Annotated in this window: 58 protein-coding genes (1 of these 58 running past the window's edge); 22 read left to right on the top strand and 36 right to left on the bottom strand. The window is 40.8% G+C overall.

Annotation, left to right across the window (positions count from 1 at the left end; genetic code table 11):
* Window positions 1-88, bottom strand: partial view of an aldo/keto reductase gene (locus J4N24_RS16095; protein WP_207534732.1) — the 5' portion only. It extends 884 nt beyond the left edge of the window; the window shows 88 of its 972 coding nt (coding positions 1-88); its start codon is at window positions 86-88; the stop codon falls past the left edge of the window.
* A 285-nt stretch (window positions 89-373) separates the two neighbouring features.
* On the opposite strand from J4N24_RS16095, the gene J4N24_RS16090 reads away from it, so the two are divergent.
* Both J4N24_RS16090 and J4N24_RS16085 read left to right on the top strand, forming a co-directional pair.
* On the top strand, window positions 374-880 hold the full coding sequence (locus tag J4N24_RS16090) for an RNA polymerase sigma factor (RefSeq protein ID WP_207534731.1): 507 nt from the start codon (window positions 374-376) through the stop codon (window positions 878-880).
* Entirely contained in the window at window positions 870-1,484 is a 615-nt protein-coding gene (locus J4N24_RS16085) for a hypothetical protein (RefSeq protein ID WP_207534730.1), read from the top strand. Before J4N24_RS16090 ends, J4N24_RS16085 begins: the two co-directional genes overlap by 11 nt.
* A gap of 95 nt (window positions 1,485-1,579) precedes the next feature.
* Here the strand turns inward: J4N24_RS16085 and J4N24_RS16080 are convergent, their stop codons facing one another.
* Window positions 1,580-1,978, bottom strand: a complete 399-nt coding sequence (locus J4N24_RS16080; RefSeq protein ID WP_207534729.1) for a GNAT family N-acetyltransferase — start codon at window positions 1,976-1,978, stop codon at window positions 1,580-1,582.
* A gap of 81 nt (window positions 1,979-2,059) precedes the next feature.
* Here J4N24_RS16080 and J4N24_RS16075 point away from each other — a divergent pair, with 81 nt between their 5' ends.
* Window positions 2,060-3,196, top strand: a complete 1,137-nt coding sequence (locus tag J4N24_RS16075) for a glycoside hydrolase family 43 protein (protein WP_242691673.1) — start codon at window positions 2,060-2,062, stop codon at window positions 3,194-3,196.
* Between the two features lie 74 nt (window positions 3,197-3,270).
* Here the strand turns inward: J4N24_RS16075 and J4N24_RS16070 are convergent, their stop codons facing one another.
* Complete coding sequence (locus J4N24_RS16070; protein WP_207534728.1) at window positions 3,271-4,032, bottom strand: phytanoyl-CoA dioxygenase family protein; 762 nt, start codon at window positions 4,030-4,032, stop codon at window positions 3,271-3,273.
* Between the two features lie 288 nt (window positions 4,033-4,320).
* Window positions 4,321-5,439 carry an acyltransferase family protein gene (locus tag J4N24_RS16065; RefSeq protein ID WP_207534727.1) on the bottom strand — a complete coding sequence of 373 codons (1,119 nt, stop codon included), beginning with the start codon at window positions 5,437-5,439 and terminating at the stop codon, window positions 4,321-4,323.
* Window positions 5,440-5,660: 221 nt separating this feature from the next.
* Between J4N24_RS16065 and J4N24_RS16060 the strand changes: the two genes are divergently transcribed.
* Entirely contained in the window at window positions 5,661-5,984 is a 324-nt protein-coding gene (locus tag J4N24_RS16060; RefSeq protein WP_207534910.1) for a sensor histidine kinase, read from the top strand.
* 10 nt (window positions 5,985-5,994) lie between these two features.
* Here J4N24_RS16060 and J4N24_RS16055 read toward each other — a convergent pair whose 3' ends face one another.
* The 13 genes from J4N24_RS16055 to J4N24_RS15995 form a co-directional block, all read right to left on the bottom strand.
* Entirely contained in the window at window positions 5,995-6,135 is a 141-nt protein-coding gene (locus J4N24_RS16055; protein ID WP_207534726.1) for a DUF1348 family protein, read from the bottom strand.
* A gap of 17 nt (window positions 6,136-6,152) precedes the next feature.
* The gene (locus tag J4N24_RS16050; protein WP_207534909.1) at window positions 6,153-6,596 is read right to left on the bottom strand and encodes a DUF983 domain-containing protein; all 444 of its coding nucleotides are present in this window, start codon (window positions 6,594-6,596) and stop codon (window positions 6,153-6,155) included.
* 89 nt (window positions 6,597-6,685) lie between these two features.
* Window positions 6,686-7,558, bottom strand: a complete 873-nt coding sequence (locus J4N24_RS16045; protein ID WP_207534725.1) for a helix-turn-helix domain-containing protein — start codon at window positions 7,556-7,558, stop codon at window positions 6,686-6,688.
* A gap of 387 nt (window positions 7,559-7,945) precedes the next feature.
* Window positions 7,946-8,215, bottom strand: a complete 270-nt coding sequence (locus J4N24_RS16040; RefSeq protein WP_207534724.1) for a hypothetical protein — start codon at window positions 8,213-8,215, stop codon at window positions 7,946-7,948.
* 3 nt (window positions 8,216-8,218) lie between these two features.
* Entirely contained in the window at window positions 8,219-9,979 is a 1,761-nt protein-coding gene (locus tag J4N24_RS16035; RefSeq protein WP_207534723.1) for a HAMP domain-containing sensor histidine kinase, read from the bottom strand.
* A 98-nt stretch (window positions 9,980-10,077) separates the two neighbouring features.
* On the bottom strand, window positions 10,078-11,205 hold the full coding sequence (locus J4N24_RS16030) for a sensor protein KdpD (protein ID WP_207534722.1): 1,128 nt from the start codon (window positions 11,203-11,205) through the stop codon (window positions 10,078-10,080).
* A gap of 19 nt (window positions 11,206-11,224) precedes the next feature.
* Window positions 11,225-12,292 (bottom strand): porin, encoded by a 1,068-nt coding sequence (locus J4N24_RS16025; RefSeq protein ID WP_207534721.1) that lies wholly within the window; start codon window positions 12,290-12,292, stop codon window positions 11,225-11,227.
* A 22-nt stretch (window positions 12,293-12,314) separates the two neighbouring features.
* The gene (gene kdpC / locus J4N24_RS16020) at window positions 12,315-12,893 is read right to left on the bottom strand and encodes a potassium-transporting ATPase subunit KdpC (protein ID WP_207534720.1); all 579 of its coding nucleotides are present in this window, start codon (window positions 12,891-12,893) and stop codon (window positions 12,315-12,317) included.
* A gap of 62 nt (window positions 12,894-12,955) precedes the next feature.
* A complete protein-coding gene (gene kdpB / locus J4N24_RS16015; protein WP_207534719.1) occupies window positions 12,956-14,998 on the bottom strand; it encodes a potassium-transporting ATPase subunit KdpB in 2,043 nt (680 codons plus the stop codon).
* Between the two features lies 1 nt (window position 14,999).
* On the bottom strand, window positions 15,000-16,718 hold the full coding sequence (kdpA, locus tag J4N24_RS16010) for a potassium-transporting ATPase subunit KdpA (protein ID WP_207534718.1): 1,719 nt from the start codon (window positions 16,716-16,718) through the stop codon (window positions 15,000-15,002).
* A 5-nt stretch (window positions 16,719-16,723) separates the two neighbouring features.
* Window positions 16,724-16,801: a potassium-transporting ATPase subunit F gene (locus tag J4N24_RS25910; RefSeq protein WP_207421610.1), complete on the bottom strand. Its 78-nt coding sequence runs from the start codon at window positions 16,799-16,801 to the stop codon at window positions 16,724-16,726.
* 265 nt (window positions 16,802-17,066) lie between these two features.
* The gene (locus tag J4N24_RS16000; protein ID WP_207534717.1) at window positions 17,067-18,407 is read right to left on the bottom strand and encodes a sigma-54-dependent transcriptional regulator; all 1,341 of its coding nucleotides are present in this window, start codon (window positions 18,405-18,407) and stop codon (window positions 17,067-17,069) included.
* 83 nt (window positions 18,408-18,490) lie between these two features.
* The gene (locus tag J4N24_RS15995) at window positions 18,491-18,706 is read right to left on the bottom strand and encodes a hypothetical protein (protein WP_207534716.1); all 216 of its coding nucleotides are present in this window, start codon (window positions 18,704-18,706) and stop codon (window positions 18,491-18,493) included.
* A gap of 466 nt (window positions 18,707-19,172) precedes the next feature.
* On the opposite strand from J4N24_RS15995, the gene J4N24_RS15990 reads away from it, so the two are divergent.
* The gene (locus J4N24_RS15990; protein ID WP_207534715.1) at window positions 19,173-19,472 is read left to right on the top strand and encodes a hypothetical protein; all 300 of its coding nucleotides are present in this window, start codon (window positions 19,173-19,175) and stop codon (window positions 19,470-19,472) included.
* A gap of 11 nt (window positions 19,473-19,483) precedes the next feature.
* The gene (locus tag J4N24_RS15985; RefSeq protein ID WP_207534714.1) at window positions 19,484-20,137 is read left to right on the top strand and encodes a LuxR C-terminal-related transcriptional regulator; all 654 of its coding nucleotides are present in this window, start codon (window positions 19,484-19,486) and stop codon (window positions 20,135-20,137) included.
* 41 nt (window positions 20,138-20,178) lie between these two features.
* On the opposite strand, the gene J4N24_RS15980 is transcribed toward J4N24_RS15985, so the two are convergent.
* Window positions 20,179-21,843, bottom strand: coding sequence for a glycosyltransferase family 39 protein (locus tag J4N24_RS15980; protein ID WP_207534713.1), 1,665 nt, complete (start codon window positions 21,841-21,843; stop codon window positions 20,179-20,181).
* Window positions 21,844-22,040: 197 nt separating this feature from the next.
* Here J4N24_RS15980 and J4N24_RS15975 point away from each other — a divergent pair, with 197 nt between their 5' ends.
* The 3 genes from J4N24_RS15975 (at window position 22,041) to J4N24_RS15965 (ending at window position 24,349) form a co-directional block, all read left to right on the top strand.
* Window positions 22,041-22,721 (top strand): HAD family hydrolase, encoded by a 681-nt coding sequence (locus J4N24_RS15975; protein WP_207534712.1) that lies wholly within the window; start codon window positions 22,041-22,043, stop codon window positions 22,719-22,721.
* Between the two features lie 130 nt (window positions 22,722-22,851).
* Complete coding sequence (locus tag J4N24_RS15970) at window positions 22,852-23,877, top strand: UbiA prenyltransferase family protein (RefSeq protein WP_207534711.1); 1,026 nt, start codon at window positions 22,852-22,854, stop codon at window positions 23,875-23,877.
* Between the two features lie 67 nt (window positions 23,878-23,944).
* Window positions 23,945-24,349 (top strand): GtrA family protein, encoded by a 405-nt coding sequence (locus J4N24_RS15965; protein WP_207534710.1) that lies wholly within the window; start codon window positions 23,945-23,947, stop codon window positions 24,347-24,349.
* Between the two features lie 273 nt (window positions 24,350-24,622).
* On the opposite strand, the gene J4N24_RS15960 is transcribed toward J4N24_RS15965, so the two are convergent.
* From J4N24_RS15960 to J4N24_RS15945, 4 genes are all read right to left on the bottom strand, one after another.
* Window positions 24,623-26,542: a sensor histidine kinase gene (locus J4N24_RS15960; RefSeq protein WP_207534709.1), complete on the bottom strand. Its 1,920-nt coding sequence runs from the start codon at window positions 26,540-26,542 to the stop codon at window positions 24,623-24,625.
* Between the two features lie 305 nt (window positions 26,543-26,847).
* On the bottom strand, window positions 26,848-27,150 hold the full coding sequence (locus J4N24_RS15955) for a hypothetical protein (protein ID WP_207534708.1): 303 nt from the start codon (window positions 27,148-27,150) through the stop codon (window positions 26,848-26,850).
* A 135-nt stretch (window positions 27,151-27,285) separates the two neighbouring features.
* A complete protein-coding gene (locus J4N24_RS15950) occupies window positions 27,286-27,570 on the bottom strand; it encodes a hypothetical protein (RefSeq protein ID WP_207534707.1) in 285 nt (94 codons plus the stop codon).
* Window positions 27,571-27,668: 98 nt separating this feature from the next.
* Window positions 27,669-29,999, bottom strand: a complete 2,331-nt coding sequence (locus J4N24_RS15945; RefSeq protein WP_207534706.1) for a GH92 family glycosyl hydrolase — start codon at window positions 29,997-29,999, stop codon at window positions 27,669-27,671.
* 215 nt (window positions 30,000-30,214) lie between these two features.
* Between J4N24_RS15945 and J4N24_RS15940 the strand changes: the two genes are divergently transcribed.
* A complete protein-coding gene (locus tag J4N24_RS15940; RefSeq protein WP_207534705.1) occupies window positions 30,215-30,595 on the top strand; it encodes an ArsR/SmtB family transcription factor in 381 nt (126 codons plus the stop codon).
* Window positions 30,596-30,597: 2 nt separating this feature from the next.
* Window positions 30,598-31,089 (top strand): SRPBCC family protein, encoded by a 492-nt coding sequence (locus J4N24_RS15935; RefSeq protein WP_207534704.1) that lies wholly within the window; start codon window positions 30,598-30,600, stop codon window positions 31,087-31,089.
* Between the two features lie 42 nt (window positions 31,090-31,131).
* Here the strand turns inward: J4N24_RS15935 and J4N24_RS15930 are convergent, their stop codons facing one another.
* The 5 genes from J4N24_RS15930 to J4N24_RS15910 all read right to left on the bottom strand — a co-directional run bounded on the left by J4N24_RS15930 (window position 31,132) and on the right by J4N24_RS15910 (window position 37,282).
* On the bottom strand, window positions 31,132-31,311 hold the full coding sequence (locus J4N24_RS15930) for a DUF3606 domain-containing protein (protein ID WP_207534703.1): 180 nt from the start codon (window positions 31,309-31,311) through the stop codon (window positions 31,132-31,134).
* Between the two features lie 71 nt (window positions 31,312-31,382).
* Complete coding sequence (locus J4N24_RS15925) at window positions 31,383-34,460, bottom strand: AAA family ATPase (RefSeq protein ID WP_207534702.1); 3,078 nt, start codon at window positions 34,458-34,460, stop codon at window positions 31,383-31,385.
* Complete coding sequence (locus J4N24_RS15920; RefSeq protein WP_207534701.1) at window positions 34,457-35,680, bottom strand: metallophosphoesterase family protein; 1,224 nt, start codon at window positions 35,678-35,680, stop codon at window positions 34,457-34,459. Before J4N24_RS15920 ends, J4N24_RS15925 begins: the two co-directional genes overlap by 4 nt.
* A 351-nt stretch (window positions 35,681-36,031) precedes the next feature.
* The gene (locus J4N24_RS15915) at window positions 36,032-36,370 is read right to left on the bottom strand and encodes a nuclear transport factor 2 family protein (protein ID WP_207534700.1); all 339 of its coding nucleotides are present in this window, start codon (window positions 36,368-36,370) and stop codon (window positions 36,032-36,034) included.
* Window positions 36,371-36,760: 390 nt separating this feature from the next.
* Window positions 36,761-37,282, bottom strand: coding sequence for a hypothetical protein (locus J4N24_RS15910; RefSeq protein WP_207534699.1), 522 nt, complete (start codon window positions 37,280-37,282; stop codon window positions 36,761-36,763).
* A 349-nt stretch (window positions 37,283-37,631) separates the two neighbouring features.
* On the opposite strand from J4N24_RS15910, the gene J4N24_RS15905 reads away from it, so the two are divergent.
* Window positions 37,632-38,180, top strand: coding sequence for an RDD family protein (locus tag J4N24_RS15905; RefSeq protein ID WP_207534698.1), 549 nt, complete (start codon window positions 37,632-37,634; stop codon window positions 38,178-38,180).
* Between the two features lie 8 nt (window positions 38,181-38,188).
* Here the strand turns inward: J4N24_RS15905 and J4N24_RS15900 are convergent, their stop codons facing one another.
* Window positions 38,189-38,656 (bottom strand): hypothetical protein, encoded by a 468-nt coding sequence (locus J4N24_RS15900; RefSeq protein WP_207534697.1) that lies wholly within the window; start codon window positions 38,654-38,656, stop codon window positions 38,189-38,191.
* Window positions 38,657-38,671: 15 nt separating this feature from the next.
* Complete coding sequence (locus tag J4N24_RS15895) at window positions 38,672-39,184, bottom strand: L,D-transpeptidase family protein (protein ID WP_207534696.1); 513 nt, start codon at window positions 39,182-39,184, stop codon at window positions 38,672-38,674.
* Window positions 39,185-39,357: 173 nt separating this feature from the next.
* Here J4N24_RS15895 and J4N24_RS15890 point away from each other — a divergent pair, with 173 nt between their 5' ends.
* Window positions 39,358-39,843 (top strand): hypothetical protein, encoded by a 486-nt coding sequence (locus J4N24_RS15890; protein WP_207534695.1) that lies wholly within the window; start codon window positions 39,358-39,360, stop codon window positions 39,841-39,843.
* 406 nt (window positions 39,844-40,249) lie between these two features.
* Here J4N24_RS15890 and J4N24_RS25740 read toward each other — a convergent pair whose 3' ends face one another.
* The 7 genes from J4N24_RS25740 to J4N24_RS15860 form a co-directional block, all read right to left on the bottom strand.
* Window positions 40,250-40,375: a hypothetical protein gene (locus J4N24_RS25740; RefSeq protein ID WP_256439380.1), complete on the bottom strand. Its 126-nt coding sequence runs from the start codon at window positions 40,373-40,375 to the stop codon at window positions 40,250-40,252.
* 464 nt (window positions 40,376-40,839) lie between these two features.
* Window positions 40,840-41,430 (bottom strand): hypothetical protein, encoded by a 591-nt coding sequence (locus tag J4N24_RS15885; RefSeq protein WP_207534694.1) that lies wholly within the window; start codon window positions 41,428-41,430, stop codon window positions 40,840-40,842.
* Between the two features lie 113 nt (window positions 41,431-41,543).
* Window positions 41,544-42,098 (bottom strand): hypothetical protein, encoded by a 555-nt coding sequence (locus tag J4N24_RS15880; protein WP_207534693.1) that lies wholly within the window; start codon window positions 42,096-42,098, stop codon window positions 41,544-41,546.
* A gap of 170 nt (window positions 42,099-42,268) precedes the next feature.
* Entirely contained in the window at window positions 42,269-43,990 is a 1,722-nt protein-coding gene (locus J4N24_RS15875) for an alpha/beta fold hydrolase (protein ID WP_207534692.1), read from the bottom strand.
* A 140-nt stretch (window positions 43,991-44,130) separates the two neighbouring features.
* Window positions 44,131-44,679, bottom strand: coding sequence for a hypothetical protein (locus J4N24_RS15870; RefSeq protein ID WP_207534691.1), 549 nt, complete (start codon window positions 44,677-44,679; stop codon window positions 44,131-44,133).
* Between the two features lie 176 nt (window positions 44,680-44,855).
* Window positions 44,856-45,428: a hypothetical protein gene (locus J4N24_RS15865; protein WP_207534690.1), complete on the bottom strand. Its 573-nt coding sequence runs from the start codon at window positions 45,426-45,428 to the stop codon at window positions 44,856-44,858.
* A gap of 76 nt (window positions 45,429-45,504) precedes the next feature.
* Window positions 45,505-45,708 carry a hypothetical protein gene (locus J4N24_RS15860; RefSeq protein ID WP_242691671.1) on the bottom strand — a complete coding sequence of 68 codons (204 nt, stop codon included), beginning with the start codon at window positions 45,706-45,708 and terminating at the stop codon, window positions 45,505-45,507.
* Between the two features lie 478 nt (window positions 45,709-46,186).
* On the opposite strand from J4N24_RS15860, the gene J4N24_RS15855 reads away from it, so the two are divergent.
* The 9 genes from J4N24_RS15855 to J4N24_RS15815 all read left to right on the top strand — a co-directional run bounded on the left by J4N24_RS15855 (window position 46,187) and on the right by J4N24_RS15815 (window position 57,384).
* A complete protein-coding gene (locus J4N24_RS15855) occupies window positions 46,187-47,842 on the top strand; it encodes a sensor histidine kinase (protein WP_207534689.1) in 1,656 nt (551 codons plus the stop codon).
* On the top strand, window positions 47,839-48,471 hold the full coding sequence (locus J4N24_RS15850; RefSeq protein ID WP_207534688.1) for a response regulator: 633 nt from the start codon (window positions 47,839-47,841) through the stop codon (window positions 48,469-48,471). The genes J4N24_RS15855 and J4N24_RS15850 overlap by 4 nt, the downstream gene beginning before the upstream one ends.
* Window positions 48,472-48,582: 111 nt before the next feature.
* Complete coding sequence (locus J4N24_RS15845) at window positions 48,583-48,906, top strand: hypothetical protein (RefSeq protein ID WP_207534687.1); 324 nt, start codon at window positions 48,583-48,585, stop codon at window positions 48,904-48,906.
* A 254-nt stretch (window positions 48,907-49,160) separates the two neighbouring features.
* Window positions 49,161-49,844: a response regulator transcription factor gene (locus J4N24_RS15840; protein WP_207534686.1), complete on the top strand. Its 684-nt coding sequence runs from the start codon at window positions 49,161-49,163 to the stop codon at window positions 49,842-49,844.
* A 4-nt stretch (window positions 49,845-49,848) separates the two neighbouring features.
* Window positions 49,849-51,225 (top strand): HAMP domain-containing sensor histidine kinase, encoded by a 1,377-nt coding sequence (locus J4N24_RS15835; protein WP_207534685.1) that lies wholly within the window; start codon window positions 49,849-49,851, stop codon window positions 51,223-51,225.
* Between the two features lie 66 nt (window positions 51,226-51,291).
* Window positions 51,292-52,560, top strand: a complete 1,269-nt coding sequence (locus J4N24_RS15830; RefSeq protein ID WP_242691669.1) for a TolC family protein — start codon at window positions 51,292-51,294, stop codon at window positions 52,558-52,560.
* Window positions 52,561-52,566: 6 nt separating this feature from the next.
* A complete protein-coding gene (locus J4N24_RS15825; RefSeq protein WP_207534684.1) occupies window positions 52,567-53,664 on the top strand; it encodes an efflux RND transporter periplasmic adaptor subunit in 1,098 nt (365 codons plus the stop codon).
* Between the two features lie 18 nt (window positions 53,665-53,682).
* Window positions 53,683-56,811, top strand: a complete 3,129-nt coding sequence (locus J4N24_RS15820) for an efflux RND transporter permease subunit (RefSeq protein ID WP_207534683.1) — start codon at window positions 53,683-53,685, stop codon at window positions 56,809-56,811.
* Between the two features lie 141 nt (window positions 56,812-56,952).
* On the top strand, window positions 56,953-57,384 hold the full coding sequence (locus J4N24_RS15815; protein ID WP_242691667.1) for a hypothetical protein: 432 nt from the start codon (window positions 56,953-56,955) through the stop codon (window positions 57,382-57,384).
* The last annotated feature ends 287 nt before the right edge of the window (window positions 57,385-57,671 follow it).

Genomic DNA, 57,671 nt, shown 5'->3' with positions numbered 1-57,671 from the left:
ACACTGGCGACATCCTCATACAGCCTAAACCAAGTTTAGAAACCAAAGGACCGCCCTTCCCAAGGCTAATTTTTGTTATACTTTCCATATTGAAATTTTTATTAGTTTTTATCCTGTTTGTTATTAAACAAAAATCGCTCTTATCACCTTCTGCTAAATTTCCTCCACGGCTCATTTTATTTGCCTGTATGGCTCAAATTCCTTAAGTAACTTGAACAGCTATGAATTCGAAGAAAAAAGTGTAACGAATTACAGAAACCTGTTACCTATCTGATATAGAATTCAAAATGGAAAAATTAAAAAGCAACTCCCAGATCTGTGTAATGAGATCCATTGAAATGAAATCCTTAATTATCTATTAAATTTCAAGACCGTGGCAACTGATATAGAAAATGAATTTCTCAATCTGATTAAGAAGCACAAGGGATTGCTTGTTAAGGTGGCCCGAATGTACATGGATAACTCGCAGGATCAGCAGGACCTTCAACAGGAAATTATTATCCAGCTATGGAAATCATTTAATACATTCAAAGGTACCAGTGAATTTTCTACCTGGATGTATAGAGTCGCAATTAATACGGCAATAAGTTATTTCAAAAAAGAGAAAAAACAAGCAAACACATTTTCTCATCAAGAGCCACCTGATCTGCCGTTAAGTGAATACGATACAAGCGCAGATAGAAGGATGGCCTTTTTCTATCAGGCAGTCCATCAACTAAAACCGGTAGAAAAAGCAGTTATTTTCTATATGCTTGAGGGCCTGGCGCACAAAGAGATCGGAAGAAATCTGGGTATCAGCGAAGGGAATGCGAGAGTTAAACTAAACAGGGCTAAAGAGAAATTACAAAACATATTAAAAGACAAAGCATATGAAATTTGATGAAATTAAAAGGAACTGGGATCAAGAAGATTCCGGTGACATGACCTTACCAAAAAGCATTTCCGAAATTCGGGAGGCAAAACATCCTATAGAAAAATTAAAACGCAACATGCGCCTTGAATTGATAATGCAGGTCGTAACACTGGTACTTCTGCCCTTGTTTTTCGGAATACATTTCAAAAGCGATTTCTACGAGATCTTATGGGGAGTCTACGCTGTTTTTTTATTGATCAGCTTTTATTATTCGTTTGGCTTTTATAAGTTCTATAAAAGCAGCTTGAGTTATTTCGCCGGAACAAAAGACAGCCTCTACGAACTATACTATGAACTTAAATTGAATATGGAACGCTATAGGTCCTTAGGATTTTTATGTCTTCCCTTTGTAATTATTCTTGCTGGTTTGAGCTCGCTTGGGCACGTTGAGGATATGAGCGTAGGATGGCAGCAATTTATATTGCATCTGAGAGAATTCCTTGTGGGAATGATAATAGTGTCTGCGATTTATATCTGGGTAATTATTCTGTGGGTAAACAAGCTTTACGGCACCTACGTGCGCCAACTGAGGGAAATTTTAGATGAGTTGAAAGAAGAGGAAAATCGCTAGTCTGCGTTTGATTGCCTAATTGGGATTAGTGCTGTTAGCTATTTATAATTAGTACTAATCCCTTACAAAGGGATCCTCCTGGCCGTCCTCCCCAATTATCTCATACGCCTGATCAAAAAGCCATTTTCAACTTTTTCAAATCCTGCTTTCGGATAATACTCCATAGCGGAAGGGGCGGAAAGTAGGATTAGAGCTGTTTCCTCTCCAATTTTTTCCCTGGTTAATTCAATAAGCTTCCTACCAATTCCACTTTTCTGATATTCTTTTCTAACAGCGAGGTCAGATAGATAACAGCAGTAGCAATAATCTGTTAATGAGCGGGCAACACCAATTAATTTTTGCTGATGCCAGGCAGTTACAACAAGATTAGAATTAGAATACATTTTCAATATCCTATCTCTGTCAGAAGTAGGTCTGATGATTCCCGAACTTTTATATACCTCGATGATATCATCAACCTGGGGTACAAGATCAACTTTATAAAGTATTTTCATAGCGGAGTGATGAATGTAGCGAAATTTATTAATTATTGTAGTTTTGATACTTCAGACAAGTCAGTTAAACCTTTATTATTTATGAAAAAAATATTTCTTTTTTTAATGCTTTCAGAAGTATTTACAACTGCTGCAATCGCTCAAAAAAATGTAAATCACCAGAAAGCTGTCTATTCAAATCCACTTGATGTCAAGCTCGGTGATCCTTATGTTTTACATACCAAGGGTATTTATTATATGTATGGTACAGGAGGCGCAGATAAAGGCTTCGCAGCCTATTCTTCAAAAGATCTTGTTAATTGGAAACCTGAAGGACAAGTTTTTTTCCATGACAATAAAAATGGTTGGAGTGACCCAAATGCGGCTTGGGGCGGAGCTTATTGGGCCCCGGAAGTATACGAAGTAAAAGGCAAGTATTACCTTTTCTATAGCGCCCAATGGAAAGTCAATCCCGCAAAAGAAGAAGAAAACTTTAAGATTGGAGTGGCAGTTTCAGAAAAACCAACCGGCCCTTTTGTTGATTTAGCTCCGAAGCCCCTGTTCGATCCTGGCTATCCTGTTATCGATGCCAATGTTTTTTTTGACACAAACGGGAAGTGCTATTTATATTACTCAAGATGTGCTTATAAACATCCTGTTGAAAGCGAAATAGCAGCACAGGCCCGCAAGATCGGCAAATACAAAGAAATAGAAGAAAGTTGGGTTTACGGTGTTGAACTAAAACCGGACTTCTCCGGTGTTATAGGAAACCCTGTATTGCTACTACGTCCTCCAGTTAAGTTGAGCGACAAGCAATCAGAGTGGGAAAGCCTGTCGGTGACTACAGGGGAAGTTGGACGGCGTTGGACAGAAGGATCGGTTACATTCAAAAAGGATAATATTTATTACATAATGTATTCTGCCAACCATTTCGGGGGCGGACATTACGCTGTTGGTTACGGTACCTCATCCAATCCTCTCGGACCTTTTAATAAGGCGTTAAATAATCCAGTATTACAAAAGAATACTAATAAAGGTGGTTCGGTCTCCGGGACTGGTCATAATAGTATTACTTACTCACCGGATGGAAAAGAGATGTTCTGCGTCTACCACGGAAGAACAACAAAAACTGGGGAAGAACGGGTGGTTTTCATTGACAGAATGGAGGTAAAGAATGGTAAGATCACTGTTCATGGACCCGTTACAGAACCGCAGAAAATGCCATCCGGAGTACAATAATTTATGGATTGACCAACAAATATCTAATTAGAAAACATTAGGTATTACCAACACTTGTACTACACAAAGAAGGATCATTCCTCCTTCTTTGTGTTCTCTCTTACCTGCAATCTCCCAGCTCCAACCTTTCGTTCAGCCCACTGAAGTTCCTTTGCAAGTTCAATATTTGAAAATTCGATATGTATCACTCTCCTTTTCCTGTTATTCGTCGTTCTGTTTGAAGAATGCAGCAAAAGTGGCTTCATGATCATAATTCCTCCTTCTTCTACTGCACATATTTTTTCTTTCTCTACGGTCCAGTCGATTGTTTCAGGTCTGTATATCCCCTTCAAATGAGATCCTGGAACAACTTTTAACGCACCATTATTTTCATCTGTCTCGTCCAAATGGATACGAATTGTAAATATGGATTTTAGCACATTCAGAGGTGGTTGTACTGCAAACTGTTGATGTTTAACGGTCCATGGTCCATATCCCTCTAATTCCACTCTTTTATCAACCGAAATGGTAAGGTCTTGATGGAAGGCAACGAACCAGTTTGACTGCTCCGGCTTATCAAAATAAATAGACTTAACCACAAAGTAGTCATTGCCAAAAAAACGGTAAATCAAATCTTTTAACTTTTCATTAAAAATCAGCTCATTCAAGTGCGGGCACTCTTTCAAAAACTGCCTGATTGCAAATAAGTCTGCTGTTTTACGAAATGTCGGCTTGGAAGTATCTACCTGGTTTATTGCGCTGATGATCCCCTCCAACTCAAAGGATGTATAAACCCCATTAATAATTGTGAGCCCTTCTTCGACGAGCTGTTTATGCGATAACTGCAAATTCTTCATTTTACAATTGAAAGCTGTATCCTAGGTGCATAGTAATAATTGCCCATAGATACTAAATTCCTAATAAAATTTCACAACGTAATATGCTATCACTAAATATCAGGAAGAACAGTTCGGGCAATCCTCGTACGATAATTGCTATTTTAGCCACTATTAACAGGTTTACCCCGATAATGCTCCAGATAGATACCTTGTTGCAGACAATAGATTAATAGCCGGCTCGAATGCCTGGTTATTTAATGAATGTTATTAATGGTTTAATCTACCTCATTTATTATTAACGATTTCCTAACTATGAGCAGGGCTACGAACCTTATTAATCAAACTCATTGAAGTCCCGCTTCTAAGTCGATTTCTTATCGGGAGATCAACCCAAATTAATACAGCATAAGCTAATACGATTAAGAGTACGACTCCAAAAACAATAATTATAGTCTGCTCACTTAAGGTAGGTTTGAACCGCTCTACATTGCTCATGTAGAGCCAGATAAACGGATAGTGGATCATGTACAAAGGATAAGAGATGTTTCCAGAAAATTTGCAGACCCAACTATTAGCACCTCGACCCGTTGCTCCTGCGCCTAGGGCAATTAAAATAGGAAAATAGACGATAACAAAAAAGGGATCAATAAGCGAATTGAATTCTTTAGAAAAAGGAATTAGAAAAACTGCCAATAAAAGTGCTCCTATGGAAATAAAGGAAATCTTCCAGGAAAGTATCCATCTCATTCTATAAACGAGAATTCCTGCCAGGAATGAATAGAATACACGAATCCCGCCACCTTTAATATTATCTCCTCCCCAGCCTACCGCAAGATTCCCTGACCGTTGAGCTTCGTAGATCAATACTGCCGCTGCTAAAATGGTCATTATCCAGAGAATTTTATTTGAAATCTTGATAAGGAAGATAGCATAGCAAATGTTGGCCAGATATTCCCAAAACAAAGACCAGGTAGGTGGATTAAGGTGAAAAAGATTAAAGTATCTTTCGTGAACCAGAGGGTAAGGTATCATCAAACATGATCCAAGGAACATTTCGATTAGGTTGTTTTCGTACTTATTATAAAGATCACTAAAGGGATCGAACATGAACATCACCAAACCAATAATAGAACCTAAAATAACCAAGGGATGTAATCGGATGAGCCGTAGCTTTAAAAAGTTCAGGATTCCCAATTTCGACAAGCGCTCGTCGTAGGAATAGGCGATTACAAAACCAGAAAGACAAAAAAAGAAGTCGACAGCTAAATATGCGTGAGCTATGAAGCTGTCATTATAATCAGGAACAGCTATTTCCATAAAATGAAAGATTACCACTGCCACTGCAGCTAAACCTCTCAACCCATCAAGTATTCCAAAATGTTGTTTTGAAAACACTAATTCAACATTTCCCTCTATTTTATCCATAAAAACCAGCATAAAAAAGCTGGTTTAAAAATGAACAAATGGCCGCGTAGTAATGACTTTTTGAGTATCAATGTTTATCTCATTTGTCTCATTTATAATCCAGATACAAACCAATAAGTACTCCTCCCAGGCAAAAGACCTTCACTAACTCTCTCCTTCCAATCCCGGTATAAGCAAAAAATAATCCTTACCTTGCTCTGATTATTTCTACTTGATGGAGAATAGTTCTGTTAAATCTGATCCATAATGTTGTAAAATATGCTCCTGATTCTAAACAGATTCGGATACAGGTAGCTAAAGAAGGAGCCTTTGCTAAAATTATGGTCATCGATAAAGGACGTGGAATTTCTCCGGATAAACTCCCGCATCTATTTGATCGTTACTACCGTGTAGATACTGGTGGACATCAATATTCTGGCCTTGGCCTGGGTCTTTACATCTATAACGAAATTGTTAAAAAACATGGAGGTGTAATGGGGGTTGAAAGCAGACTGGAAGAAGGGAGCACATTTTGGTTCACCCTTCCTTTGTATGACACTCAATAACTTTTGCTCCTCATTTATAGCCGTCTTTCGCTTTTGTTGATCGGTACGAAACTCTTACAGGATCTTTCGAATTCCAGGCATCTTCGGCCATTTGTACTTTTAAAGTCGCGGTTTCAAAATTGAAAGGAGGTAAAGGAGGTCTTTCTGTCATCCTTATAAAATATTAGTCTAATTTCTCGTATCGGTAATACCTTCTGATCCGTTTGAGCTATCCCGGCTCGTTTCAGGGCTATAATGTAAGCCTGGAGTTAACCAGTAAAGCAATACAACCCTTGAATAGCGGTAGTTAAATGGTGACAGGATAAAAACTGCGGGAAATATGGTTGCAAAATAAAGCCACATGTTCTCCAGATTGTTCGTTAAAACATAAGTGGCTACGGCAATTGATATCATCTCAGCTACATTCATTGCATAGCTTACAAACATTGAAACATAAAAATACCCTGGCTCCCTTTCAAACTTCAAGCTGCAATGCGGACAACTAACATTCATTTTCTGTAACTTAAGACCATACATTGATCCTGCAAACATGTCTCCTCTCCGGCACCTCGGGCACTTTGCCTGTACTGCTGCCGCAAACTCACCTGGTACCTTATACTCCTGTTTGTTCATATTTTTAAGTTTGTTCTTATCAATTTCTATCGTTCTCATTGTTTGCTGATTTATATATCCCCGTCGCTTGTCAGCCTCTATTCTTCGTTCTATTTCAAAGTCATTTTTCTGAACTCCTCTGGCGTCAGCCCCACATACTTCTTGAAGAATTTCGTAAAGTAAGAGTTGTCATTAAAATTTAGTTGATATGAAATTTCCCTTATAGTAAGATCTAGATTTACCAACAACCTTTTTGCTTCCAATATCACCCTGTTCCTAATCACTTCTCCGGATGGTATACCTAACAGATCATTACACAAGGCATTAAGATGATTTGGTGTTATATATAACAATTCTGCATACTCCTTTGGTAGTCGCAGACTGGTATAATGACGCTCAATAAGCTGCTGGAAATTTCTAAGCAAAGTGTAATTATAGGATGACACATACGCTTCTTGTTTTTCAGCCACAAGGTCTGAAAGCATTATGAATAGCTTTAGTAAAAGGACCTTTATGTAATCATCACTAAAACGTTTGGTTTGACTGCCGGCCTTTAGTAATTCCTCAAATACAATTTGTATTTCTCCCTGAATATCTGGCGGAACCTGCAAAACCGAATCTTTTACTACTCCTGTAAAAAAACTGAACTTCTGCAAATACTCGGTAAGCAACAGAAAAGATTGGAAGTAGGTATTTGAAAAGTTAACCACATAGCCGTCAACCGGCCCTGCAAAGCTCCAGCTATGAACCTGACCAGGAATCATAAAATAGATCTGCCAGGGCTTTACCTCAAAATTTTCGAAGTCAATAGAATGGGAACCCGAACCTTCAGTAAAGAGCAACACATGGTAGAAGTTATGACGATGGGGATAATGTAAATGCTGATGGGTTTTAGAATAAGGACCAAATCTGCTAACTATGATATCCTCCTTACGAAAACCTCCAAGGCTGCTTATGTCGTAAATAGGAATCTCATTTTTCATACAACAAATTTACATTGAAAAAGGCCATTTTAGTGGTACGATTTACTTGACAAATGGTACTATTCAATGATTAATGCCTCGTGCATTAGTACCTATATAAAAGAAAAGCGGTTAGGCCTAACCTAACCGCCGAACGTTCATAGATAGATGGATAATGCCCTGCTTTAAGCGAGAACTATGCCAACGCGGAGAATTAATTAAAAAAATTCACAACTTTTTATTATGGTGACCCGTACAAATACGTATTGTGATAAGGTTTAGGTTGCCCTGCTGCTCTCATAGCGACGGGGCTTTTTTCTGTCAGAAAAAGTGTACACATCTTAATACATAACCTCAAGCTACCTTGTACTTTCAATACCGGAATTACCAAGGGAGCTTCGATAAAGATCAATCATTAAATATGAAGTTGTTCCGATTAAGCGCTCTCGATAAATAACTGTTGAAGTCATTTTTAATTAAGTCAGATAATACGCACAAAAACTGTCTGTTTTGTTCAGCCTTTGCTTTTTCCAGTTCGCTTAATTCAATCAACATGAAGAGGTCAACAAAACTTACAGGAGAATAGGGAAAGTCTACATACCATTTTCCATTACCTCCTTTATAGAGTACAAAGCCCCAGTTTTCTTTGTCGATTTCAGTTAAAATTATAGCCGTCATTAATCAGTATTTTTCTATTATTTTTTCGTGGACGGGAAGTTTGAAACCAAACTTACTTCCTGCTCCAAGCTCGCTCTCTACAAATATTTCTCCCTTTTGTGCCTCTATGAAATCCTTCGAAATTGCGAGGCCCAGCCCTGTGCCTGATTTCTCGGACCCATCTGTAGGTACTTGAAAATACCGGTCGAATAACTTCTTCTGATACTGCAGTTCAATCCCCTTGCCGAAATCACGAACAGTAAACTCTACAAAATCACCTGCAGGCATCACCTGAACCACCACCCTCGATTTTTCAGCACTATACCTTAAGGCATTTGACAGGAAATTAATGAGCACCCAGGCTGACTTCTCTATATCTGCATTCACCAAAGGGATTTTTTGCCTGCGGATCACTTCCAGCTTTATGCCTTTTTGTTCTGCCTGAAATTTAACCGCTTCAATAGCATAATGTACAATTTCGTTCGGGTTTGCAGGCGCTAATTTCAATTGAATATTTCCAGATTCTGCCTGCGAAAGATCGAGCAGCTCGCCTGTGATCTTTAACAAACGGTTGCTATCTTCCTCTACATTCTTCACCAATTCCATCTGATCTTCATTAAGCTGCCCCACATGACCCGCTGCGAGAATATCAAGGCTCATTAGAATGGAGCTGATAGGTGTTTTAAGCTCGTGGGAAACAGTAGCAATAAAATGAGTTTTGGCCTGGTCCAGTTCCTTGAACTGAGTGATATTGCGCAGAATAAAAACACTTCCCGCCGAGCGACCAGTGGTTACTACTCCTTTATCCTCCATATTGTCTAGATAAGGTACGCTGATATCTATTGTGTCTAACTCAAAGAACGACTCTTTTCCATTTGCAAAGATCTTGAGCGTTTTATCGCTTTTCTTGTTCTTTAAGACGTAATTAAACAGATCGTTCGTACCAGACACTTCTGCCGCATTTTTAGACGAGATCTCATCTGATTTCAAATTAAGCAATTGCTCAGCAACAGCATTAATAAAAAGTATATTATCCTTCTCATCCAAACCAATGATGGCATCCTGCATCTTTTCGATGATCGCCTCTATTCGCATTTTCTCTGACCGAATCGTCGCGAGGTTACTATTTTCCCATTGACTTAGCTTACTTGCCATATCATTGAAGGCAGAGCCCAGTTCTGCAAACTCATCGTTCGAATCAAACCTCAGCCGCTGTCCATAATTCTTATTACTGATCTCGCGGATACCCACCATTAGTTGCCTTAACGGATTAGCCACATAACCAGGAAAATTCACCGAGAAGGAAAACAGTACCAAAAAAGTGAATGCCCCAACAAACTGCAAAAGCATTACTGTTTCCTCAATAGATGACTTAGCTACATCGTTTTTTCTTACTATAGCAGCCATGTTGATGTCGTCAATCCCCTGCAAGTTCGCCCTTATCTGACGCTCCAGATCCCCTTTGTTCGTTGAGGTAGTTTTAAACCGTTCAAATAATTGCCTTACCAAAACTACCCGTTCCCTCTCCCCATTTTCTGTGACATTATTCTCTTCAGATTGCAAGGCCTCCTCAAATAGCAAGGCGTCTCCCGCACTGAGCTTATCACTTTTATCCAGCAAACCTCGCATGCTCCGTGAATAATTCAAGCTTTCATAATTATCTTTAAGGATAACCTCCGCACTCTCAGAAATTCTCTTAATATGATACAGGCACATGCCGCCAAAGAAGAGCACTACCGCAAAAAGAACTCCGAAGCCAACATTCAATTTAGTCCGGATTTTCATAATACTGATTTACATAGGTGAGAACCTTGAAGTTTCCAGACCGCAAGGCTTGTAAAAGAATGATCTTTTTCATTTGTGTAAACAAAGGTTGAGCAACTTTAAGAAAGGATAACCAAATCTATCTCTACTGCTGAAATCTTTTGTAATAACTGCCTGAATACATTTGTTTTCAAAATCAGCTGGAAGAAGTTGAAATGTGGCTTACCTAAACATATCGTTGTTATTTCTTTTTCCTGCGCAATTTCCATAATAGTTTGGGTAATATGATCACTTTTTACTTTAATTACTTCGGCACCTAACTGAGTAGCCAATCTGAAATTGTTGATCAGATGCCGTTGTTTGTCCAGCTTGATCTTATCCAACTCTTCTGTACTGCTTTGTACATACAACACAATCCAGGGCGAACGATAGTACGAAGCTAACCGGGCTGTTTTCCTAATCACCACTTTAGCAGTTTCAGCATTTGAGGATATACAAGCCAGGAAACGTTCAGAACGTAGCTTGATCTGTTTTGGAACCTCCATATCAATCTTCCTTTCCAGGTGATGTGCAACTTCCCGCAAGGCAAGCTCCCGTAACTGCAGTATCTTCTCGCCTCTGAAAAAGTTTTGCAAAGCCAGGTCAATCTTGCTCTTATCGTAGATCTTACCCTCCCGTAACCGCTGTATCAACTCGTCGGCTGTCAGGTCGATATTTACAATTTCATCAGCCATTTCCAGTATCCTATCCGGGATCCTTTCGCGGATTTGGATGCCGGAAATCTGCTCCGCTTCTTCATTCAGACTTTCCAAATGCTGAATGTTTACCGCCGATATCACGCTGATACCAGCATCAAGAATATCCACCACGTCCTGCCACCGCTTTGTATTTTTGCTTCCTTCGATATTAGTATGAGCCAGCTCGTCAACAATCACAACCTCCGGATGAACGCTTAGCAGAGCTTGCAGATCCATCTCTTCCACTTCCTTTCCTCGATAAAAGGAGCGGTACCGGGGAATGATCTGCAAGCCTTCAAGCAAGGCATGGGTTTCTTTCCGGTTGTGTGTTTCAATAAAGCCTATCTTTACGTTGATACCATTTGCCAACAAGGCGTGTGCTTCCTGAAGCATACGGTAAGTCTTCCCTACACCTGCACTCATCCCGATGTAGACTTTCAGCTTTCCCCGTCTGGACCTTTTAACCAGTTCCAAGAAATTTTTAACTGAACCTTGTTTATCTTCGTACATCTAACTACTCACTCTACATTCAAAAAGAAACCGCAATGCTGGTCGTTATACTTACGTTATTTCTACTTAACACCTCATCACGAACGAAGATGTCCTCTTTACTCCGGTAGAACTTACCCTCCAGCCGGAGAATTGCACGGTTAACTGGAACATAATCAATGTTCAGGGAATAACCTGATGTTTTAAAAGGGACAGCATTAATGGTTTGTATAAATACATTTGATTTGTCACGGTAATATTCATATCGTCCCGCCATAAATAGTTTAGGATGAAGTTGGCCCCGGACAGTAACTACGGGTGAGATCACCTCGGAATACGATTTACTGTTCTTTTCCTTTTGCTGAAATCCGAGATCAAATCCGGCAGTTAAACCAACTTTAGGATGCACTTTCCACACCCCATAAATGTTATTGTAAAACCTCGTCACACCAATACTGTCCACTCCTTCCTGACCAAGGTAATTGCTGTAATTTAAAGCAATACGATCGTTGGCCTTAACTGTAACTTGAATACCAACCGCAGGCCTGCTATTACCTTCCGCTCTTAATATTCGTTGCCAGCCATTAAGATATAAGACACTAATAGACAACTGATTATTATCAGTAACATAAGTAAGCTTTGCACCAGCCTCGTAGTAAGGGGTATTTTCAGAACTTATATTACGGGTTAAGGCCCAGCAATCTTTAGAAACTGCACATTCAAAGCCTATATGAGAGGCAAATGTTCCTGCTTCCAGCCAGAAGTTTGACTGGTTTAACAGTTTTATACCGGCATTTGCCTCAAAAATACTCCTAAGAACGCCCGGCTCTGCAGCCAGGTTCGCCTTAGCATAAGTTCCCGTCATAAGCGCAAGATTTGCTCGTACCCTGACATCCTCATAAGCAGCTTTGATGAAACCCAGATTAAGATTAACCTCGTTGTGACGGTTATGAGAGTATACGAAGCCCGGTTTGTTATTATCTGCCGGCTGGTTAAAATCATAAGAATAATAGCTTTCTACATAACCGGATACTTTAAATAGATTTTCTTCCTGCGCATATGCAAAAATGTTGAGCAAGGCAATTGCTGAAGTTATGATATGTTTCATGTTCTGTTTCCTGATTTTAAAGCTAATTTTCATGGTATGTGCTAATTTGATCAAGAGCAATATTTAGCTGAAGGACATTGACCTTCCTGGGACCTAAAAAGCCTAGAAACGGAGCTTCAGTGTTTTCAATTACCAGTTCCTGGATCTGGCTCAGTGAAAATCCCCGCAGCTCTGCTACACGTCTTACCTGCAGGTCTGCTGCTTCAACAGAAATATTAGGATCAAGGCCACTTCCAGAAGCTGTAACCAGGTCGGCAGGAATATCTTTTCGTTCGGCATAAGGATGATATTTGAGTAGCGTATCCACCCTTGATTTTACCTCCTTTAAATAATCAGGATTAGAAGGCCCCTTATTTGATCCTGCAGAGCCAGCTGCGTTATAAGATACCGCCGAAGGTCGTCCCCAGAAATAGCGCGGGTCTGAGAAACTTTGGCCGACAGCCTTGTATCCAACAACTTTACGATTAAAAAAAGACTGCTCGCCCTTGCCGGCCCCTTTGGAAAATTTAGCAACAAAGGCAACAGATACAGGATAAATAACACATAATAGGACAAGGAGTACTAATGTGAGGCGTATAGATTGAAAAATATATGATTTCATGTGAGATATGAGTTATGAGGTGTGATGGTTCGTAGCTGATAGCTGATAATTATAAGATGTGTTTAGAAGAAAATACCAACTAATAAATCAATAAATTTGATCCCTATAAACGGTGCGATAACACCACCTAAACCATATATAAGCAGGTTTCGTCTAAGCAAAGAACTTGCACCTATAGGCTTGTACGCAACCCCTTTCAGTGCAAGCGGGATCAATATTGGAATAATAATGGCGTTAAAGATCACGGCTGAAAGGATTGCACTTTCGGGACTATGAAGCCGCATGATATTTAATCCCTGTAATGCAGGAATGGAAGCGATAAAAAGAGCTGGAACAATAGCAAAGTACTTCGCAACGTCATTTGCTATTGAAAAAGTAGTGAGTGTTCCTCTCGTGATCAGTAGCTGTTTACCTATTTCCACGATCTCGATTAGCTTCGTCGGATCATTGTCCAGGTCAACCATATTTCCTGCTTCTTTTGCAGCCTGAGTGCCACTGTTCATCGCAACACCGACATCTGCCTGGGCAAGTGCAGGTGCATCATTTGTGCCGTCACCCATCATTGCAACCAGTTTTCCGTTCGACTGCTCCTGCCGGATGTAATTCATCTTGTCTTCAGGCTTAGCCTCGGCAATAAAATCATCCACTCCTGCTTTTTCGGCAATGTATTTTGCGGTCAAAGGATTATCTCCCGTTACCATTACCGTTTTTACGCCCATCTTGCGTAGTCGTTCAAAACGCTCGCTAATGCCCGGCTTAATTATGTCCTGTAGTTCGATTACTCCTAATACTTTCCCGTTTTCTGTCACTACCAGCGGCGTTCCTCCGTTCGATGAGATAGCCTGAACAGTTTTTTCAGTATCTGCTGGAAAATTATGTCCTGCCTTGACGGCTATATTCTTTATTGAATCAAATGCTCCCTTACGTAATTGCGTGCCGTCTTTCAGGTTCACCCCGCTCGAACGGGTTTCCGCAGTAAAGCTCACGAACTCTGCAATTGTGACATTGGTGATTATTCCAGAAGCAATAGATGGGATTTCAGTTTTTGCCAGGTCAACAATGGATTTTCCCTCGGGCGTTTCATCGGATATAGAGGCAAGGAGACTGCAACGGATGAAATGATCTTTCGCTATTCCCTCTGCCGGATAGAAATTGGTTGCCTTCCGGTTCCCGATAGTAATAGTACCGGTTTTGTCTAGCAGGAGGGTATCGACATCACCTGCTGTTTCTACTGCTTTTCCAGATTTTGTGATCACATTTGCACGCAAAGCCCTGTCCATGCCTGCGATACCAATAGCAGACAGTAGGCCTCCGATGGTAGTAGGGATGAGACAAACAAAGAGAGAGATCAGCGCAGCGATCGTGATCGGAGTATTGGCGTAATCCGCAAAGGGCTTCAGCGTTACGCATACGATAATAAAGATAATAGTAAAGCTGGCTAAAAGGATGGTCAAAGCAATTTCATTTGGGGTCTTCTGCCTGCTTGCTCCTTCAACTAATGCAATCATTTTATCCAGAAAGCTTTCTCCCGCTTGCGTGGTTACGCGTACTTTTATCTTGTCTGAAAGAACCTTTGTTCCGCCTGTTACAGATGATTTATCACCACCCGACTCCCTGATCACCGGAGCTGATTCCCCTGTAATGGCCGATTCATCAATAGTAGCAATACCTTCAATGATCTCGCCGTCGGTTGGTATGATGTCTCCAGCTTCACATACAAAAACATCGTCTTTCTTTAAAGAATTAGAGGAACAAGTCTCGATCATTCCGTTTGCCGAGATCACCTTAGCCGGCGTTTCCTCACGTGTTTTGCGGAGACTTTCCGCCTGAGCTTTTCCCCTTGCTTCGGCTATAGCTTCCGCAAAATTTGCAAAGAGCAAGGTAACAAACAGGATAAGGAAGATAATAAGATTATAACTAACTGAGCCCTGATCCTTATGGTTAATGGAATAAGCCGAAACAAAGGCCATGATTAAAGTACCGATCTCTACAGTGAACATCACCGGGTTCTTTATCATCAGCCGTGGATCAAGCTTTATGAAGGATTGTTTCAGCGCTGCAGTAACAAGTACAGGCTCGAATAATTTATTAGATTGAGTTCTCATATTATTTAATCAGGGTAAAGTATTCTGCTATAGGACCAAGTGCTAAGGCAGGGAAATAAGAAAGGGCATTTAAGACCAGGATAACGGCAAGGGTCATTATGCTGAAAGTGATCGTATCCACCTTGAGCGTCCCGGCCGATTCAGGAATATATTTCTTCTGACCTAGTAAGCCAGCAATGGCAACGGGACCAATGATTGGCAGAAAGCGACCTAAGAAAAGGATCACTCCAGTTACAACATTCCAGAATATGTTATTATCACCTAATCCTTCAAAGCCCGAGCCGTTATTGGCATTAGCTGAAGTAACCTCATAGAGCATCTCCGAAAAACCATGAAATCCGGGATTATTAAGCCAGTTCGCCGGTTTAACTGCCCAATCAGCATTAGGGTAGGAAACAAGAACAAAGCTCGCCAGTGCAGTTCCTGCCATAATAAGGAAGGGACTTAGTAAGGTAACCAACGCAGCGATCTTCACCTCCCTCGCTTCTACCTTATGGCCAAGAAATTCAGGGGTCCTCCCTACCATTAAGCCGGAGATGAAAACGGCGATGATGAGGTAAATGAAATAATTTAAGATCCCAACTCCGCAACCTCCGAAGAATGAGTTGATCATCATTCCCAGTAATTGCCATAGTCCGGTTAAAGGCATGGTACTATCGTGCATACCATTTACAGAGCCTGTAGAAACAATGGTTGTGATAGTGCTCCAGTAAGCAGTTGCCACCGCTCCAAAACGCACTTCCTTTCCTTCCATGGCTCCATGATTCTGATCAACACCCAATGCTGCTATAGCGGGATTACCAGCAGTTTCGCCTATGATCGAAGGAACAAGGAGCATAAACATTCCCAGCGTCATAACAGCATAGATAGTATAGGCAAGTTTTTTCTTCCTGATGAAGTAACCAAAAGCGATGATCATGGCCATCGGAATAATCATTTGAGAAATAGCCTCCACCATATTGGTTAGGTAATTTGGATTTTCAAGAGGGTGACTTGAATTAGCCCCGAAAAAACCTCCCCCGTTGGTTCCAAGGTGTTTTATGGCCACAAACTGCGCTGCCGGTCCCCGCGAAACATCTACCGTATCACCTTCCATAGAAACAAACTGATCTTTACTTTCATAACTTGCCGGCGTGCCATTAAAAGCAAGGATTAAAGCGACGATAAGCGATAAAGGAAGTAATAGGCGGGTAATAGATTTCAGAAATAACTCCCAGAAGTTGCCCAGCTGGGTTGTACTCTTTTCCCTAAAGGCTTTGAAAAGTACAACTGCAGAGGCAATTCCCGTTGCAGCACTTGTAAACTGCAGGAACATCAGGACAAAATGCTGCGTTAGGTAACTTACTCCCGTCTCGCCCGAATAGTGCTGCAAATTACAGTTCACCACAAAGCTGATAATGGTATTAAAAGAAAGGTCAGGTGTCATACCAGGATTTCCATCAGGATTAAGCGGGAGTTTATCCTGGTAAATCAATACGAAGAAACCATAAATAAGCCATACAGAATTAATGGTAAGCAAAGCTTTCATATGCTGCTTCCAGTTCATCTGCTGTTTCGGGTTGATGCCCGACAATTTATAAATGATAGATTCAAGAGGACACAGAAAATCTGTCCATACTTTTTCACCGGCAAAGACTTTTGCCAGGTACTTTCCCAGGGGAAAGGCAATAATCACCGTAAGGAGGTAAGTAGCTATTATTCCGTTAATCTCAGTGTTCATAGCAATTAGAATTTTTCGGGTTTAAGCAGTACATAGATCATATAAATAAGTACCGCAATTGAAATGATGAATAGTGCGATCATAGGTTTCAGATTCTTTCTAGCCAGTCAATTGATTTAAAACATATCCTGCAGAGGAGCAGAATGGAGAGTAATAGGATTACTGTTAACATATCATTAGTTATTTTTGATATGTCCTTAGCTATAGGTATGCCCGTGACAGGAAACCACCTGCAAGAAGCTGAATAACAGACGAATAATTTATTCTAAAGATTTAGGGCAATAAAAAACCCTCCCAAAATGGGAAGGTTTTTTATTGAAATGATATGGTAAGTAATAATATCAGGCTTTAAAGGGCCATGCCGTACTCCTCCAATTTGCGATAAAGAGTAGACAAGCCAATACCCAGAAGTCTTGCCGCCTCAGTTTTGTTGCCGTGGGTGTAATTCAACACCTTGCGGATATGCTGCTTCTCCATTACCTGCATATTCAAGCTATCCCCTTCCGTTATTTCCTGATGAAACTCGTTAGGTAAAAGGGAAGCATTCAGTATAGGGCTGTCGGCAAGGATAACCACCCGTTCAATCACGTTTCGCAGTTCTCTGATATTTCCCTTCCAGGAATGTCGCTTAAGGGCTTCAATAAAATCCTGAGCCAATTCCAGCTTCGGTTTATTCATTTTCAAGCCAAACTCTTTAAGGTAATGATTTGCCAGTAGTTCAATATCTCCTTTCCTTCTGGATAGCGAAGGCAGGGAAATAGAAAACACAGAAAGCCTGTAGTAAAGATCCAACCTGAACTTACCCTGGTGCGACTCCAGTTCGAGATTACGGTTCGTGGCTGCAATTAATCGCACATCCACTTTAGAGGTCTGCGTATCACCTAACTTTATAAAGGTCTGGGTTTCCAGTACGCGAAGCAATTTTGCCTGGAGGTCAAGGTTCATCTCCCCTATTTCATCCAGAAACAAGGTCCCGCCCGATGCTTCTTCCAATAAACCCTTTTTGTCTTTAGAAGCGCCAGTAAAGGCTCCGGCTTTGTAGCCGAACAATTCACTTTCCAGCAGCTCAGAACTAAAACCACTGCAGTTCAATGCTACAAAGCGCTTCATTTTGCGATGACTTTCATGATGGATCGCTTGTGCAAACACTTCTTTTCCTGTACCGGTTTCGCCCAGCAGCAGCACCGTCGTATCCGTTTCTGCTACCTTTTTCGCAAGTACGATCGTATCTTTTATTTGGGGTGAACTGCCGATAATACTATCAAAGCTGTACTTCTTGTGAACCTCCTTTTCAAGGTCGAATACCCTTTTCTGCAGCTTAGACTTCTCTATGGCCTTATGAAGTAAAGGGATGATTTTTTTGTTATCATCGCCCTTGGTGATATAATCGAACGCTCCATTCTTCATCGCCGTAACACTGTCTGGGATAGTTCCATAGGCCGTAAGACTGATGACTTCTGTGTACGGATATTTTTCCTTGATCTGTTTCACCAGATCTACACCATTAATATCGGGGAGCTTAACATCACTGATCACCACGTTCACCTCCTCCTGCCCAAGTATCCTTAAACCTTCTTTGGCTGTATATGCCTGAGCAACGGTATAACCTTCGTAGCGAATGATTCGCGAAAGCAGATCATTCAATTTCTTCTCGTCGTCGATCACGAGGACCATATTCTCTTGCTTCATCACCAGGACTGTTAATTCCTGACCAAAATTGGAGAATAATCTCTTATCATCATACAAATGATGAAAGAAATTCAGTCATCAAACTACTCATTCACCTCGAGCATTGGCACATAACCAAGCAACTTCACATGGACATTCGAGCAGTACCCAGAAGCGGCTTTGGTTTTTTGAGCAATAAATCTTAGTCTTTCTGAACCAACCGTCCTTTCTGTTATGATAGTTGAATTAGCACAAATACCTGGATTCGGTAAATGTTTTAAAAATGCTTTCATTGCATCTGTTACACTGTCCTTTTTCATACTTCGAATCTCGGCGAGCATTATTACGAGCTCTTTACTCTTAATAAACCCTATAGTTATTTTTCAATTAGTTAAAAGTATGCTATCAACTCAAAACACCCTTTGCAGTTTTTAGTATTATAAAAAGGGGTATTTATCTGTAAAAATGCCGCTATTTTCCGCTTCAAACCAGGTACTTATACTTTACATTACCTAATTTTAATCATTTATGGGTCATAGGCAGTAAAGAGAATGTTTCAACTTACAATTAGGTCAGATGTAAAACGCACGAGCAATAATTTCACAGAAATTAAGAAATACATAAAATCAGGTAAAAACACCATAAAAATACCGTATTTCACGTCTTTTTACTTAATTATACTTTGATCACTTTTGCAGAAGAACGTACCTATTGAAGAACAGGGTCTCTTCATCACCTTAAATCACCGAGGTGGAGACCGGAAATAATTAACATAAAACCAGAGATATGGAAAACGTGCGCAACAATTATCTGGTACTTACCTATGCCAATCTGCCCGATTCGCAGTTCCTCTGCGATTTTCGTGGAACGATCAGGGTTAAAATTTCCCGGATCAGAGAAAAGATCAATACCCTCAGTGCAGGTACCATTATTTGCGGGATTACGGACGACTGCATTTTACTGTTTGAGGATGTTGGATGTAAATCGATAACCTGGAAAGATATCGAAGGAGCCCTTGCCTGGTACAAGAGGTTTTCGAAGATCGAAAAGTTGGAAGTATATATTCCTGACGAAATAAAAAATTAACGCAAATACCTATGATTAACATCAGGCTTTCTTTACACAGTCCGGAAGAGCAGGCTGCTCTTTCCAGGAGTCTCGGGCAACATTCCCGATTAAGGGTGCTTTCAGCGCCGGTGATTATTGAGAGTCTAAAAGCTCTCAAATTAAGCGGAATAGAAACCAATATTGTCTTACTGGAACTGACAGATAGTGAAGACACTAACATGTTTCTTTTCAATAATATCCGCGCTAATTTTGATGATGTTAAATTGATCGTTATTTCAGAGAATGATGATGAACGTTTTGTGAAGCATCTTTTCGAACTTGGAGCAAAAGCCTTTTTAAGGAAAAAAGCTTCTACGCAGGAACTCCTCTTCTGTATACAAGAGGTTGCAGACAACAACCTGTATCTGTGTTCGGAACTTTCATTACAGATTTTACGTATGGTGGTAGGAACAACCCGACCCAACAATGAGCCCTTGGATGTTACCCTGACCTCCAGGGAAAGAGAGGTGCTGTATCTGATTGCTGAGGGTTATACTAACGTTGAAATTGCAGATAAACTATTTTCCAGTAGAAGGACCATCGAAGGGCACCGGTATAACTTACTGAACAAGTTGGGAGTAAAAAATACGGCCCAGTTGATCCGGGAAGCTTTCAAGAAAGGCTTGTTAGCTGTCGAGGCCTAAAAGGAAAAGGATACCCTTTCCGAGACAGAAAAGGTATCCTTTTATTTGGAAATCTTTAGCAGGACCACTTTTGCCTGCTTTGTATCAAAGTGGTCACTTTCGCCACCTAAAGTGCTAAACTGCAATTTCACCCTTTCCATCAAAGGGTAATTTTTGAAATACCAGTCAGGCACTCCATCATAGTCGCCTATGTCTACCCAGTAATCCTTCTCATAGATCCACCACACCCGTTTGTATTTTTTCAGCTTATCCAGATCTACTTTTAATTTGTCCAGATAGTCCTCGCCATTGGTCGATGTCTTACGATGATCATTACCAATTATCGCATTATACTTTAAATTATAAGAGTTTTTATAGAACAGGTACCCGTACCGGATATTCCAGTAAACGTAAACCGCATCGCCAGGCTGAAAATGTTCATTTATATAGAGCCAGCAGTCTCTCTGATAGTTTCGTTTATACCCTCCGAAAAGATGAGTATTAGTTACCTGGGTAGCCGAAGTTATTAAGGGGCCCAACAATAACAGGAAAAGAAATAGCGGTTGCAGGATCGAATGCTTGAAAAACTTATGAGAAATGTGCTCAAAGCCTTTGGAAATGAATATTATAATAAGCGGAGAAAGGAATAGAGTAAGACGTTCATAAAAGGGGTACTGCTTAATTGCCGAAGCAACAAGAGCAAGTAACACCGGAAAAAATAGGATCATAAAGATCTTTGGATTCCTTTTAATATAGTGCAGCATTCCTGCCACCCAAAAGAAAAGCGGAATTATACCCATCCGCGTTATCACTCTTAGAAGATTATTTTCAATCGTAATAAACTCCCAAAGCAACCCGAGCGGATAGAATAGCATTTTATAGGGCAGTTGTAGCAGGAAGGATATATCTGAAAAAGATTTCGGAGGAACAGGGATATACCCCTCCCTAATTTCAAACCAGTTGATCAGCCAGCCAGAGTTTGTTTTATCATAAGTAAATAAAAAGAAATTAAGGCCGAAGCTTATCATCCAGATGGAAAATGGCAAAAGCAGAAACAAAGCCCTTTTCCATCTTCTCCTGAAAACATTACTTAATGTAATACCTAAAGCCATGCCGGCAAGTACAAAAATAGATGAGTAGGAAAACCAGACCAGCCCCCCCCCTGCTATTCCCCATAAAAATAACTTCGATAGGCTTTTCTTGTGTTCAAACCTCGTATAAAGATACAGAACGAGAATGGTAACCAGCAGTTCAAAGCCGTATTGCTTGATCTCGACTGAGTGATAAACAAAATTCGGTGCAAAAGCAAGCATACCCACAGCGGCTACTACTCCTGCAGGTTTCAGAAAATTCTCAGCAACTTTTTTATATACAAAAAGCGAAGCAATTCCGGCTAACAAGGGAATCAGACGAAGAGCCATTTCCTTTTCCCCAAAAAGCATCACGGATAATTTAACAAGCCACAGAAAACCAATAGGTGCTTTCTGCTGGTATTCAAGCGGACCAAGTGCTAATTCAATAAAGCTTAACTTCAGAAAACTTAAGGAAAGATACATTTCATCTGTCCACAGAGAGCGATTGTAGAAAAAATGATAAAGCCGGAAAAATATACCCAAAGCAATAAACAGGTAAATGATTTTAGTATAATTTACGGGACTTATGCCTGAAATCAAGAACTTGGGCGTTGTTTGACCTGTAGAGGCACTTGTTTCAGCCGTAATTTCCATAGTTTTTGTAGATAATATTCAATTTGCTAGCAAGAGCAGTAGATTATAACGAAATTACAGCTTTTCGCATACAAAACCCTCGACAATTCCATGAGGTTTATACCCGATTTTTTATCATCCTTACAAAAACTACTCGATTTTAATGTAAAAAAAACAGCAAAAACAATCCTTTGTAGTAGTTTTTATAAATGAATAGTATGAACTGGGAGAATGTGAAAGCAGTGATCTTTGATGTAGACGGGACTCTATACGAGCAATCCCGTTTAAGAAAAAAAATGCTGGCTACCCTATTGCTGCATTATTCAGTAAGGCCATGGAGGTTCAGGGAACTACAAGCTCTCTATCATTTCAGACTTGAGAGGGAGAAAAGGCCGGGTTACTGTTCTCAAGATCTTGAGAACGAACAATATTTATGGTGCGCTGACAAGTTGAAAGTCAAACCTGAAAAGATCAAATCTCTGGTAGAACGCTGGATGTTTTCAGCGCCGAACCGGTTTCTCTCCGACTGTATGTTCCCCGGTATAAAAGACTTTTTTCTGGTACTTAAAGATGCCGGAATAAAAACTGCTATATATTCAGATTATAAGGCAAGGGAAAAATTACTTGCCATGGGGCTCGAGCCTGATCTTGTTGTCAGTTCAACTGACCCTTATATAAACAGGCTGAAACCAGACCCTACAGCCTTATTATTCGTGGCCGGGCAGTTCTCACTTGACCCTTCAGACTGTCTATTTATTGGAGACCGGGAAGAACTGGATGGGCAATGTGCCATCAATGCCGGCCTTCCTTATCTCATCGTCGATAAAAAGCCTTTTGGGTCTTTTGACTTTTACACTAATCTAATATCTCAGTTCTCCCTGCTGAAGAAAGCTTCCTAAGCTGATTCCCCGCAGATTAAATCACTCTATATCATGAAACTTTTCTTTCTGGGATCGCACGTGCGCGAGTCACCTGCCAGCCCTATGCCCATACATAATTCTACCTCATAAAAATTTAAAATCTACATCTATGAAAACATCTCCAATTGCTGTTCCTCTATCCGGAGAAGAAGCTACCCCACGCCCTGCTGGTTTTAAAGAATACGTCACCATTGCACGTCCAGACCATTGGTTTAAAAACATCTTCATGCTTCCGGGTATGCTGTTTGCCTACATGATCTATCAACCCCCGATCGACTTATCCTTCCTCATAAAGGTTGTTACAGGTATCGCCTGTACCTGCCTGATCGCATCGGCAAACTATGTGATTAACGAGTACCTTGATGCTGAGTTCGACAGGTTCCATCCTGTAAAGAAAAATCGTAGCGCAGTGCAGACCGTTTTGAATCCAGGATTTGTTATGGCCCAGTGGCTCTTATTGGCGGCGTCAGGTTTAACCCTCTCCTATTTTATTAATGTTCCCTTTTTGCTTCTTGAAGCCTTTTTGTTGTTTATGGGAATTATGTACAATGTTCGCCCATTCAGAACGAAAGAACGCGTTTACCTTGACGTCCTTTCTGAATCGGTCAATAATCCTATACGCCTTGCCCTTGGCTGGTTCATTCTTATACCTGCTAGTTTACTGCCTCAGGACTTCTCAGACCCGGCATGGCTTGCAATACCTCCCAGCAGTATTATCCTTGCCTATTGGATGGGAGGAGCATTCCTGATGGCAACAAAACGCTTTGCCGAATACAGGTTTATAAACAACCCAGAGCAGGCCGGACTTTACCGGAAGTCTTTCAAATATTATACAGAAGACAGCTTGCTGATCTCCATGTTCTTCTATGCGCTCACTGCCGCATTCTTCCTGGGAATATTTCTTATCAAACACCGCGTTGAGCTACTGCTTAGCTTTCCTTTCTTCGCTTTGCTGTTTGCCTGGTATCTAAAGATCGGATTAAGCAGGAATTCTGTAGTGCAGGGTCCGGAGAAACTGCATAAGGAGAAAAAGTTCATGCTTTATGTTGTCTTATTTACCATAATTTTAATGTTACTAATTTACGTGGACATGCCAGCACTGAACTGGTTCTTAAGAAAATCATTCCAATACTAAAAGCAATCAGGTACCTGCTGAAGGGCCGGTACCTGATTGTAAACCTTCTTACTTTAATAACAAGATAATGGTCAAAGTAACAATCCTACAGCTAAAGGAACTATCATCCCACGAAGTATCAAGGTTCCTGATCGTAGGTATCCTATCTTTCATTATAGAATTCTGTGTTTTCACTCTTTTAGTTGATCTTGCAGACATTCCCTATACAATTGCGAATTTCCCAGCTATGGCAGTAGCCATTATAGCCAATTACTTTCTCACCAAAAAACATGTTTTCACCACATCACGGTACGGCAATCAACTTACATTCATCCTCTTCTCAGTCTTCACTTTGGCTGGCGCAGCACTTAACCAGTTCTTCCTTTGGTTTTTTGCCGAGCAAGTGGTTTTAAACATCAAAGTCTGCAAAGTACTGGCAGTTGGCCTCACTTCCGTTTTCAATTACTTTACCAAGAAATATTTTGTCTTTTAATTCACGTTTAAAATGTCATCAGCAATAAGTGAGATTGTAATAACCAACGACCCCAGCTACTCCACCGGCCACATTTATGGTGCTGCAGGTGGTGGAGGGCAACCATAAAGAGTAATCGCTAATCCTTACCTTGGCCGAAGATAATTTGCAGGCCCTTAAAAAGGGCCTGCTTTTGGCTTTTCACCAGTTCCCTCAAGTATTTCCTCCTGAAGCCTACTCAATTCGGGGAAGATCGAGTAAATGAAAATAAATGCGAATGACAAGCTCAATGAATTACTCGGAGGCAGTAATAGAGGAATGCTTAAGAGGGATAGCAAACCAAAATGTACTACCCTTGCCGGGTTCACTTACAACTCCGTAAGTCCCTCCATGCTTTTTAATTATTTCAGCAGATATATACAAACCAAGACCAAGCCCTGAAAATTCCTGCGACTTATCATCCACCCTAAAAAAGCGGTCGAACACATGGTCAATTTTTGAGGGGGGAATTCCAATGCCGAAATCTTTTACTTCTACCTTTACCCCGTCCTTCTCCTGACTAGCGGTGATAATAATTTGCTTTCCGCTTGGAGAGTATTTAATCGCATTACTTAGAAAGTTGGTAAGCACTTGTTCTATACGGTGCTTATCTCCTTCTATTTGTTCGCTCACGTTATTATTTACGATTATTTCATGTCCCCCGCTTTGAAATGCAATACAATCTTCAATCACTTCATCCAACAGGAAAGTATCCAGATTGAGATTTATTTTACCCGCCTGAATCTTTGCATTATCCATAAGGTCGCTGATCAAACGGATAACTTTGTTCACCTGCTGGTTGGCTTTCGTTGCAAAAACCAACAGCACATTTTCCTCAGTATGTTTCTCTATTAGCCGGCATAGGATCTGTAAAGATGCTTTTAAGGTAGTAATGGGAGTTTTAAGTTCGTGGCTGGCCACACTCATAAATTCATCTTTCTTTTCAAGAAGCATTTTCATAAACTCGTTCTCCCTTAACTTTTCCTCTGCACTGTTTTTTTCGGTATTATCCATATCGATCCCAACCATATGAACCTCCTGCCCGCTGGGATCAGTGATAGGTGTTGCCTTGATATGAATTAGTCTACGTTCACCCTGAATCAGGAAAGTAAGTTGTTCGTTAAACTCTCGCAGCTCCTCAACAATCTTGTTGATCACCTGCTCCTGCAGCTTTGAACGATCTTCCGGCACAATGAATTGAAGGTAAGTCTCAGGACTCACCTTCGAGCCTGGCTGAAGATGAAATAGATTATACATTCCTTCCGACCAGTTCATTTCCTGTTTTTTAGTATCAAAACTCCAGCTGCCCATTGAAGAAACCTGTTCGGTTTGTTGAAGGAGCATAAAGTTCCTATCCTTTTCCTCCTCATCCCGCTTCTTATCTGTTATGTCGAGGGTTGTAGCTACCAGATTATCATTCTGCCTTACGAACATCGTCAAAAACCAATTATTGAAGCCCTCCACATCGTACTTATATTCCATCTGGCTGGGTAAGCCGGTGTTCATCACCTCACACATCTTATCGAAAATGCCTGCTTGCTTTATTCCCGGATACTCCTGTAGATAAAGTTTGCCTACCAGGTCTGTGCGACCGGTGTTTTGCTCGATTAGTCGATTGACAATGAGTATCTTGAAATCAACAATCTCGTTACTTTCATTTCTGACAGATTTGAATACAGACATTCCAATAAGGGAAGTGTCAAATACAGACTGCAACAGTTCCCGGTTACCCTGTATCTTTTTTTCGGCTTTCTTCTGCTTTGTGATATCCAGTACAATTCCAATGTAACTAATGGCGTTTCCCGCCTCATCACAAATAACTTTTCCATGTGATTTTAATGTTCGCCACTCTCCGTCCCTCCTCAGTATACGTCGAACATAGGTATAAGGCTTTTTATCAATAGCGGCCTGGCTCAGTACCCGATCTACGTTTTCGGCATCTGCAGCAGTAGAGCGCGAGTTAATGTATTCTAGTGATGGCTCAAAAGACTGAGGTGCTTCCCCAAACAACCTGAATAGTCCGTCAGAAAAGTAAAATTTCATACCCGGCAACTCCACCCTGTAAATTCCCATATTGGCCACCTCCTCCACCTCACCAAATAGCGCGACCAGATCGATCGGGGAAGACTCTTTGCCTGAATTGTTATCCTTGTGATGATTACCTTGGTTATCCATTTACAAATGTTTGAACAGAGGTTAATTCTTGAAATAATTTAACCCTCAGTGTTGAGCAAGTCTATGTCAACCTACAAGTGCCTCAGCTCGCATTGATCTTTGTTAACATCCTCAGGGTTAAGGAGTTTTCCTAATAAGGGAATATTGTGGAAGGTATATTAAAAACAGGTAGTTACCGGGAGCGCGCTGCTAAACAGCCCCCGTAATTGTCACCGAATAAATACTTATGCAGACTGTGACAGGAAAAGTAGCAATAGCCGCAGGTTATCGTTCCTAAATGTCACCCTTTTTGCAAATACCTTTATTTAAACTACTAAATCTGGGTGCAGCGTTTCCTGGGGAATGATAAATGCAAAATGATTTTCAACAGCGGTCCAATCTTCCATCGGTTCAACCAGTAAACTTACCTTCTCCTCCCCGGCTGCTCCCATTCGAATGTCTTCTACCGAGATGACCTCCAGCTGAACAGCCTGACCTTTGATAACGAGATTAAGAACATCTCCGCTTTTAACCTCTCCATTTAAGATCTCACCGAAAATAACAATACCTCTCCCTATCAAAGGAAAGCATCCTTCTATATTAAACGTTGCTATAGCTGCACGCACCATACTGAAATTAAAACAATTTACGTCTACCTCATTTCCCCAGAACGGGTTGAAGTATTATCCGCAAAGCTATATATTATTGACAATTTCTGTCTTCATTTTTTGCAATACAGCAAGTTTCATCATCCTCGTCTCTTTTTAAATGTCACCCGTAAGATGGATTAAAATTTCATCAGCAGCCTTACTTTTATACACAATTAAAATATTCTCTGTACTCCTGTACTCTGCTACACTATTAAGCGCAGTCTTAACTCTCTCCTTTGTTCCAGGGAAAGCTGCGTCGAAGTCGGCACTGATTTCTTCAATGGCTTCCTCATCTTCAGCTTTGTCTGCGTACATATCCTGATAACAAAAGAAATACTCGTCCAGATCGTATTTTTTATAATACTCTACTTCCTGGTAATTTGGCAATGTAGTCAACATATTTTTCAGGTAGATTAATGTTAGTTATTTCGCTACAACTGGAATAGTCTGGCTTTATAAAGATAAAAAATTCTCGAATATTTCACGTCGTCCCTCGGCTATTTTTGCTGAGCATCAGAACGTGAAGGCGGAAGATCTTCTGTCCCCCAATCGGTAGGCCTTTCGCTCATTGTTAACCTCAAAACTCCCCCATCTTTGATATCAGAATGCTTAAACCAGGCCTTATTCCAGGGTTTTCCATTTAGCTCAGCTGATTTGATAAAGATTGCCTCCTGGGATAAGTTATCTGCAAGGATCTCAAGCTTCTTATTTCCCTCCAGGGCAATGCTAAGCTGTTTAAAACTAGGAGATGAAATTAAATAAATGTCCTGACCAGCGTTAGGAAAAAAACCGGCCTTATTGAACACGTACCAGGAGGACATCGCGCCAGAATCATCATTTCCCGGCAGGCCATCAGGTTTCTCTGAATAATATTTCTTAAGTAGATTTCTTAATAGGAGGACCGACTTAAACTGCTGCCCGGCATAGGTATACAAGTGAGGGGTAAGGAATCCAGGTTCATTAGCAATATTGTAATATTTCTTAGAGAAGAAGGTATCAAGGCGGCTAAGGAATGCTTGCTTTCCTCCAGACCTCGCAATGAGCCGGCGAACATCATGCGGCACATAGAATGAATATTCCCAGGAGTGACTTTCATAGAAGAAGTCGGGCCATCCGCCTGCTGTAAGTACTGTAAAATCGCCTTTATTCAAATATTTAGACGGGGTTTGATTATAAGGAATCACACCAATCTTATTTGGAGCAAAATCGAGATAATATTGCCATTCACGATTGCGGTAATCCTCGTCCCATGTGCCATTGGCCTTTCGAGGCATAATAAAGCCTTTTGCTCCATCATGCTCCACCGGCCTCCATAAATTCTCCCAATTTGCTGCTCTTTTTGCATACTTCTTATAATCCAAATCCTTACCAAGTTTTAACGCAGCTTGAGCTATCGCCCAATCGTTTGCAGCAAACTCAACAGTTCGCGTACCGGCACGCTCGTAGTCTGTTGATACATAACCGATAATGTTGTAATCTTTTATACCACCACGACCTTCTTTCCGCTCATCACCTCCCGGAGGCACCTCTGCATCTTTAAGCATCGCATCATGTGCCTCTCCATATTCAACTCCTTTAAGGTCTTTTAAAATGGCTTCAGCCAAAAGCATATCTGCATTGCTACCACCCTGAGTACGCCCGTTGCTGTTACCTGATCTTCCATCGGGCAGATAGCCTTCATTCTTGTATATATCAATTAATGAATTCACAATCTCCGACTCCTTTTCAGGAGCAATCAGCGTAATTAATGGATGGCTGGTACGATAAGTATCCCAAATGCAGTAGAAATCGTCAAAATAGGGTGCTCCACTTTTCCATAAAGGATTCTCACCAGTCTTATCGGCAGGCTGAAGTAAGGTATGATAAAGGGCTGTGTAAAACTTTATTTTTTCTGTATTATCAGCAGTTGTTATTGCAATGCGGCTTAAATAGGCATCCCAGGCTGCTCGGGCTTTTTCAACCGCCTGATCAAAACTCAACCCCGCAGCTTCATTTTGAAAGTTTTCTTTAGCTTTTCCTATGCTGATAAATGAAATTCCTACTCGCATTTCCACCATTTGGGAAGCCTTACCCTTGAATGAAAGCCAGGCACCAACTGGCTCCCCCGAATCAAACTCCATCCTCTTACCGGGATGCTTTACGCCCGATTTCCAGGTGCCAAAAGAACTGGCAGGAGTATTAAACTTTGCATAAAAGTAAACAGTAAAGGGCTCTCCAATATTCCATCCTCCGCGAACCCGGTTATACCCAACTATTTCGGTCTCTGATAATACTTCGATCTCCGATCCTAATAATTTTTGATCCTCATGGCAGCAGGCTTGCTTTCCCAGTATACTTCCGGCATCAATTAGTATCCCATTATGTCCGCTCTTGTTGAATGTATAACGATGTATCCCTGTTTTCGGGGTGGAAGTTAGTTCTGCTAAAATAGCTGATTCCTTTAATTCGGCAGAGAAATAGCCAGCCTTCGCTGTCTCTTTTCCCCGGTCCGATCCATACCCTTCGACCTTTACATCTCCGCTGAAAGGATAAACCAGAATATTGCCATATTTCGGACCACCGCCTGTGCCGCTAACATGAAGGTGACTAAATCCCCTAATTTTCCCTGTATCTTTGTATCCCATGTTTGTGCTTAAATCGTCACAATCCGGGCCTAGTTTCACCATACCAAAAGGATATGTTGCCCCGGGAAAGGTATTACCATTTCCCTGTGTTCCGATAAAGGGATCAACATATGATGAAAGCGTTGTAGGACTGCCTTCTTGCGCGCTTAAGAAGGTGGTAAAACAGAAAATGTTGATAAGAGCTATTAGTAATACAGGTTTCATTTCCTTTCGAAAAAATTTAAGTTATAATAGAAGGTCGAGGCTAAAGTATAAGTTTTTTCTTGTATTTGCTTAGCTTTTGAATCTTTTGCTAAAACCTTTTAGACTATCTAAATACTTTATTTTTATAAACAGGAAGCATCAGGATTAAAATTTATCAAATTACCATTGCGCAAGTAAATACTTGCACTTATATTTGCAAGGACATACTTGCATAAATGGAAGCACGAAGAGATGTTTTTCAGGCGATAGCCGACCCTACAAGAAGAGCGATCATAGGAATGATCGCCGAACAACCAGTGAATGTTAATACCATTGCAGAACAATTTGATGTTAGTCGCCAGGCAATCTCACTACATCTTAAAATTTTGGCAGAGTGCGGATTAGTAGAGTTCAGACAAACTGGAAGAGAACGGCTTTGCGAAGCAAAGTTGGATAAGCTAGAAGAAGTACATGCCTGGGTACAGCACTACCACCAGTTATGGACAAGCAGGTTCAACTCTCTAAAGAGCTTCCTTGAACAGGAAGAGTTGGAGTCGAAAACCACCGGAACACCAGCGAAGCAACCCTCAAGACAAATCAGTAAACGAAAAAAATAGAAATGGAAAATTCAGCAAAGAAAAATGAGGTTTTTATTGATGATATCTTTGATGCCGATATCGAAAGAGTTTTTGCAGCATGGACCGATCCGGCTAAGCTAATGAAATGGTATGCCCCGGATGGATGTACTATTCGTTTTCAAGAGATCGACATCAAAAAAGGTGGTAAGTTTCATTCATGCATTTCCAATCCTCAATATGGCGATTGCTGGTGTATAGGGGAATACAAAGAAGTGATACCAAACGCCAAAATTGTTTTTACGATGATCAATGCGAACGAAGATGGCAATCCTATAAATCCTTCAGATATCGGAATGGATCCAGAATGGCCTGGGGAAACTCTCGTTACCGTTACATTATCCGATGAGGGAGGACGCACGCGACTGCAATTACGCCAAACTGTTTCACAGGAGCTTGCACAAAGAACAGGCGCCTATCCAAGCTGGTTGCAAATGCTTAAGAATATGGCAGACTTACTCGAACATGAGGTTTAATGCTGACAACATTAATCAACAAAGCCCCTTCCGGGGCTTTGATTATTTATTCTTTTCTTTAATGTACTTCTCAATATCCTTTCGGTCATTAGATCCCGTAGCACGTTTTGCACCAGTAATAGCTTGAACGCTTACTCCTAATTTATCCGCCAGGTATTTTACTTCGTATGGCTGGGAAGAATTAACTTCTCTTCGCTCAACCTTTCCGCCTCTTGTTGCCATATTTGTGTGTTTTTACAAATACAACAGGTATGAGATAAATTAGTTTGATTCCTTAAAACAGACCACCTTTCCTACCCCCAACTAGCGTTCACCCTGCTCCCTGCCAGAGGATCGTTTGTGACGCGTAAGAACACATCGATCTCCTGCTGCAGATCCTCCACATGGGAGATTACCCCTACTTTCCGATTTTCCTTGCGCAAGGATTTTAGGGTTTCAAATGCTACCTGCAGTGATTCTTTATCCAGGGAGCCGAAACCTTCGTCTAGAAAGAAGAAGTTCTGGCTAGCCTTGTTCTGCTGTTGAACGCTTTCCGCAAGGGCTAAAGCAAGCGAAAGCGAAGCCTGAAATGTTTGTCCGCCCGAAAGTGTTTTCACACTTCTTACCTTCCCGTTATTTAGAAAATCTCTTACCTGGAACTCATTTTTATCGGTAACCTCCAACCGTAGCGATTGCCGGGTTAACTTGTAAAAGCGTTCGTTCGCCGCCTCACATAAATTATGGAGATAAACCGATGATACATAATTAACAAAACCACTACCTTTAAATAGCTGCTTTAAGGTATTCAGGTTGGATGCCCGCTTCTTCAACTGGTCCAGGTGCTCCTGAAGGATCAACTTATTTTTAAAGTCCCGCTGTTGTTTCTCAAGTTCGGCTTTTACCTTCACATACTCGTCGTTAGCAGCCTGCAACTGTTCCTTTACTTGAGATAGATGTATGAGAAGACTTTCAAATTGTATAGGATCGAAAGTTTTTCCTGAAGTATTTTTTTCCAGCTCCTGCAGGATCTGCTGGCAGGTGTGTAATTCCTGCAGATACGCCTGTAATTCAGATTTTAATTTGTTCAGATCAAGCTCCTCATTGAGCACCTTCTCAACCTCCTCCCAATCGGCAAAATGCGATTTTTCAAGACATTGATGCAGTGAGGTCTTAATCTGTTCAATCATTAATTCATCCTTCTTCAAAACCTCCTGGTTAGAGTTGATCCGTTCCAATAAGGTAATTTTCGCAGACCTATGCTGATCGATCTGCTTCAGTAAATCCTCATGTTCCTTTCGTACATCCAGTATTTTCTGCTCTAATTCGTTTGCCTTATTTTGAAGTTCCTCCTCTGTATGCTCTTCATGTTCGGTTACCTTCAACAGTTTCAACTGCCCAGATAAGGCAGAGCGTTCCGCTTCTTTTGCAGCTATGCCCAATTGGATGCTGTCCATCGCTTTGCGGAACTTCTCGTAACTCTCAGAGGCTTCACGGCACCTCTTTTCTGTTTCCTCAAGATCCTTTTCCAAAGCATCCAGCTTTTTTTTCTCCTGCTCATATAGCACGAAACCTTGTTCCACCTGAGATTCATCATCTTTATCAAACTCGGGCCAAACGAACTTCTCGAGATGCTGATCCAGGAATTCCTGTTGCGCTTTCAGGCGAAGTTTGGCACCCTCCACCTGTTGTAACAAGCTATACTCATTCTGCTGTAATCCATGCAAAACCTGTAAAGTATCTTCGCAAGCCTTGTCGTACTTACGGATCTCCTCCTCTTCAATCTTTGCCCTCGACAAATGCCCCTGCACATTGTCCAGTGCCAACAGATTAGGATGATGTTCGGAACCGCAGAGCAGGCAAGGACCTCCATCGCTCAGCTGGTCCACAAACTCACCTAATTTCAATTGAAGATGGTGATGCGCTATCTGAGCATGTAAAGCTTCTTTTTTCAGGTGATTCTCCTGCCGCAGCTGCAGAACCTGCTCCTGATAGTATTTAAATGGCTGCCCATCCAGAACAGCCTGGAACACAGGCGGTACTAGATGAGGCTTCAGCGTTTCAGGAAGTACTTTCAGCTGTTGTTCCAGCCTCTGCTGATCTTCCTTTAATTCCATAATCCGGGCAGTAATATTCCTTCGTTCTGCGTGCCATGATCTCAGCAGCGAAAGCTTTGGCAAGTCTGGTAAAAAGGCTCGCTGATCCTTAATCAGGGCCTTTAATTCCTCTATCCGGTTCTCATTAGCTATTTTAGTTGAATGGGCATTTTCAAGATGAGGTTTACCATCAATCAATCGTTGCCCCTGTTTCCCAATTTCGATTTGCAGCACGCTAATTGATTGCTGCAAACGGTAATCCGCCACCAACTGCGTCCTCTCCTCCTGCTTCTGATACTCGGTTTTCACCAGCTCCAAACGCTCCTCCAAAGAAGAAAGTTCAGCGGTTGACTTAGCCAGTCTCTCTTGATTCTTTTTTAGTGAATCAAGGCGGAGAGTAATATCCGTTTCTAACTCTTTCTTCCGCTTTAAGCCTTCTTTAAAGTTGCTTAGACAATATTCATAATCGCCAATCTTTTTAGAAAAGCCATCGTAGTACTCTTTATTTTGTAAAAGTCCAGACAGCTTACCTCGCTGCTTTTCCAGATCATCAAAAAGCTTCTTCAAGGCTTGCTGGGTCTGTAGCATCGCTTCCCCTTCCATCAGCTTAGCTTTTACGCTCTCCAACTGCTCAGAAAGTTCCCCTACAGCTTTCTCCTTTAACGCAATTCCGTCCTCACTTAGCTCTGCATAATGAAACAATTGCCCTTCCAGGTTTTGTACAGCCTCATTATTCTTCTTTTCGAGTCCCGTGGTTTGATAAAAGAACTCATACTTATCCAACTGAAATATCTCTTTCAGCATGTTAGTACGGTCCTTATCACCCAGCTGCAGGAACTCCTGGAACTTACCCTGAGGGATGATCACCGTCCGCCGGAAATTATCATAGCTTAAACCAAGAACTGAATCTGCATTACTATGCTCCAGAGGGATCCACTCGCCATTGCTCTTACGGTAAGCCATCCTTTCAAAAGTGTTCACCTTATCAAAATCCTTCCCGTTCCTTCTACCACGCACGGTGTAGCGATACTCCTGTTCGTCGAAGTTCCTGAAGATAAAGTCGATCAGCAACTCGTCCGACTTAAGGTTCATCATATTGTAGTTCCGGTTGTCGTTCCTGTCGAGACGCTCCGACTGCCCATACAAGGCAAAGGTCATCGCTTCCAAAATAGAAGATTTGCCGGATCCAACCGACCCGAAGATCCCGAACAATTGTCCCTCCAGCAGCCGGTCAAATGCTATCGTTTGCTCTGTTTGGTAAGAGTAAAGTCCTTTTATAGTTAATGAAACAGGTATCATTCCTCGCTCTGTTCTGCTCTGATTTCCTTAAATAGATTGATTAGTTCAACGTTGGGTAGTTGACCATGACGATGCTGAAAGAACTGCCCAAATAGCTCCTCGATATCCTGACTTAAGTCAATGGAAGCTCCTTTCGCGTGCAGCATCTCCGGGTTTCTCACTTCAGGAATAATGGTAACGATCCCTTCATGCGATTGTGTCAAACGCCTTCTCTCATCGGCAGTTAAGTAATTATCTGTAACCAGCGTAAGTTCAACAAGGGCATCCGGATTATCAGAAAGCCATTGTAAAGCTTCATCCACTCCCATACAACGCTTACGCAGCAGAGGTTTACCTTTGCTTAGCTGAACGCCCTTATACATCACCGGCATTCCAGGCTCCGCATCCACCAGCACCACATATTTTTTATGTCCTGCTTCGCCGAAGCTATAGCTTAAAGGACTGCTGCTGTAGACCACCGGACAAGGAGTAGTATCCATCACACGGAAACCATGCAAATGCCCAAGAGCAGTATATTGAATTTGTGCAGGGATATTTTCTGAATAAACAGCCTGAGCACCTCCCACGTGCAGAATAGGCTTCTCATCTTCCGGCTCTTCCGGTGGTTCCTCCCCTTTCTTCATCATAAAGAGATGAGTGATCAGGATGTTTACGCCTTTGTCATCGCAATACTTGTCGGCCAGCTCCTTCCAGCGCTTCTGCAAAACCTGGCGCAACTCCTCTTCAGAGTTCTCCAAGCCCAGGAAAGTCTTTAAGCGATACTCGTTGGCATACGGCGTAAGCAGCACACGCAAAGGAGTATGATGACGGGGAAGCTTAAGCTCTATAAAACCAGCCTCAGATTGCAAAACGCAAACCCCAGAATCCAGTTCGCAGGTAGAAACATGTGAATCGGGATAACCAGCAAAGATGATCCCACACTCTCGAGCCAAAGGATCAGGAGCCTCTATTCGATCCGGAGAATCATGATTCCCCGCAATAGCCACTACTGCTCTTTGCCCGTTATTGGTTAAGCGTTTTAAGGTTTTATAAAGCAGCTCAATCGCTTCGGTAGAAGGGTTAAAACTATCGAAAAGGTCACCAGCCACCAAAACCGCATCCACATCATTTGCATCTGCTATTTCTATGATTTCTGCTAAGACCTCTTTCTGCTCCTCCAAACGGGAGAACTTTTCAAGACGTTTACCGAGGTGCCAGTCGGCAGTATGAAGTATTTTCATTGGAATAACAAAGCTAAGCATAATCTTATTTCCAACTCAACTGTTGCGGACTATTTGATGGTTCATTTCCCGTTAGCAGAAATTCTCTTAAATAGAACTGCTTATCATACTTTTTCGTGAAACCATTATTTCTCGCTCTTAAGTTCATCCAAAGTACAAATAGTGATGAGAATCATCTAGGATTTACAAAAAACACTTGATAGTTTCGTTTCAGTTTAAGATTGAATAGTTAGGGATTTAGGCACAGGTAATTCATGGAGGGTTGTAAATAAGAACCCGCGCTCACATAGCACGGGTTCTTTTGTTAAGGTCTTTACAATATTAACTGGCGAGGTTTAAATGAGGGCTTTGCTAATCCTTGATCACAAATGCCTTCAATTCCGCCATTTTACCATCTCTGAACTTCCAAACATCGCAAACCGAATAACTTATCATCTTTCCTTCGTTATCCTTTAATTTGATCCAACCCATTGCAACAAGGTTCTCGCCCTCCTCAATGTACTTTTCAATTTTAAAATTTGACTCCTCATAAGCAGCTGCCAGGTATTCCCGTACTTTATCTTTTCCAACAAGGGTACGATCACCAACGTACGTCCACGTAGTATCCTCAGTGCAATAACTTAAGAACTCCTCATAGTTCCCTTTACTGAAAGCTTCATTAGCTTCTTCTAAAATTTCTCTATTTGTCATTCGTTTCGATTTTTCAACAGTTGCAATTCATCACATTTAGTGGCCTTCGTGACGCCAACAGAACTAGCATAAAACGGTGCAGTTGGTTAGACTGTTTTAAAATTTCACTGCATTAGTTCCAGTCTTGCAATCAGGACTAACAGTCAATCTGGTAATAATTATTATAAGGGAAAATAGCTTTCCCGCTAAAAACCGACTCTTTATTCTCATTGCAAGCTAGAAGCAAAAACTATTTTTTCACATTAAACTGACAGATAGTCCTATTTAAAATAAATGTTTGAACCTATATTTGTTTCATAATTGTGATAAGGTTTAGGTTATCCCGTTGCTCTCATAGCAGCGGGATTTTTTCTTATAAGACGGTCTTCTACCGATGGTATCGCCCCCCCTTCAAATTTTAATTATCAAAAAGTAAGGATGAACAGTATCCTGGATCTTCATGTTTTCATATTCATGGTCTTTAATCTTAACATCACTGAGAGAATAATAATAGCCGGGGCCACAGGGGCTTGGATCGGTATTCACTACCTTGGTCATTTTATAGCTTAGAGTAAACGTTCCCAAGTTCCCGAATGTAATCTTTCGGACTTGTTCAGGTTCTTCCAGCGGAAATACCATTAGTTGCAAGGTTCCGTCGTAGGGGTTTCCCGGAACTCTTGTGTTGATCATCCAATGGTCTGCCCGGATCTGCTCTGTTGTTTCTTCCTTGGTAATTTTTATTTGCTCTGCTGTAATTCCTTTGGTGGTGATTAAATCAGCCCCTGTCTGTTTATCTACTAACTTTATATAAACAGCATGCAGAATCTGGTCATTGACATAATTGCTACAGTCAACTTTTTTTTTCTTACAGCCGGGAAAAAGAAATGCGGAAAGAATTGTAACAAGGCTCAGGAAAAGGATTTTCGTTTTCATAAATAGCGATTTAAATGCCTATGCATTTAAGGATACGTATAAAAGAATGCAAGCGTAACAGGATCCGCAATTTTTTTATGGAAGTTTTTCTGTCCAAACTTCAACTTAGACCTAAGCCAATTAAGGCTCTTGTCACCAACTTAATCTGGAAATATGGTCCCTGTCAAGCGAAGAATAGTTAAGATAAATACGTGAAATTATATCTAAGCCGCCCTTCTCGCAAAAATTTATCTTCCTTTTAATATAAATAATAGCGCCACTTTGCTTTACATTCGCATAGTTTTCCGGCAACGTAATTGTTTGACAGAAAACATAACCCTTGTTTCAAAAATAAAAGGCCTTATCAGTTTTGAAAAAGATTTCGGAAATTAAGATAATTAAGACTGTTTACAGACCTACTTTCGATCAATACGGGAATAGATATTCAGAAGAACGCCAATTTCAAATGAAGTATGACCCTTGCGAAGAAAGCAATGTGACCCGTTTCTTTGCCAAAGTAATTGACTTTGCGCTATTCTACATCCCAATAGGATTTGTGACCACAGTGGGACCACTACGAGTTTTGTGTTCAATTTTACTTGTCATTAATTACGGAGCCACTCTTGAGTATTTATACGGAACCACACTTGGTAAGGCAATTCTTGGTCTGAGGGTAATTGATGATTTTGCAATGAAACCGAGTTTTAAGTTATCAATTAAGCGTAACCTACTTGCCCCTTTTAACCTAATCCCAGATTTCAAAACATTTCGAATGATAGATCCAGACAGAGAAACGAGGCACAATATGAATTTGAATAACAGAATTTGTAAAACCTATGTGATCAGAAAAGGCAAGATAGAAGAAATTGAATGTTTGCAATTAGGGGAAGAAACCACATTTGTTGATGAAATAAGATAAGATACTTATTAATCTTTCTTATTAATAAGTACCTTTCTAATACGGTAAAATCGCTCGCCATAGTCGAAACGAATTTCCCCATCGAAAGGAGCAAGTATTTTTGTAATATCCCATCTTATCCCCATCAATCTATATCTTTCGTTTTCGTTTATGCCTATCTTTCCGTTGCTCGGCGTCCTTCGCTTAAAATACGCTGAGATATATCCTGCACGAGATTTTAAATGAATCTGCTCAAACCTATTTGCAATTATTCCTGAGGAGTCTTTCTGGATTACTTCCTTTAAGCTAAATTCCCCGCCCTTCGTTTCCTTCAGGCAGCTTTGAATTGATGTTGCAAGAACTAATACATCAAAGGATGCAGCTCCATGCGGAGACCTTGTTGGAACTTTAAAAGTAGTTCCACATCCAAGTAAGCATGTTAACGTTAGGAGGAACCATCTTTCCTTTCCGCAATATAAAGCTGAACCAATCTTCATCCTTCTCCTTCTCTCTTATGGCTTAATCTCAATGGTAGTACCCACCGGAACATGGCCAAACAACTCGTCCACTTCTTTATCAGTTAAAGCAATGCACCCTTGAGTCCAGTCCTTCCAACGGTGGAACTTTCCGATAAAGCCTCTCCCATTCTTTAAACCATGGATCTTAATATCGCCACCTGGGGACCTGCCCAAGAGCCTCGCTTGTTTACTATCAGCTGCATCCGGGTAAGAAATACCAAGATTTGTGTGCCAGCCACTATTTGCGTTCTTATCATTTATTTTATAAATGCCTTCAGGTGTTCTATTGTCGCCCTCGTATTGCTTATCACCAATAGGATTTTTACCTAAAGATACCCTATAGGTCTGTACCAATTTCCCATCAGAATAGGCCAGAAGTTTTCTTTCTGCCTTTAAGACAATGATTTTATGAATTACCACATCTCTTTCAAGTTTTCCCTCGGGATAGAAATAGTAAAGGCTTAAAGAAAGAGTTAGAATAGTTATTATAACAGAAAAAGCTTTCATGCGAGGTTTTGGGATTATGCTGGTCTAAGCAACCGCTAATATAAGCTTTCCACCAGTCTTCCGTACACCTTATTGAAATTGAATAAGGTTGATAAAATCCCGTAAATAAAAAAATACTCTTCCGGAACATTCGTACTTGCCAGGCGTAAAAGACACAAATCTGAACAGCAGTAATGATTGAATTTTTCCCCTCAAAAATCTACTCAATAAAATTAGAGAAGGATTCTGGAACCTCTTTAATGCGGTTAAAAGAAAACACGCTAAAAAAGGATCATCTCAGTACAGAGCTTACCGAAAAGAGGTTTATCGGCAGGGTTGGAGAATCTGATTTTAAGATAATTTCTTCTGTAGTAGGCAAAGGAGCCTTCTGCGTTTTACAAGGCAATATTGATGCTAGCACTGGTTCGGGAACTGTTTCGATTGCCATCCATAAGGCTTTTAGAACCTTGATCTCTAAATGGTGCCTTCTTCCTTTTAGCATTGTTGTTTTTTGTCTCTTTAAAGGAAACTGGAGCAGTGCTTTCTCGCTTCTGGCTTTTGTGTTGATCATTCGCTTCATTATTATTGAAATTTTGTTTAAGACTTTATCCAGAAATAGCTTAGACGAGCTGGTTAAGGTTCTGGGTGTCGCTTATTTAGCGGAAGAAGAAGCAGAGTGACTTGTGGGGATTTAAAAAAGCCGTCCTTGCAGTAGAACGGCCCTGGTTCTTCGACCGGATTTCGTGGATCCGGTTTCTTCTCCGTAAGTTAAAGGAAAGCACAAAATTAAAAGGAACTTGCCCAAAAGTATGGTACTTACGCGACGTAAATGAGGACAACAGAACTTGCATAATACTAGGAAGCAGCAGTCCGGGCATATCACCGGCTTATTCAAAAAGTCCCTCAATAGCTCTGACCAGTGTCCTTCTGAAATCTTTTGTATTTTTGGCGTGTTAGCTAGCTTAAGTAGTAAGCTACCAAGAATAATTTAGACGCCCAAAACGCTCTTTCAAAGATGATCCTGAACAAGAATATTAAAATCTTCATTACCAGCGCAATCTTCGCACTTTGGATTGTTTCCTTTTATCATGGCTTAGTTACGGGATTAAACTTCGTTTTCTCTTTGTTTGGGATCATCATCCTATTTGCTCTGGCCATAATAAATGGTGTTTTGATTGCCAGAACCACCGCCAAAACAATCCCTCTACTCATATTTTTTGTCATTGGTCTTGCAGTGCCAGCTGTTTATCTGTTGGTATTTAAATGAGAAAGAAGGCTTAGCTTATTAATATATGACCTGATAGCCTTTATTTCTAAAAGAAGCATGGAAATCTGGACCCTTACCGACTAATATTATTTATTTAGAAATTTTTAGTTTAGTAATCACAATAACCCCAATGCTCTTGAGAACACTTTTTATCGATCCTTAAATCCTTCATCTGCCAGTAATCATTTGAAAACTTAGAAGGTAGGTTGGTCTATTCCAGCATCTACTTCTACTGGCGAGAATTAGATGGCAACGATTTTTATCTCATAAATCCATAGAAGTTAGGCAAAAACCTTTTTCGCCATTTTTAATCAGGTTAATTGTGCACCATAAACCTGTTAGAGCATTGTTCTTTGAAGGATAATGACCGGGATCCCTTAGTTTAATTGCTAAACTCGCAGTCATTAGTTTAGTATATTCCTGAATTTTCTTGTCTAAATAATTTCTGGAGGTTAAATGTTATTGGCAGAAGAGCAAACAGAGGCAAGACATGAGTTACGCCGTTATACTCTATTATCCCTTCCAATTGCAGTGAAACAGCTAATATGGGTAAAGCCATCCGTATCAGAGCCGAAAGGACCATGACAAAGCCGAGAATTTTAAAATATCCAGAAAGGCCTTTGATTCTTATGTTAAAACATGCAGCAACTAACCAACTTGACACAGCTAATCCAATTCCTGATGTCATAAATAGAAATAACCGGAGGTTTTGATTTAAATTCAGACCCCAAGGACCGAAGAAAGAAACTATTTGCCACAATAGAAATACCCAAAAGCCAGCTTCTACCCATTTTCTCTGTTTCATTCTCCTTATTCCAAAAGAAATTGCAAGCCATACAAACATTTCGATTGTAAAAGAGAAATACAACCATGATTTATAAAAAAGCTCATTACTTAAACTCGTATTCAATATAAGGAATGGTATTAAAATGACAACTATAGCTAAGATATTAGTACCTACTAAGTACCTAAAAAAAAGAGGATTTAAACTTTTTAACATTACTTATTCTTTAAATAACATAAACATTCCAGAAGTGTATTTGGTCGATGAAAGCGGGTACTATATTCCATTTTTAATCTTCTTCCAGAAATAAGTCAATAGGGTAGCAAGAGCTAATTTTCTAAAAAGGTAAAGCCTCGCTCTTCATTGAATTCATCAAACATAATTTTTTCTAAAAGCCTTTCAATTTCAGCTGCATGATTTTCACTAATCTCCACAGCTGTCTCATAAATTCCCTCTGGTAAATTAGTTTCTGTGTTATAGTTTATAAAACTCAGTCGTCCAAAACTCTCGTCTTCAAATGTATCGGTAATACTGTACCGTAGTCCAAGTCTGTTGTAGTGAATTGTTGTAGGGTTAGTTCTAAAAAATCCGTAGTCGTAGTAATACGTTATCGTTTTTGAATTGAGAACAAGATATTCCTGACCGTAAAAATTCCATAAAAGATACTTGGATAAAAAGAACAGGAAAGCGCCTGGAACAAGAATGATAGGAATGGATGCCTTTCCCATTTCCCTAAAGTCTAAATAAATGACCAAATAGCAGAAGAGGACGAATCCTATGAATACTGTAATTCCCAAAAGAATTCTTCCTGCCAACTTAGACCTTACTCCAGCAGTTACATAAATATTTAAATAATCGGAATGAATGGTTGTTACATTTTTCATTTAGTTACGCAATAACATCCTGTGTTTATATTTTTAAAGCTAACAAATCTGCTTTCACGGCTACTGTTCGGCAAGTACACCTTCTCTCGACTATTCTAGTTTAATTCATTTAACTTCATAAACCTTTAAAAGAACTTTAACAGAACGCCCTGCCGGTGTGGCTTCTAAAGCTATTTTCCTAAGAAAAAGTCCATCACAAGATTATTAAAATCCTTAGGCTGTTTTTGAGGTGCATAATGATCAGCTCCCTTGATTATTTCCATCCTGGAGTCCTTTATTTTTTCATGAAGAAATAGCGTGTGATCTCTTTTTATAACATCATTCTCACCTGCTAAAATAAGTACTGGTACCCGAATGGTCGCAAGTTGTTTTGACGTTATATTTGGTTCTGTTAAAACCAGCTCGGCTAATCGTTTTTGGTGTATTGATTCTCGATCTGTTTTCTTACCATTTAGGCCCATCCGCTCCTCGAAAGTCTTAAGAACCTCCGCTTCAATAGCTTTATCTCCGGAAAAAGCATTGCTTCCCATTATTGCTAGTTTACCGACAGCCTTTGGATAATGGATTGCCATTTCCAACCCGGTGTTTCCCCCGTCACTCCACCCCAAAACGTTTACTTTTGTTAAATGCAAAGAATCAAGCAGCTGTTTCATGTCAGCTGCAAAGAGTTCATAGGTGTATTTTCCATCGAAACTATTTGTGCTGTTACCGTGTCCGCGTGTATCTACGGCAATTACCCGAAAGCTTTTTGAAAGTGGTCCAATCTGTTCATTAAAAGAACTTATTCCTTCGTTGTTTCCGTGCAGCAACAGAAGAGGCTCCCCTTTCCCATATATTTCATAATAAAGATCGGCATCTTTCAGCTTGATTCGACGGCCTACCGTGCTGTTATAACCATACAACATTTTTTTACCCAGTATTTTGCTTAATGATTTAAGAGCCGCATCGTTGTCGTCTGATTCTTCTTTTATATCTCCCTTTTTCAACACTGCAGCTTCGATACTCGCAATCAAATAAGAATTACTTACCTTTTCCCAGGCCGATGAGCTTTTTAACCTATAGAAGCTGGACCGTAACGGAGATGGATATGACGGGACATAAAATGCAGTATTACTAGTGTCACCCGTCTCAAGTTCACGATCTATTATTTCTATTCCAAGTGCTATCTCTTTAAATCCTTTTATACGAATTCTGTAAGGTCGAAGATCCACAGACTGAACATTAGGAACACCACCACGTCGAGGACCATTAACCTTAAAAATGACATTTTCTGTAAGGAGAGATTTATTAGGAATTCCATTTTCTACAGAATAGATGTTCATCCTGAAACTAATGTTTTTCTCTTCCCGGTTCATTACCTGAACCTTCAGTGTGTGCAGTAGTATATCATTATCTATTCTAATTATAGAGGCCTGTTCTCTTCCTTTTTCATCACTTGTTTTTGGAATACTTTTATAACCCCTTGGAGTAAGAATTATAGTTGCGGGACCTCTGCCGAACGTCTTAACCGGAGCTTTGGGTGCAGAAATTTTGACTGCTGCCAATTGATTAGATATGGGAGTCAAAAAAACATTGGCGGTATTGTGCTTTAACAACCCCCAGGTAGTTTTAAAAGTCTCGTAGCCGATACTCGAGAAAGAAACAGAATCAAGGTCTGATACCTCAGGATAGTTCTGCAGAAGTTCAAATTCACCCAGCGAGTCTGCTACTGTGCCAATAGCTTTGTTTTTTACCCCAACGGATACGAATGGAACCGGCTTTTTCGATTCTTTATCGACAACTACCCTCTGAAATTTTACAGCCTGTGAAAAAGATTGTGAAGTGCTTAAAATCAGTGATGATAGGGTAAAGATGATAAGAACTTTTCCGATTACATCTTGTAAGTTGAACATAGCGGGTTAAGGCAGTAAATGATTCTACAAGGGTACTAATTTTTCAGGAAAGCAATTTCCTTCTCACCCAAAGTTTTCTCCTGTCATTTCAGGTTTGATCGACTAAAAGGTAAACGAGCCATTTGATTACTTCCTGAAATTTATCCTGGTTCAACTGCATGTCCAAGGTCGATAAAAAACTGCCTCAACAAGTTGTATGTTTTGGCGTCCCCGTTTATATGGTTAAACCTATTTGTTTCCATGTATTGGCAACTCAAACAGATATTTAAAGTAGATACAATCTCGCCTGACTCGCTGTAAAAAGCTAAGGCGTCACGATATACTGGTGCACACATCCAGGCGGGAATGTCTTTAATTTCCGTCCTCATTATGTTTTTAAGTCTATTTATTTCAGGTGTGGATGCTGCAAACGTATGAGTCTTTATACTAGAGGGATGGAAATGACCTTTCTCGTTGACCAAATATTGAGTATAGCCAAAAAGCTCGTCCAGCTCTAAAAATCTACCTTCTTCAACTGTTGTAAGGTTATTATGCCGAACTTTTCTATTTTTCAACTTCTCATATTCTTTACGAATTAAATAGCTCCTTTCCAGAAACTTCGTTCCACGCTGAAATGAATAGACATTCACATAATCAAACTTTAAGCTATTGATATAAGTAATGGAGGATAAGTAGGTGTATTGTATCATTCCGTGAAGCATTCAGGTTAGGGAGTGTTATTTTCTTTTTTATTAATGTAGTTTTCTCAGAGTCAACATGGTACGGGTGCCCCGTTTTTCTAGCTTATATTTAAAATGAAGAGTTAGCAAAAAGCAATCGAAGTCCGAACTTTTTGAAATCCCCTATTTCTCGCATTGTTTCTGAATTAGAGCCCCTTGGGTGCTGTAATCCCCCATTTTCTTAAAGTGTCAATAGCCTCGCTCCTCGCGTGACTAGTCGTCAAGTTGCCCACCATTAATTCAAATTCTAATTTAGCCGTGTTAAAATCATATATGAGAAAGACAGATGTCTTACCTTTTTTAAATAAATCTCTTTCTTCCCGTATTTGATCGTCTTCAACTTGTAAAAGCTTAAAAGAATGAAGGCTCCGCTTCATTGGGTCACTCTCGAAGTATAAGCTTGTATAGTCCTCCTGATGTCCATAGAAATAACGCTTCCAGAAGGATGAGGAATCATATTTATCTATCCAAGTCTCTGGAACTGACACAAGACCTAATTCTTCCCGCTTTTGATTAAATTTAAATCCGTAATCGTCCTTTGAGTGCTGAATATTTTCAAACACATTTGAAGCTACCTTTATCAATAATAGTATGATGAGCACCCTAATATAAGAAGTTGCATCTTTAAATCCTTTCGGATCTCTTTTATAGTCCTTCCTGTAGGCAAAAAAATAAAAGATCACGAATAACGCGATAAATCCAAAGATTAGTAGGTTCATTGCCATAATTACACATTACTTACGATAACAATAGCATTTGGGAATTGAACTCAGCCTGGGATATCCAACCATCACGTTAGCCCATGGTAATTTCCATCCAGTCATTGTAAGTCATTTCAAACTTGATCTCATTTTTACCATGAGTAGCAACTTCTTTCCAACCTGCTTTGCTATAGAATCTTTCTGTTCTTGTATTAAAGGCCGTTCCTAACCAAACCTTTTCTTTTTTCTGGGTAAACTCGTGGCAATCTCGATTTGTTACTAATTCAGGATTCGACAAGGCGTTTTATATCACAGAGCTTCTTACTATTTGAATTTGTTTAATATCTTCAATTTTAGCTTCTCTTATGGTCATAACCTAAGTTCTTTCTATATTTTCGTAATGCTCTGCCAAGAGATTGTTTAATCCTAAAATAGTTGACTAACACATTAGCGTAAAACCTAAAAAGGAATCAATAGTGTTATTGTTCAGGTCGCTTGCCAGGTATTAAGACAGATGCAAATTACCAGAAAAAACGACATGTTCCAATTTCCTTCGGGATCTTTCGAAGCAGACCTCATAAGGATTAACGCAATAGTAGATACGCGCGGTAGATTTATAGTCCAATTGCTACATTTGCCTGAACATATGCTGCTCTTAGGGCTAAATGATGTAATTTTTAAAGCTCGTGAACAAGTACCCTGCATTCACCGAATTCATAAATGAATACCTGAACTGTAATAGGTTTTATAAGACACGATAAACAGATAAGATACTAATGAACATCAAAACGCTAATACTACTTATAATCAACACTTTGATCGTTCTTGTGATCGGTTTATTGTCTTTCTTGTTTTACGAACAGTTTTCAAACGTTTTGAATGATCGTATTTTAATGCAATTGAATTCGATTGAAACGCTCGAAAATATCCAGATAGAAAACCTTATAAATACAAAATGGAGAAGCTTTGCCTCATCCACTATATACCGTGAAAACATAGACCGTACCACTTTTGCGCTTCCAGATAGTATCAAAGCCATCGATGGAATCCATGATCTTACTCCCTATCATAAGGAAAAGAAAGCAACAATAGGTTTTATTCTGAATACAAAAAAAGGCAGGAAAATTGAAGTGATAGACTACCGGGATATCCAAAATATTCTTCTCGAGCGGACAGGTATGGGCGAGAGTGGAGAAACTTATCTTGTCGGCAAAGACCTGCGAATGCGTTCAGAATCCCGCTTCTTCCCAGATAAAAAACCCTATGACATTTTTGTAAAAACCGAGGGTGTTATAAGCGCATTGAAGGGAGTAAATGGAAGAGGCATCTTTGAGGATTACAGAGGTATACCGGTTTATAGTGTGTACAGCCTCATAAAAATTTCAAACCTTAATTTGGTCATTCTCTCTGAAATTGATGTAAGGGAGGTTACGAAGCCTTTAGAAAAATTGAAGATGAGGCTTACCATGCTGACTTTCGCTATTTTCTTAGTTGCTGTTACCCTATCACTTTTCCTGACGCGCATTATTGTTGATCCAATAAAGAATATGCGAAACAGCCTGAGAATAATGGCTAAAGGCGACTATGACCAGACCATTGAATATAAAAGACGTTCAAATGAAATAAAAGAGATGTTCGATGCGCTCTCGAGCCTGAAAGCTTCCTTAAAGGGTGCGGTAAAATTTTCTGAGGCAATCGGAAATATGGATCTTAATACGGATTATAAACCTAATAGTGATAATGATGTCCTGGGGAAAAGTCTTCTAACGATGAGAAATAAGCTTATCGATTTTAAAAACCAGGAAGACAATACCAGAACACTGGCGAAACGACTGTTGGTGAACGGTTTGGAAAATGAAAGGCGCCGGCTCTCCAGAGAACTTCACGATGGTTTAGGTCCTTATTTAACTTCGTTGAAGTACTATATTGAAAATAACGTCGAAAATCAGTTGAAGAAAACTGAAATGAAAAAAATAGTGGATGAAACCATCTCTGAGATCAGATCGATGTCGAACGCATTAATGCCGGCTTCCATAGATGATTTTGGAATTGGCGTCACACTAACAAATTACATTGAAAACCTAAGCAGATCAACCAGTATAGACATTGAATTTGAAGATCTTACCAAGCAAGAAAATTCAAATATTACTGATCATCAGGCGATCAACCTGTTTAGAATAACACAGGAGCTGCTAAACAACTCAATAAAACATTCTAAAGCGAAAAACATCAGAATTACACTTTCAGAATTTGATGAATTTATTTCACTTTTCTATTTTGATGATGGTTCGGGTTTTGATATTAGCACTGTCAAACTCGGCTCGGGAATTACTAACATTAAAGAACGCGTTGATATCTGCAATGGTAAAATTACGATAGATGCTTTGCCAGGAAATACAACTTTCGAAATTGAAGTACGTGTTGAATTATGAATGAAATTAAATTGATAGTCGCCGACGACCATGAGCTTTTCAGAAACGGACTGGTAGAGTTACTAAAAAAGCATGAAGACATTAAAATTGTTAAAAGTGTTGGGGATGGGTTTGAGTTTCTGGACGTAATAAATCAGGGGTTTGAGGCGGATATCGTTTTGCTTGATCTTACGATGCCTAAGATGGACGGCTTCGAGGTTTTAAAGAAACTAAAAAACCTGGACGCTGAAATAAAGCCTATCATAATCTCTATGCATAGTGCGGGTAACTATATCGCCAAATGTGCCAGAATGGGGGCTTATGGTTACCTTTTAAAGAACACAGACGAATCTGAACTCATCTTTGCGATCAGAACTGTTCACAAAGGGAAGAAGTATTTTAGCTCTGAAATTTCTGAGAAAATGATAAACTTCATGTCAGCCCAAAGCGTCAGCGAGAATGTACTATCGAAGAAAGAGTCGGAGGTTCTGGGACTAATTTCACAGGGATTAACTACAAAAGAAATTGCTGCTAAATTATTTGTGAGTTCAAGAACTATTGAAACCCATCGCACTAATATCCTTAAAAAATTGGAGGTAAAAAACACAGCCGAGCTTATCAAAAAAGCCACTGAACTCAACTTGATCTGACAAAGCAGGTCAAACCCTATCCGTATTAATACGGATAAAAATAGCGTACATTCACATAATACTGAAGGCCCCCTATCGACAGTAAATTTGAAGAAACAAATAAGAAACTTCATGAAAAAAGCGATAGTAATTTTAGGGTTGTTTGTCGTTTCATTTGGTGCAATGGCACAACAAAAAAGCGAAGTAAAACAAAGTGATCTTAAAGGTCCTGAATATAAAAACTATAAGCACTGGATGCATAAAGTTGCGCCAACAAAAGTAACTTCAGCAACCACTGTAGAAACAGTTCAAGGACCTGAATACAAGAATCGTCAGGCAGGAAGAGATGTTTCCAAAGGGGAACAAACTTTAGTGACCACTGGAAATAACGAGCAGCAGAAATTAAAAGGTCCTGCATACAAAAACTTCAATCATCATACCGGACGGCCAAATTAAGGACTCCTTTTTTAACCGAGATTGTTCAAACACATACTTCCGTAGAGCTAGCTAGTACTCTACGGATTTTTTATTTACAAGGCATTCCAGCCCTTTTAAACAAACTCCTATCTATTCATCGGGGGCATACAGAATAAGCAATAAAACACGAGTTTCCGGCTTCGAATAATTAAAGTGAGATCCATTAGCTCTTCAGGAATCAATTATCCTGCTTTTTTTACCGCTTCAGTTTTCCCTTCCTATTATCTTTGTGAATGTTTACTATCGGAATTGCGGAAGACGACCCGCAGATAGCTCAGCTCATTAAATTCGGTTTAGAAGAACACCAGTATAAAGTTGTTTCTGTTCCGGATGGAGATAGTGCCCTGGCAATTTTCCTTGCTAATGATTTTGATCTGGTCATTCTCGATGTATTAATGCCCGGCAAAAGCGGACTGGAAGTCTGTTCTGCTGTTCGTGCTCAGAAACCCTCTCTTCCAATACTCCTGCTCACCGCCCTTGGCACACTTGACGATAAGATAACCGGATTTGACTCTGGGGCAGACGACTACCTTGTCAAACCATTTCACTTCAAAGAATTGCTGGTGAGGATACAGGCTCTTCTCAGGAGATCAGGTTTAGAGCAATTGCCCGGCCAGGAATTGAACATCCTCCGCTATGAGGACTTAAGCCTTAACACAGAAAGCAAAGAAGTACAACGGGCGGGAAAAGCAATTTCCCTTACAGCAAGAGAACTTTCCTTGCTCGAACTCTTCTTACGTAATCCCAAACGACTGCTCACACGGCAGTACATTGCTGAACAAGCCTGGGATATTAATTTTGATACTGGCACCAATGTAATTGATGTTTATGTCAACTTCCTGAGGAATAAAATTGAAAAAGGTTTCGATCGGAAACTCATCCACACTAAAATCAATATGGGGTATATTTTGAAATAATAGGATGAAGATAAAAGACCGCCTTGCAATATACTTCACACTGTCTACCTCCCTGGTACTAACCCTGATGTTAACTGCCGTGTACTTCATATTTCTAAAGTTTATGGAGGCCGACTTCTTTGCACGACTTACCGACCGTACCATGGTAACCGCAAAGCTTTATCTGGAAGCGGATGAACTATCCAGCCGCTCGCTTGATAAAATACGTAACCGCTACCTGGAAAAGCTTAACAGCGAGGTGATCAGGATCTACAATTCACGGAACAACGCAACTTTTATAGGCGACGAGGGGCAATATTGGAGTAGTGAAACCATTAACCGGGTTAGAAAAGAAGGTAGGTTGCAATACAACGATGGCCAGCGTCAAACCGTAGGCATCCTTTACAAAGACAATCAGGGCGATTTCGTTATTCTCGTGTCGGCAATCGATAAAAGCACTCTTTATCGTGTTGAAAAACTGAGGAATATTATGCTAATTACTTTTGTAATTATCTTTATTGGTTTACTGCTGTCAGGGCGCTGGATAGCCAGAAGAATACTATCACCACTCAATCAGTTTATTTCAGAGGTCCAGCAGATCACCTCCAGAAATCTGCACCTTCGGGTTAAGGAGGGTAATAACAGGGACGAAATTACCATACTGGCTCAAAGCTTTAATCAACTGATGGAACATCTTGAACAAGCCTTTGTACTTCAGCGGACTTTCGTTGCCAATGCGTCCCATGAGTTACGCACTCCTGTAACTAGTATTATGATTGGAACGGAAATTAGTTTGTCGAAGGAACGACAAAGCGAGGATTACCGCAAAGCATTAGCTCAGGTCCTGGAAGATGCAAGTAAAATGGAAGCTGTAATTAACGGACTGGTAAACCTTGCGCAAGCTGACCTTGAGTTTGGATCCTATAAATTGCAACCGGTCCGCATAGACGAATTGCTATGGGATCTAAGTGAAGAAAGAACGAGAAAGTTAACCGGCAATCCTAATGGGCGCTTACTTATAGAAATGCCTGAGTTACCTGATCAGCAGGACGAACTATTGGTACTTGCCAATGCCACCCTGCTGATGATCGCTATTGGCAATATGATTGCAAATGCCTTTAAATTTTCAGATTACCAGGACGTGAACTGTACGCTGGTGGTTGGCCAGGACAAGATCTACATCGAGATAAAGGATCAGGGAATTGGGATACCAGAAGAAATTCGCCCAAAGATATTCAAGCCATTTTTTAGCTCATCCATGAATGATAAGCACAAAGGCAGCGGGATGGGTTTATACATGACCTATAAGATAATTACACTATTCGGAGGTGATATTCAGTTAGATACCCGTTCAAAAAAAGGCTGCACATTCTATATATCGCTCCCTAAGCTATCATCATAAACCTTTTAATCCCGTTTTAATTTCGCTTTAATTCGCCTTTAATTCCGCGCCAATAGTTTTGGCGTGATGAAAAAATACTGGATCCTATTTAGTTTCGTATCCATGGCCTTAGTGTTGAACGCAAGGGCCCAGGACACGTTAAAACTGAACTTACGGCAGGCTGAACAACTGTTTATAGCAGGAAACCACCGTCTTATTGCAGGGCAATTTGAGATAGACCAGGCAAAAGCCGAGGTGATCACTGCCAAACTATTCGATAATCCCGAGATAAGTCACGAGAACTTGTTCTACAACCACGAAACCAGGAAGTTCCTGGAAACCTCGTATGTTACCGGCCAATACAATACCTCCGTATCCCAGTTAATACGCCTGGCCAGAAAACGTAGTAAGAACATCGAGTTGGCCCGGGAAGGAGTAAAACTCTCCTCCTACGGCTACTTCGATCTGATGCGAAATCTGCGATTTGAACTGCGAAGCACTTTTTACAAGGCCTACTATCACCAGCAGTCTGCTAACTTGTACCAGGTACAAGTTAAGGCACTGGAACAATTATTACGTGCCTCTGAGCTACAGCTCGGGCAAGGCAATATTGCACAAAAAGAGGTCATACGAATTAAATCCCTCTTGTATGGCCTCAAATCCGAGTACACATCCCTGCTTAATGAACAGGAGGACCTGCAGGCAGAGCTTAAAATGCTTATTAATGCTGCCCCTTCGGCTGTACTTAGTTTAAGTCTCCCCCAGGATCAAGTGGATGCTTACAAGCCTGAGGATCTGAAATATGCGGCATTATTAGATTCTGCGAGGGCGAACCGGGCCGACCTGCTCCTTGCAAAGACCCAGATCGCTTATGCGGAAAAGAATTTAATCCTCGAGAAGGCGAATGCAATACCAGATATATCATTATCCTTCAGTTATGACTTGAAGGGTAGTTATCCCGATCACTACACCGGTATCGGGATAACTGTTCCCATTCCGCTGTTTAACCGTAATCAGGGCGAAATTAAAAAGGCCAGGATTGCGGTTGAAGCGGGAAACAATGCCCTCGCCCAGACCGAGCTGCAGTTACAAACCGAAATATTTAACAGCTATCAAACTGCCCGCAGGACGGAAAAGACCTACCAGGAAATCGATAAAGACTTTGGAGAAAACTTTCAAACGCTGATGGAACAGGTTTCCCGACACTTCAGCAGCAGAAATATCAGTCTCATAGAATTCCTCAACTTCTATGAGGCCTATAAAGACAACGTATTGCAATTGAATAATCTGAAATACGAGCGTCTCAATGCGCGGGAACAATTGAATTATGTAACAGGAAGTAACCTTTTTAAATAAATAAACATGCATACCACACTTAAAAGACGTCTCATATTTGGATCAGCAGCGCTTTTTCTGCTACTTCAGGCATGTACGGATCAAAAAGATATCCCTGTAGAAGAAAAATTTGTAGTTACCGACTCTCTGCTAAATAAGCTGCTGGTTGACACGGTTCAGGATGCAAATACTACAGCAGAATTAAATTTTTCAGCAAGGATAGCCGCTAATGAAGACCGGCAGGCAAAAGTTTTTCCGATGGTGGGTGGCACAGTGCGCGCTGTACCGGTAAGGCTTGGCGACCGTGTAAAAGCCGGACAAGTACTTGCAGTGATGGGTAGCGGAGAAATGGCAGGCTTTGATAAAGAAATGATCAGTGCAGCTGCCGAACTTAGAAATGCAGAAAGGGCCGTACGCCAAACTGAAGAATTATATAAAAGCGAGCTTTCTTCGGCCCGGGAACTTGAAGAAGCGAAGAATGACCTTGCTATCAAAAGGGCTGAATACAAACGCGCTTCCGCAGTAATGAAGTTGAACGGTGGTAACCACAGTGGAAAATATCAGCTCTCGTCGCCTATATCGGGTTTTGTAATTGAGAAAAATGTGACTCCTAATATGCAGGTTAGGCCGGATAATGATATGGGCCTTTTCGCCATAGCCGATCTGTCTAATGTTTGGGCCATGATCAATGTCTACGAATCAGACATTGCCAGGATCTCCCAGGGAGACGAGGTAAATCTTTCTTTGTTGAGCTATCCCCAACGGGTTTTCAAAGGTAAAATAGATAAGATCGACAACTTGTTGGATAACGACAGCAAAGTGGTTAACGCAAGAGTTAGCATTTCCAATCCCGACTTCCTTCTAAAACCAGGCATGATGGCTACTGTAAAGGTGCGGGGAAAAGCAGACTCCCAGCTGCCATGGGTAAAATCGAGGGGTGTTATTTTCGATGAGAACAAATACTACGTCCTGGTGGTCAACCAGGCTAGAAAAGTAAGGATCCAGGAGATTGAAATAGGCCGCCGTAGCGGTGATAACGTTTATATAAGTAAGGGTCTCAACGCTGGAGACCGGATAATAGCCTCTAAGCAAGTTTTTCTGTACGAAAGCTTGAAAAACCAGTAAATTTCTAATCTATAGCTGATGAACAAGTTCATTAAGAACATAATAGGCTTTGCTTTAAAGAACAAGTACTTCATCTTTTTCGCAACCTTTATACTGATACTCGCCGGATACCTAAGCTTCAAGCATACCACGATCGAAGCATTTCCGGATGTAACGAATACAAATATTACGATAATCACCCAATGGCCTGGGCGAAGCGCAGAAGAGGTAGAAAAATTTGTTAGCCGCCCTCTTGAAATTGCCATGAATCCTACCGAAAAGCGAACAAGTATCCGCTCTTCGTCACTCTTTGGCTTGTCAATCGTTAAAGTCACCTTTGAAGACGATGCCGACTATGCCTTCGCGCGGGTACAGGTGAATAATCATATAGAGCAGGCTGACCTGCCCGATGGAGTACAACCAGAAATTCAGCCCCCTTATGGTCCAACAGGTGAGATCTTCAGATACACCTTAAGCAGCGATACAAAATCTATTCGCGAACTGAAGACCTTACAGGATTGGGTAATTCAACGCGAGCTTCTTTCCGTTCCCGGAATAGCAGATGTTGTTAGCTTTGGAGGTGAAGTAAAAACTTACCAGATCACCGTTGATCCAACAAAAGCTATTCAGTACGGTATCAGTGCTACAGAGTTGTACGATGCTGTCTCTAAAAGTAATATCAATGTAGGGGGCGATGTAATTGTGCAGAGTGGCCAAGCCTATGTAGTAAGAGGCATAGGGATATTAAACAACATCGACGAGATAAGAAATGTGGTGGTAGATAACTTCAACGGCACGCCGGTGTATGTAAAAACCGTTGCAGAGGTTACAGAATCTGCCCTTCCCCGCCTGGGGCAAGTGGGGCGCGATCATGATCCTGACGTTGTAGAGGGTATTGTGGTAATGCGTAAGGGCCAGAATCCGAGCGAGGTGATCGCCAAACTCAAGGAAAAGATCTCAGATATCAATCAAAACATACTTCCCAACGATGTGAAGATCAAGCCTTTTTACGACCGTGAAGACCTGGTAAACTACGCTACCCACACCGTAATGGGTAATATGCTCGAGGGAATAATCTTTGTAACGGTGATCGTTTTCCTGTTCATGGCCGATTGGCGCACCACACTCATTGTTTCGATCATAATTCCCCTAGCGCTGCTGTTCGCTTTCATCTGCCTTAAATTGAAAGGCATGTCGGCAAATCTACTGTCTATGGGAGCCATTGACTTCGGAATTATTATCGACGGCGCCGTAGTGATGGTTGAGGGAATTTTTGTGGCGCTCGACGAAAAGGCCCATAAAGTGGGGATGGATAAATTTAATAAGATCAGCAAGCTTGGGCTCATTAAGAAGGCCTCGCTCGAAAATGGCAAAGGGATATTCTTCGCTAAATTGATCATTATCACCGGGCTCATGCCCATATTTACGTTTGAAAAAGTAGAGGGAAAAATGTTCTCTCCCCTGGCCTGGACCTTAAGCTTTGCCTTGTTAGGAGCCCTGCTACTCACATTCACGCTGGTGCCGGCCATGGCAAGCATGCTGCTCAAAAAGAACGTACGCGAGAAGCATAACTTGTTCTTAGATTTCGTCACCAAATATACCATTCGCTTGTACGAGGTCTGCTTCAAGTTCAGAAAATGGGCTTTTGGAATCTCCATGATTGTATTGGTAGCCGGCTTATTCAGTTTCAAGTTCCTGGGATCGGAATTCTTGCCCACCCTGGATGAAGGCTCTATTTATGTACGCGCCACTGGCCCTCTGAGCACTTCTCTTGAAGAAACCAGGAAGCTATCTGGCGAAATGCGTAAGATCTTCCTGAGCTTTGAAGAAGTAAGGCAGGTGATGTCTCAAACCGGCCGTCCTAATGATGGGACGGATGCGACAGGCTTTTACAACATGGAATTTCACGTAGACATCTATTCAAAAAAAGAATGGAAACGTGAACAAACCAAAGAACAACTCATCCAAAGGATGCAGGAGAAGTTAAGCAAATTCCCCGGTGTAAGCCTCAATTTCTCCCAACCCATTTCAGACAACGTTGAAGAAGCAGTCTCAGGCGTAAAAGGCTCCATTGTAGTAAAACTGTTCGGAGAGGATTTCCGTTTTATCGAACAGGAGGAAGAAAAGATTGAGAAGATCCTCAAAACTGTTGATGGAATTGAAGACCTCGGAATCTTAAGGAACCTCGGCCAGCCGGAACTCCAGATCAATCTCGATCAGAAGAAAATGGCTTTATACGGTGTGAGTACCGCCGATGCCAATGCAGTGATTGAAATGGCCATTGGAGGAAAAGCTGCTACGCAGATCTATGAGGGAGAGCGTAAGTTTGATCTGGTTATCCGTTATCCTGAGGATTTCCGTAAAGATGAAACTTCCATTGCGGAGCTGCGCATTCCCACCCTCTCAGGTTCCAAAGTGCCTTTGGGTGAAATTGCCACTATACAGAAGATCGTAGGCCCAAGTATGATCTATCGCGATAAGCACCAGCGATACGGCGCAATTAAGTTCTCCATACGTGGGAGAGATATGGGTAGTGTGATCAACGAAGCCCAGGAAAAGGTGAACGCTCAGATTAAACTGCCGAAAGATTACAAACTCGAATGGGCAGGAGATTTTGAAAACCAGCAACGCGCCACGCAACGCCTTTCACAGGCAGTTCCGGTAAGCTTGCTGTTAATCTTTTTCATCCTTTTCGTATTGTTTGGTAATATAAAAGATTCGCTATTAGTGCTCAACAATGTTCCCTTTGCTATGATCGGAGGTATTCTTGCCTTGCTGATCACAGGAGTCAACTTTAATATCTCTGCAGGTATTGGCTTTATCGCATTGTTCGGGATATGTGTTCAAAATGGCGTTATCCTGATCACACGTTTCAAAACAAATATCGCAGAGTTAAAGCACAGGCCAGACTGGAACTTCACCGATGCGATTAAGGATGGTGTAGCAAGCAGGATGAGGCCAGTGCTTATGACAGCACTAATGGCCGCAATAGGATTGCTTCCCGCCGCACTCTCTTCCGGAATTGGATCTGAAGCGTCAAAACCTCTCGCCATTGTGGTGATTGGGGGCCTTATCACCAACACCTTATTCAATCTGTTGGTCTACCCGATCGTAGTGTATTGGGCCTATAAGAAAAAGGCAGCACACCTTAAACATCAGGTATCGTAATTAGGTCTAGCCAGCCAGGTTGTCTTTTTCATACTACCCATGGTTTTGATTTTGTTTAAACCAAAGCCACGAGTTCCCGTTAGGAAATAGTGGTTGGCAAAAATAACAGCCAACCACATTACATCTCGCTTAATTGAATTTATGAAAAACAAAACTCTATCTTTTACTTCCTTAATGGCGGTAATACTGTATTGTTCCCTGGTATTATCTGCTTGTTCAAAAAAGGTGACATTTAATCCTTCCTCCATTGTCCCGGCGGCACAAGGCTATGCGAAGATCAAAAAGGATGAAAATAAAAATTACGCTATATCTATAAGCATTTCGAATTTGGCAAGTCCTGAGAAGTTACAGCCACCCAGAAATGTATACGTAGTCTGGATAGACACAGAGAATAATAGAACCAAAAACATTGGACAGCTTAGAAGTTCTTCGGGCTTTTTCACAAGTGCCCTTAGCGGTGAATTAACCACCGTAACTCCTTACAAGCCGACACGTGTTTTTATCACTGCAGAAGAACGTGCAACCATTGACCGGCCCAACATGGGTGCAGTACTGGTGACTAAGAAATTTTAAGAAAGCTTTTGCAATAAGAACAAACCGGCTTCATTCAATTGAAGCCGGTTTGTTTGCATATAACCTAAACAAAGCTTATCTTTTCGAAGCGATTAATAGTGTTTCATTTATCTTAGCCTTGCAGATGCATGGAAGCCTTTCTTGAAAAGTGATCGGATCTTGACTCGTCCTGTATAAACTTAACATCGTTACGAACAAGTATTAATCACTAAATTTAAGTTACGATGTCAAAAGAAATCAAGGGTAAGAAGTTCGGTAGGCTTTATTTAGAGTCTTACAAGAAAACG

This window comes from Desertivirga arenae, assembly GCF_017355785.1.
GTDB lineage: Bacteria > Bacteroidota > Bacteroidia > Sphingobacteriales > Sphingobacteriaceae > Desertivirga > Desertivirga arenae.
This window is presented reverse-complemented; position numbering and strand designations above follow the sequence as displayed.

Bases quoted from the DNA above. Each gene is read 5' to 3' on its own strand.
- J4N24_RS16085 (WP_207534730.1), top strand. From the start codon at position 870: ATGAAATTTGATGAAATTAAAAGGAACTGGGATCAAGAAGATTCCGGT.
- J4N24_RS16080 (WP_207534729.1), bottom strand. From the start codon at position 1,978: ATGAAAATACTTTATAAAGTTGATCTTGTACCCCAGGTTGATGATATC.
- J4N24_RS16075 (WP_242691673.1), top strand. From the start codon at position 2,060: ATGAAAAAAATATTTCTTTTTTTAATGCTTTCAGAAGTATTTACAACT.
- J4N24_RS16070 (WP_207534728.1), bottom strand. From the start codon at position 4,032: ATGAAGAATTTGCAGTTATCGCATAAACAGCTCGTCGAAGAAGGGCTC.
- J4N24_RS16065 (WP_207534727.1), bottom strand. From the start codon at position 5,439: ATGGATAAAATAGAGGGAAATGTTGAATTAGTGTTTTCAAAACAACAT.
- J4N24_RS16055 (WP_207534726.1), bottom strand. From the start codon at position 6,135: ATGACAGAAAGACCTCCTTTACCTCCTTTCAATTTTGAAACCGCGACT.
- J4N24_RS16050 (WP_207534909.1), bottom strand. From the start codon at position 6,596: ATGAACAAACAGGAGTATAAGGTACCAGGTGAGTTTGCGGCAGCAGTA.
- J4N24_RS16045 (WP_207534725.1), bottom strand. From the start codon at position 7,558: ATGAAAAATGAGATTCCTATTTACGACATAAGCAGCCTTGGAGGTTTT.
- J4N24_RS16040 (WP_207534724.1), bottom strand. From the start codon at position 8,215: ATGACGGCTATAATTTTAACTGAAATCGACAAAGAAAACTGGGGCTTT.
- J4N24_RS16035 (WP_207534723.1), bottom strand. From the start codon at position 9,979: ATGAAAATCCGGACTAAATTGAATGTTGGCTTCGGAGTTCTTTTTGCG.
- J4N24_RS16030 (WP_207534722.1), bottom strand. From the start codon at position 11,205: ATGTACGAAGATAAACAAGGTTCAGTTAAAAATTTCTTGGAACTGGTT.
- J4N24_RS16025 (WP_207534721.1), bottom strand. From the start codon at position 12,292: ATGAAACATATCATAACTTCAGCAATTGCCTTGCTCAACATTTTTGCA.
- kdpC (WP_207534720.1), bottom strand. From the start codon at position 12,893: ATGAAATCATATATTTTTCAATCTATACGCCTCACATTAGTACTCCTT.
- kdpB (WP_207534719.1), bottom strand. From the start codon at position 14,998: ATGAGAACTCAATCTAATAAATTATTCGAGCCTGTACTTGTTACTGCA.
- kdpA (WP_207534718.1), bottom strand. From the start codon at position 16,718: ATGAACACTGAGATTAACGGAATAATAGCTACTTACCTCCTTACGGTG.
- J4N24_RS25910 (WP_207421610.1), bottom strand. From the start codon at position 16,801: ATGATCGCACTATTCATCATTTCAATTGCGGTACTTATTTATATGATC.
- J4N24_RS16000 (WP_207534717.1), bottom strand. From the start codon at position 18,407: ATGAAGCAAGAGAATATGGTCCTCGTGATCGACGACGAGAAGAAATTG.
- J4N24_RS15995 (WP_207534716.1), bottom strand. From the start codon at position 18,706: ATGAAAAAGGACAGTGTAACAGATGCAATGAAAGCATTTTTAAAACAT.
- J4N24_RS15990 (WP_207534715.1), top strand. From the start codon at position 19,173: ATGGAAAACGTGCGCAACAATTATCTGGTACTTACCTATGCCAATCTG.
- J4N24_RS15985 (WP_207534714.1), top strand. From the start codon at position 19,484: ATGATTAACATCAGGCTTTCTTTACACAGTCCGGAAGAGCAGGCTGCT.
- J4N24_RS15980 (WP_207534713.1), bottom strand. From the start codon at position 21,843: ATGGAAATTACGGCTGAAACAAGTGCCTCTACAGGTCAAACAACGCCC.
- J4N24_RS15975 (WP_207534712.1), top strand. From the start codon at position 22,041: ATGAACTGGGAGAATGTGAAAGCAGTGATCTTTGATGTAGACGGGACT.
- J4N24_RS15970 (WP_207534711.1), top strand. From the start codon at position 22,852: ATGAAAACATCTCCAATTGCTGTTCCTCTATCCGGAGAAGAAGCTACC.
- J4N24_RS15965 (WP_207534710.1), top strand. From the start codon at position 23,945: ATGGTCAAAGTAACAATCCTACAGCTAAAGGAACTATCATCCCACGAA.
- J4N24_RS15960 (WP_207534709.1), bottom strand. From the start codon at position 26,542: ATGGATAACCAAGGTAATCATCACAAGGATAACAATTCAGGCAAAGAG.
- J4N24_RS15955 (WP_207534708.1), bottom strand. From the start codon at position 27,150: ATGGTGCGTGCAGCTATAGCAACGTTTAATATAGAAGGATGCTTTCCT.
- J4N24_RS15950 (WP_207534707.1), bottom strand. From the start codon at position 27,570: ATGTTGACTACATTGCCAAATTACCAGGAAGTAGAGTATTATAAAAAA.
- J4N24_RS15945 (WP_207534706.1), bottom strand. From the start codon at position 29,999: ATGAAACCTGTATTACTAATAGCTCTTATCAACATTTTCTGTTTTACC.
- J4N24_RS15940 (WP_207534705.1), top strand. From the start codon at position 30,215: ATGGAAGCACGAAGAGATGTTTTTCAGGCGATAGCCGACCCTACAAGA.
- J4N24_RS15935 (WP_207534704.1), top strand. From the start codon at position 30,598: ATGGAAAATTCAGCAAAGAAAAATGAGGTTTTTATTGATGATATCTTT.
- J4N24_RS15930 (WP_207534703.1), bottom strand. From the start codon at position 31,311: ATGGCAACAAGAGGCGGAAAGGTTGAGCGAAGAGAAGTTAATTCTTCC.
- J4N24_RS15925 (WP_207534702.1), bottom strand. From the start codon at position 34,460: ATGATACCTGTTTCATTAACTATAAAAGGACTTTACTCTTACCAAACA.
- J4N24_RS15920 (WP_207534701.1), bottom strand. From the start codon at position 35,680: ATGAAAATACTTCATACTGCCGACTGGCACCTCGGTAAACGTCTTGAA.
- J4N24_RS15915 (WP_207534700.1), bottom strand. From the start codon at position 36,370: ATGACAAATAGAGAAATTTTAGAAGAAGCTAATGAAGCTTTCAGTAAA.
- J4N24_RS15910 (WP_207534699.1), bottom strand. From the start codon at position 37,282: ATGAAAACGAAAATCCTTTTCCTGAGCCTTGTTACAATTCTTTCCGCA.
- J4N24_RS15900 (WP_207534697.1), bottom strand. From the start codon at position 38,656: ATGAAGATTGGTTCAGCTTTATATTGCGGAAAGGAAAGATGGTTCCTC.
- J4N24_RS15895 (WP_207534696.1), bottom strand. From the start codon at position 39,184: ATGAAAGCTTTTTCTGTTATAATAACTATTCTAACTCTTTCTTTAAGC.
- J4N24_RS15890 (WP_207534695.1), top strand. From the start codon at position 39,358: ATGATTGAATTTTTCCCCTCAAAAATCTACTCAATAAAATTAGAGAAG.
- J4N24_RS25740 (WP_256439380.1), bottom strand. From the start codon at position 40,375: ATGAGTAGAGGGATTGTTTTGGCGGTGGTTCTGGCAATCAAAACACCA.
- J4N24_RS15885 (WP_207534694.1), bottom strand. From the start codon at position 41,430: ATGTTAAAAAGTTTAAATCCTCTTTTTTTTAGGTACTTAGTAGGTACT.
- J4N24_RS15880 (WP_207534693.1), bottom strand. From the start codon at position 42,098: ATGAAAAATGTAACAACCATTCATTCCGATTATTTAAATATTTATGTA.
- J4N24_RS15875 (WP_207534692.1), bottom strand. From the start codon at position 43,990: ATGTTCAACTTACAAGATGTAATCGGAAAAGTTCTTATCATCTTTACC.
- J4N24_RS15870 (WP_207534691.1), bottom strand. From the start codon at position 44,679: ATGATACAATACACCTACTTATCCTCCATTACTTATATCAATAGCTTA.
- J4N24_RS15865 (WP_207534690.1), bottom strand. From the start codon at position 45,428: ATGAACCTACTAATCTTTGGATTTATCGCGTTATTCGTGATCTTTTAT.
- J4N24_RS15855 (WP_207534689.1), top strand. From the start codon at position 46,187: ATGAACATCAAAACGCTAATACTACTTATAATCAACACTTTGATCGTT.
- J4N24_RS15850 (WP_207534688.1), top strand. From the start codon at position 47,839: ATGAATGAAATTAAATTGATAGTCGCCGACGACCATGAGCTTTTCAGA.
- J4N24_RS15845 (WP_207534687.1), top strand. From the start codon at position 48,583: ATGAAAAAAGCGATAGTAATTTTAGGGTTGTTTGTCGTTTCATTTGGT.
- J4N24_RS15840 (WP_207534686.1), top strand. From the start codon at position 49,161: ATGTTTACTATCGGAATTGCGGAAGACGACCCGCAGATAGCTCAGCTC.
- J4N24_RS15835 (WP_207534685.1), top strand. From the start codon at position 49,849: ATGAAGATAAAAGACCGCCTTGCAATATACTTCACACTGTCTACCTCC.
- J4N24_RS15830 (WP_242691669.1), top strand. From the start codon at position 51,292: ATGAAAAAATACTGGATCCTATTTAGTTTCGTATCCATGGCCTTAGTG.
- J4N24_RS15825 (WP_207534684.1), top strand. From the start codon at position 52,567: ATGCATACCACACTTAAAAGACGTCTCATATTTGGATCAGCAGCGCTT.
- J4N24_RS15820 (WP_207534683.1), top strand. From the start codon at position 53,683: ATGAACAAGTTCATTAAGAACATAATAGGCTTTGCTTTAAAGAACAAG.
- J4N24_RS15815 (WP_242691667.1), top strand. From the start codon at position 56,953: ATGAAAAACAAAACTCTATCTTTTACTTCCTTAATGGCGGTAATACTG.